This window comes from Streptomyces muensis (assembly GCF_021474425.1).
Taxonomy (GTDB): Bacteria; Actinomycetota; Actinomycetes; order Streptomycetales; family Streptomycetaceae; genus Streptomyces; species Streptomyces muensis.
This window is the reverse complement of sequence record NZ_JAKEIP010000029.1, coordinates 1-57,671: the sequence shown is the minus strand read 5'-3', so window position 1 is coordinate 57,671 and position 57,671 is coordinate 1. Positions and strand designations below refer to the sequence as shown.

General features: G+C 71.0%; 45 protein-coding genes (1 of these 45 running past the window's edge). 20 read left to right on the top strand and 25 right to left on the bottom strand.

Annotation, left to right across the window (positions count from 1 at the left end):
• From L0P92_RS11035 to L0P92_RS11015, 5 genes are all read right to left on the bottom strand, one after another.
• On the bottom strand, nucleotides 1-945 hold part of the coding region annotated (locus tag L0P92_RS11035) for a PASTA domain-containing protein (RefSeq protein WP_234762369.1) (this coding region is incomplete at its 3' end). The annotated region extends 255 nt beyond the left edge of the window; 945 of 1,200 annotated nt are visible.
• A 70-nt stretch (nucleotides 946-1,015) separates the two neighbouring features.
• A complete protein-coding gene (locus L0P92_RS11030) occupies nucleotides 1,016-1,966 on the bottom strand; it encodes a cytochrome c oxidase assembly protein (RefSeq protein WP_234762368.1) in 951 nt (316 codons plus the stop codon).
• 176 nt (nucleotides 1,967-2,142) lie between these two features.
• Nucleotides 2,143-3,168, bottom strand: a complete 1,026-nt coding sequence (locus L0P92_RS11025; RefSeq protein ID WP_234762367.1) for a 6-phosphofructokinase — start codon at nucleotides 3,166-3,168, stop codon at nucleotides 2,143-2,145.
• A gap of 166 nt (nucleotides 3,169-3,334) precedes the next feature.
• Nucleotides 3,335-4,063 (bottom strand): type 1 glutamine amidotransferase, encoded by a 729-nt coding sequence (locus L0P92_RS11020; protein ID WP_234762366.1) that lies wholly within the window; start codon nucleotides 4,061-4,063, stop codon nucleotides 3,335-3,337.
• Nucleotides 4,064-4,087: 24 nt separating this feature from the next.
• Nucleotides 4,088-5,326, bottom strand: coding sequence for a MurT ligase domain-containing protein (locus L0P92_RS11015; RefSeq protein WP_234762365.1), 1,239 nt, complete (start codon nucleotides 5,324-5,326; stop codon nucleotides 4,088-4,090).
• A 112-nt stretch (nucleotides 5,327-5,438) separates the two neighbouring features.
• Here L0P92_RS11015 and def point away from each other — a divergent pair, with 112 nt between their 5' ends.
• Complete coding sequence (def, locus tag L0P92_RS11010; RefSeq protein ID WP_234762364.1) at nucleotides 5,439-5,993, top strand: peptide deformylase; 555 nt, start codon at nucleotides 5,439-5,441, stop codon at nucleotides 5,991-5,993.
• An 80-nt stretch (nucleotides 5,994-6,073) separates the two neighbouring features.
• Here the strand turns inward: def and L0P92_RS11005 are convergent, their stop codons facing one another.
• Complete coding sequence (locus L0P92_RS11005) at nucleotides 6,074-6,718, bottom strand: TetR/AcrR family transcriptional regulator (protein ID WP_234762363.1); 645 nt, start codon at nucleotides 6,716-6,718, stop codon at nucleotides 6,074-6,076.
• Nucleotides 6,719-6,888: 170 nt separating this feature from the next.
• Here L0P92_RS11005 and L0P92_RS11000 point away from each other — a divergent pair, with 170 nt between their 5' ends.
• Nucleotides 6,889-8,121, top strand: a complete 1,233-nt coding sequence (locus L0P92_RS11000; RefSeq protein ID WP_234762362.1) for an acyl-CoA dehydrogenase family protein — start codon at nucleotides 6,889-6,891, stop codon at nucleotides 8,119-8,121.
• 135 nt (nucleotides 8,122-8,256) lie between these two features.
• Nucleotides 8,257-8,883 (top strand): thiaminase II/PqqC family protein, encoded by a 627-nt coding sequence (locus tag L0P92_RS10995; RefSeq protein WP_234762361.1) that lies wholly within the window; start codon nucleotides 8,257-8,259, stop codon nucleotides 8,881-8,883.
• Nucleotides 8,884-8,919: 36 nt separating this feature from the next.
• On the opposite strand, the gene L0P92_RS10990 is transcribed toward L0P92_RS10995, so the two are convergent.
• The 5 genes from L0P92_RS10990 to L0P92_RS10970 form a co-directional block, all read right to left on the bottom strand.
• Nucleotides 8,920-9,156, bottom strand: coding sequence for a DUF6213 family protein (locus tag L0P92_RS10990; RefSeq protein ID WP_234762360.1), 237 nt, complete (start codon nucleotides 9,154-9,156; stop codon nucleotides 8,920-8,922).
• 25 nt (nucleotides 9,157-9,181) lie between these two features.
• Nucleotides 9,182-10,576 carry an NADP-dependent succinic semialdehyde dehydrogenase gene (locus tag L0P92_RS10985; protein ID WP_234762359.1) on the bottom strand — a complete coding sequence of 465 codons (1,395 nt, stop codon included), beginning with the start codon at nucleotides 10,574-10,576 and terminating at the stop codon, nucleotides 9,182-9,184.
• 76 nt (nucleotides 10,577-10,652) lie between these two features.
• A complete protein-coding gene (locus tag L0P92_RS10980) occupies nucleotides 10,653-11,132 on the bottom strand; it encodes an NUDIX hydrolase (RefSeq protein ID WP_234762358.1) in 480 nt (159 codons plus the stop codon).
• A gap of 19 nt (nucleotides 11,133-11,151) precedes the next feature.
• Nucleotides 11,152-12,690, bottom strand: a complete 1,539-nt coding sequence (locus L0P92_RS10975) for an ATP-dependent DNA ligase (protein ID WP_234762357.1) — start codon at nucleotides 12,688-12,690, stop codon at nucleotides 11,152-11,154.
• Nucleotides 12,691-12,783: 93 nt separating this feature from the next.
• Nucleotides 12,784-13,719: an NAD(P)/FAD-dependent oxidoreductase gene (locus tag L0P92_RS10970; protein ID WP_234762356.1), complete on the bottom strand. Its 936-nt coding sequence runs from the start codon at nucleotides 13,717-13,719 to the stop codon at nucleotides 12,784-12,786.
• A gap of 78 nt (nucleotides 13,720-13,797) precedes the next feature.
• Here L0P92_RS10970 and L0P92_RS10965 point away from each other — a divergent pair, with 78 nt between their 5' ends.
• From L0P92_RS10965 to L0P92_RS10940, 6 genes are all read left to right on the top strand, one after another.
• A complete protein-coding gene (locus tag L0P92_RS10965) occupies nucleotides 13,798-14,376 on the top strand; it encodes a helix-turn-helix domain-containing protein (RefSeq protein WP_234762355.1) in 579 nt (192 codons plus the stop codon).
• Nucleotides 14,377-14,462: 86 nt separating this feature from the next.
• The gene (locus L0P92_RS10960; protein ID WP_234762354.1) at nucleotides 14,463-15,440 is read left to right on the top strand and encodes an NADPH:quinone oxidoreductase family protein; all 978 of its coding nucleotides are present in this window, start codon (nucleotides 14,463-14,465) and stop codon (nucleotides 15,438-15,440) included.
• A complete protein-coding gene (locus L0P92_RS10955) occupies nucleotides 15,437-16,618 on the top strand; it encodes an acyl-CoA dehydrogenase family protein (RefSeq protein WP_234762353.1) in 1,182 nt (393 codons plus the stop codon). The genes L0P92_RS10960 and L0P92_RS10955 overlap by 4 nt, the downstream gene beginning before the upstream one ends.
• The gene (locus tag L0P92_RS10950) at nucleotides 16,615-17,694 is read left to right on the top strand and encodes an acyl-CoA dehydrogenase family protein (RefSeq protein ID WP_234762352.1); all 1,080 of its coding nucleotides are present in this window, start codon (nucleotides 16,615-16,617) and stop codon (nucleotides 17,692-17,694) included. Before L0P92_RS10955 ends, L0P92_RS10950 begins: the two co-directional genes overlap by 4 nt.
• A 185-nt stretch (nucleotides 17,695-17,879) precedes the next feature.
• Nucleotides 17,880-18,743 carry a phosphatidylinositol-specific phospholipase C/glycerophosphodiester phosphodiesterase family protein gene (locus tag L0P92_RS10945; RefSeq protein WP_234762351.1) on the top strand — a complete coding sequence of 288 codons (864 nt, stop codon included), beginning with the start codon at nucleotides 17,880-17,882 and terminating at the stop codon, nucleotides 18,741-18,743.
• A gap of 124 nt (nucleotides 18,744-18,867) precedes the next feature.
• On the top strand, nucleotides 18,868-19,062 hold the full coding sequence (locus L0P92_RS10940; RefSeq protein ID WP_107912016.1) for a hypothetical protein: 195 nt from the start codon (nucleotides 18,868-18,870) through the stop codon (nucleotides 19,060-19,062).
• A gap of 3 nt (nucleotides 19,063-19,065) precedes the next feature.
• On the opposite strand, the gene L0P92_RS10935 is transcribed toward L0P92_RS10940, so the two are convergent.
• Together L0P92_RS10935 and L0P92_RS10930 are read right to left on the bottom strand one after the other, a co-directional pair.
• On the bottom strand, nucleotides 19,066-20,301 hold the full coding sequence (locus tag L0P92_RS10935; protein WP_234762350.1) for a phosphodiester glycosidase family protein: 1,236 nt from the start codon (nucleotides 20,299-20,301) through the stop codon (nucleotides 19,066-19,068).
• A gap of 78 nt (nucleotides 20,302-20,379) precedes the next feature.
• Nucleotides 20,380-20,739 (bottom strand): DUF779 domain-containing protein, encoded by a 360-nt coding sequence (locus L0P92_RS10930; protein WP_234762349.1) that lies wholly within the window; start codon nucleotides 20,737-20,739, stop codon nucleotides 20,380-20,382.
• Nucleotides 20,740-20,806: 67 nt separating this feature from the next.
• On the opposite strand from L0P92_RS10930, the gene L0P92_RS10925 reads away from it, so the two are divergent.
• Nucleotides 20,807-23,971, top strand: coding sequence for an ATP-binding protein (locus L0P92_RS10925; protein ID WP_234762348.1), 3,165 nt, complete (start codon nucleotides 20,807-20,809; stop codon nucleotides 23,969-23,971).
• Between the two features lie 9 nt (nucleotides 23,972-23,980).
• On the opposite strand, the gene L0P92_RS10920 is transcribed toward L0P92_RS10925, so the two are convergent.
• From L0P92_RS10920 to L0P92_RS10905, 4 genes are all read right to left on the bottom strand, one after another.
• The gene (locus L0P92_RS10920; RefSeq protein WP_234762347.1) at nucleotides 23,981-25,207 is read right to left on the bottom strand and encodes a cytochrome P450; all 1,227 of its coding nucleotides are present in this window, start codon (nucleotides 25,205-25,207) and stop codon (nucleotides 23,981-23,983) included.
• 110 nt (nucleotides 25,208-25,317) lie between these two features.
• A complete protein-coding gene (locus tag L0P92_RS10915; protein WP_234762346.1) occupies nucleotides 25,318-26,865 on the bottom strand; it encodes an alpha/beta fold hydrolase in 1,548 nt (515 codons plus the stop codon).
• A gap of 153 nt (nucleotides 26,866-27,018) precedes the next feature.
• A complete protein-coding gene (locus L0P92_RS10910; RefSeq protein WP_234762345.1) occupies nucleotides 27,019-32,238 on the bottom strand; it encodes a family 43 glycosylhydrolase in 5,220 nt (1,739 codons plus the stop codon).
• Between the two features lie 181 nt (nucleotides 32,239-32,419).
• Nucleotides 32,420-33,052 (bottom strand): DedA family protein, encoded by a 633-nt coding sequence (locus L0P92_RS10905; protein WP_234762371.1) that lies wholly within the window; start codon nucleotides 33,050-33,052, stop codon nucleotides 32,420-32,422.
• 164 nt (nucleotides 33,053-33,216) lie between these two features.
• Here L0P92_RS10905 and L0P92_RS10900 point away from each other — a divergent pair, with 164 nt between their 5' ends.
• The gene (locus L0P92_RS10900; protein ID WP_234762344.1) at nucleotides 33,217-34,419 is read left to right on the top strand and encodes an NAD(P)/FAD-dependent oxidoreductase; all 1,203 of its coding nucleotides are present in this window, start codon (nucleotides 33,217-33,219) and stop codon (nucleotides 34,417-34,419) included.
• A gap of 15 nt (nucleotides 34,420-34,434) precedes the next feature.
• On the opposite strand, the gene L0P92_RS10895 is transcribed toward L0P92_RS10900, so the two are convergent.
• Genes L0P92_RS10895 through L0P92_RS10885 form a run of 3 tightly spaced genes read right to left on the bottom strand, consistent with a single transcriptional unit; the run spans nucleotide 34,435 to nucleotide 37,648 of the window.
• Nucleotides 34,435-35,739: a sugar ABC transporter permease gene (locus L0P92_RS10895; RefSeq protein ID WP_372497235.1), complete on the bottom strand. Its 1,305-nt coding sequence runs from the start codon at nucleotides 35,737-35,739 to the stop codon at nucleotides 34,435-34,437.
• Nucleotides 35,733-36,503, bottom strand: a complete 771-nt coding sequence (locus L0P92_RS10890) for an ATP-binding cassette domain-containing protein (protein WP_234762343.1) — start codon at nucleotides 36,501-36,503, stop codon at nucleotides 35,733-35,735. The genes L0P92_RS10895 and L0P92_RS10890 overlap by 7 nt, the downstream gene beginning before the upstream one ends.
• Before the next feature lie 56 nt (nucleotides 36,504-36,559).
• A complete protein-coding gene (locus L0P92_RS10885; protein WP_234762342.1) occupies nucleotides 36,560-37,648 on the bottom strand; it encodes a substrate-binding domain-containing protein in 1,089 nt (362 codons plus the stop codon).
• 386 nt (nucleotides 37,649-38,034) lie between these two features.
• Here L0P92_RS10885 and L0P92_RS10880 point away from each other — a divergent pair, with 386 nt between their 5' ends.
• The 4 genes from L0P92_RS10880 (at nucleotide 38,035) to L0P92_RS10865 (ending at nucleotide 42,199) form a co-directional block, all read left to right on the top strand.
• A complete protein-coding gene (locus L0P92_RS10880) occupies nucleotides 38,035-40,545 on the top strand; it encodes a SpoIIE family protein phosphatase (RefSeq protein ID WP_234762341.1) in 2,511 nt (836 codons plus the stop codon).
• Nucleotides 40,546-40,565: 20 nt separating this feature from the next.
• Nucleotides 40,566-41,648 carry a sugar ABC transporter substrate-binding protein gene (locus L0P92_RS10875; protein WP_234762340.1) on the top strand — a complete coding sequence of 361 codons (1,083 nt, stop codon included), beginning with the start codon at nucleotides 40,566-40,568 and terminating at the stop codon, nucleotides 41,646-41,648.
• A gap of 65 nt (nucleotides 41,649-41,713) precedes the next feature.
• The gene (locus L0P92_RS10870) at nucleotides 41,714-41,890 is read left to right on the top strand and encodes a hypothetical protein (protein WP_234762339.1); all 177 of its coding nucleotides are present in this window, start codon (nucleotides 41,714-41,716) and stop codon (nucleotides 41,888-41,890) included.
• Nucleotides 41,891-41,926: 36 nt separating this feature from the next.
• Nucleotides 41,927-42,199, top strand: a complete 273-nt coding sequence (locus L0P92_RS10865) for a hypothetical protein (protein ID WP_234762338.1) — start codon at nucleotides 41,927-41,929, stop codon at nucleotides 42,197-42,199.
• 19 nt (nucleotides 42,200-42,218) lie between these two features.
• Here the strand turns inward: L0P92_RS10865 and L0P92_RS10860 are convergent, their stop codons facing one another.
• The 3 genes from L0P92_RS10860 to L0P92_RS10850 form a co-directional block, all read right to left on the bottom strand.
• Nucleotides 42,219-43,721 (bottom strand): family 43 glycosylhydrolase, encoded by a 1,503-nt coding sequence (locus L0P92_RS10860; RefSeq protein ID WP_234762337.1) that lies wholly within the window; start codon nucleotides 43,719-43,721, stop codon nucleotides 42,219-42,221.
• Nucleotides 43,718-46,984, bottom strand: a complete 3,267-nt coding sequence (locus tag L0P92_RS10855; protein ID WP_234762336.1) for a discoidin domain-containing protein — start codon at nucleotides 46,982-46,984, stop codon at nucleotides 43,718-43,720. Before L0P92_RS10855 ends, L0P92_RS10860 begins: the two co-directional genes overlap by 4 nt.
• Before the next feature lie 106 nt (nucleotides 46,985-47,090).
• Nucleotides 47,091-48,122, bottom strand: coding sequence for a LacI family DNA-binding transcriptional regulator (locus L0P92_RS10850; protein WP_234762335.1), 1,032 nt, complete (start codon nucleotides 48,120-48,122; stop codon nucleotides 47,091-47,093).
• 185 nt (nucleotides 48,123-48,307) lie between these two features.
• Here L0P92_RS10850 and L0P92_RS10845 point away from each other — a divergent pair, with 185 nt between their 5' ends.
• From L0P92_RS10845 to L0P92_RS10825, 5 genes are read left to right on the top strand one after another with little or no spacing between them, the layout of a single operon-like run.
• On the top strand, nucleotides 48,308-49,636 hold the full coding sequence (locus tag L0P92_RS10845) for an ABC transporter substrate-binding protein (RefSeq protein ID WP_234762334.1): 1,329 nt from the start codon (nucleotides 48,308-48,310) through the stop codon (nucleotides 49,634-49,636).
• Between the two features lie 49 nt (nucleotides 49,637-49,685).
• On the top strand, nucleotides 49,686-50,567 hold the full coding sequence (locus tag L0P92_RS10840) for a carbohydrate ABC transporter permease (protein ID WP_234762333.1): 882 nt from the start codon (nucleotides 49,686-49,688) through the stop codon (nucleotides 50,565-50,567).
• A gap of 29 nt (nucleotides 50,568-50,596) precedes the next feature.
• Complete coding sequence (locus L0P92_RS10835; RefSeq protein WP_308289690.1) at nucleotides 50,597-51,418, top strand: carbohydrate ABC transporter permease; 822 nt, start codon at nucleotides 50,597-50,599, stop codon at nucleotides 51,416-51,418.
• A 4-nt stretch (nucleotides 51,419-51,422) separates the two neighbouring features.
• Nucleotides 51,423-53,297: a glycoside hydrolase family 127 protein gene (locus L0P92_RS10830; RefSeq protein WP_234762331.1), complete on the top strand. Its 1,875-nt coding sequence runs from the start codon at nucleotides 51,423-51,425 to the stop codon at nucleotides 53,295-53,297.
• Between the two features lie 41 nt (nucleotides 53,298-53,338).
• Nucleotides 53,339-55,462, top strand: coding sequence for a glycoside hydrolase family 127 protein (locus tag L0P92_RS10825; protein ID WP_234762330.1), 2,124 nt, complete (start codon nucleotides 53,339-53,341; stop codon nucleotides 55,460-55,462).
• Here the strand turns inward: L0P92_RS10825 and L0P92_RS10820 are convergent.
• Together L0P92_RS10820 and L0P92_RS10815 are read right to left on the bottom strand one after the other, a co-directional pair.
• Nucleotides 55,434-56,393: a LysR family transcriptional regulator gene (locus tag L0P92_RS10820; protein WP_234762329.1), complete on the bottom strand. Its 960-nt coding sequence runs from the start codon at nucleotides 56,391-56,393 to the stop codon at nucleotides 55,434-55,436. The two genes, L0P92_RS10825 and L0P92_RS10820, sit on opposite strands and share 29 nt — an antisense overlap.
• A gap of 60 nt (nucleotides 56,394-56,453) precedes the next feature.
• Nucleotides 56,454-57,671: SUKH-4 family immunity protein (locus L0P92_RS10815; protein ID WP_234762328.1), on the bottom strand; the 1,218-nt coding region annotated here is incomplete at its 5' end.

Genomic DNA, 57,671 nt, shown 5'->3' with positions numbered 1-57,671 from the left:
GCTGTCGCCGGACACGCTCAGCGTCACGTACTCCCCGAACCGCAGCTCGGTCCCGGCCGGTGGATTCGAGGCCGTCACCCGGGCGTCGTCCGACGGCAGCCCTCCGCCGTCGAGGGCGACGGCCAGCCCCTGGTCGGCCAGCCGCCGGCTCGCCTGCCCGAACGTCGCCCCGGCGAGGTCGGGCACGGCACGCCGCTCACGGGTGTCGAACGCGGTGTCGTCCTCGCCGGCCGTCCCCACGGGTCGGCCGATGCCCCGGTCCGGTTCATGGACGTCGACGAGGGCGAGCCGTTCCACTTTCCGGGGCGCGGGCCGCACGGCCACCACGGACGACTTCTCGTACCCCTTCCACTCCTCGTTGCGGTCGTCGAACTCGACCTTTATCCGCGTCGTGTCACCTTCGAAAGGACGCAACGGATTTCCGCACGAGCACTTCACGGCGGGAAGCCCCTGATCATCGACGAGAATCGCGATTCCCGACTGAAGCAACGCGTCGAAGGGGACGGCGTTCCCCTTCTTGTAGTCGTGATTCCGCACGAGAGTGTCGTGACGCAGGAGAACAGGTGTGAGGCGTTCCAGATATCCCGGAATCGCGTCAGTGGAAAGGGAGAGCGCGGTTGCCCACGCCCGTGCCTTGCGTTCATTGGCGGGATCGGTGAGGAACCCCTTCAACCGTGCGACATCGCAGATCGCCGGCTGCTCGGACCCCCCGTACAGGCCCGGCGTGTCCCCCTGCTGAAGACCACCGTGCGCGCCCCGCGCCGCGACGACCCGCGCATCGTCACGGCCGAGCCCCTCGTCCTCGTCGAAGAAGGGCGCGAGCGAAGGAACTCCCGCGGCGACCGCCTTCACCACGGACAAAGGCGCGTCCCGGTCGCACCCGCTCAACGCGAGTAAGAAGACCCACAGGACGGCGAACCTGCGTACGAAAACACGAAGCGCCATATACCGCTCCCCCCGGTGCGGTTCCCCCGACGCGCTTCATGCTACTGAAAGGCGAAGCCTCTCGGTTTCCTCAGTTTCCGCGTGCGTTCAATGAGGCCAAATAGGCGTTGTACGCCTCGAGTTCCTTGTCGCCGTCCCGGTCGGCGGCCCGGTCCTTGCGGCGGGCCTGTCGCTGCTCCGAGCGGTACCACTGGAACAGCAGGGCGATCAGCACCAGCACGGACGGGATCTCACTGAACGCCCAGGCGATACCGCCGGCCGCGTTCTGGTCGGAGAGCGCCTCGATGCCGAGCGAGCCGGGCGGGTTCTTGAACGTCTCGACCATCGGCTCCGACGCCATCATCAACGCGATCCCGAAGAACGCGTGGAACGGCATTCCCGCGAACAGCTCCAGCATCCGCATCAGATAGCCCGGCCGGTGCGGCCCCGGGTCCACGCCGATGATCGGCCAGAAGAACACCACACCCACCGCGAGGAAGTGCACCATCATCGCGATGTGCCCCGTCTTGGAGCCCATCAGGAAGTCGAAGAGCGGAGTGAAGTACAGCGCGTAGAGGCTGGCGATGAACAGCGGGATCGTGAACGCCGGATGCGTGATGATCCGCATGTACCGGCTGTGCAGCAGGGCCAGCAGCAGCTCCCGCGGCCCCTTGCGCCCGCGTCCCGCAGGCGGCATGGCCCGCAGCGCCAGCGTGATCGGGGCACCGAGCAGGATCAGGATCGGCGACAGCATGCTGATCACCATGTGCTGCACCATGTGCACGCTGAACATGACCATGCCGTAGTCGTTCAGCCCGGTGCACATGACGAGCATCACGGTCAGCACCCCGACGACATACGAGACCGTACGTCCCACGGGCCAGGCGTCCCCACGCCGCCGCAGCCGCACGACCCCCCAGGCGTACAGCGCGAGCGCCACCAGGCAGGCGACGAGGAAGAACGGGTCGGCCGACCACTGAAGACCCCGCCCCAGCGTGAACGGCGGCAGATCCATGGTCATGCCGTGCCCGCTGTGATCCATCCGCCGGCTCCTGTTTCGTGGGGGTTGTGCAAGTCTGTCCGCCCCAGACTAGAACCACCCCCGGCCACATCTGTGACCGGGGGTGGGACAGCCGACCCAGGGGCGCGGGGAACTGCGCGATCAACCACAGACCACCCGCAGCCGGCAATGAAGGAGAACCTCCTACGGCGAGGCCTCTAAAGCACGCACTCCGCCTCTTCGTACCGGTCCGCCGGGACCGTCTTCAACGTCTCCACGGCCTCCGCGAGCGGCACCATCACGATGTCCGTCCCCCGCAGCGCCGTCATGTGACCGAACTCGCCCCGGTGCACGGCCTCCACCGCATGCCAGCCGAAACGGGTCGCCAGCACCCTGTCGTACGCGGTAGGCGTACCGCCCCGCTGCACATGGCCCAGGATCACCGGCCGCGCCTCCTTGCCGAGCCGCTGCTCCAGCTCGATCGACAGCTGGCGCGCGATCCCGGCGAAGCGCTCGTGCCCGTAGATGTCCTTGCCGCCCTCGTCGAACTCCATGGAGCCGGGCCGCGGCTTGGCGCCCTCGGCCGCCACGACGATCGCGAAGCGCTTGCCCGCGTCGAACCGCTCGCCGACCCGACGAGCCAACTCCTCGATGTCGAAGGGCCGTTCCGGTACGACGATGGCGTGCGCGCCGGCCGCCATGCCGGAGTGCAGCGCGATCCAGCCGGTGTGGCGACCCATGACCTCGACGACCAGGACCCGCTGGTGGGACTCGGCGGTGGTCTTGAGCCGGTCCAGGGCCTCGGTGGCCACACCCACGGCCGTGTCGAAGCCGAAGGTGACGTCCGTGACCGCGATGTCGTTGTCGATGGTCTTCGGCACACCCACGACGGGCAGCCCGCTGTCCGACATCAGCCGGGCCGCCTTGAGCGTGCCCTCGCCGCCGATCGGGATGATCGCGTCGAGACCGAGCTCCGCGACATGGCCCTTGGCCCGCTCGACGCCGTCGCGCAGATGGGAGGGCTGGACCCGGGAGGAACCGAGGATGGTGCCGCCGCGGGCGAGGATGCCGCCCACCGCGTCGAGGTCGAGCTTGAGGTAGTCGCACTCCAGGAGGCCCTTCCAGCCGTCCCGGAAGCCGATGACCTCGTCGCCGTGGTCGACGACGGCGCGGTGCACGACGGACCGGATGACGGCGTTCAGGCCGGGGCAGTCGCCGCCGGACGTGAGGACACCAATGCGCATAGCCCGGAATACCTTCTCAACGTGGGCCGGGACCGGACCACGTTGTCCGGCTCGAATCCCCGCCACCCTAGCGGCATCAGGGGGCGGGGCCGAACCGTGCGTCCGCCTGCTGGACGACCCCGCTCACCTGTGCGGACGGGCCGTCAGACGGGCTGCGCGACAGCGCTCACGCGGGCTGCTGCGCGGCCGCGATCCGCTCGCTGCGCAGTGCCTCGTACCAGCGGTCGTCGGTCGGCGGCAGCGCGTTCACATCGAGCGCCAGCTTCAGCAGCAGATCGGCGATCAGCGGGTTGCGGGCCAGCACCGGACCGTGCATGTACGTACCGAAGACCGTGTCGTTGTACGCCCCCTCGGTGCCGTCACCGGTGCCGTTGCCGTTGCCGAGGCGGACCTGGGCGAAGGGGCGGGCGGTGGGGCCGAGGTGGGTGACGCCCTGGTGGTTCTCGAAGCCGGTCAGCGGGGGCAGGCCGAGCCGCGGGTCGATGTCCCCGAGGACGTCCCCCACACACCGCTCGCCCTCACCCCGTACGGACACCACGTCGATCAGCCCGAGACCGGGCTCACGCTGACCGAGGTCGTTGATGAACTCGTGCCCGAGGATCTGGTAGCCCGCACACACCGAGAACACGATCGCGCCGTTCTCGACGGCCCGGTGCAGACCCCCGTCCCGGCGCAGCCGCTCGGCCGCGAGGCGCTGCGGACGGTCCTCGCCGCCGCCGATGAGATAGATGTCGCCGGACGTCGGGATCGGCTGGTCGCTGCGCACGTCGAGACGGGCCACGTCGAGGCCGCGCTGCCGCGCACGGCGCTCCACGACCAGGACGTTGCCCTGGTCGCCGTAGGTGCTGAGCAGGTCCGGGTAGATCCAGACGACCCGCAGTTGGTTGTCGCTCACTTAAGTCCCCTGAAGTCTCTTGGCTCAGTTGCCGACGCGGCGGCGCAGGTCCTGGAACGCGGTGTAGTTGGCGATGACCTCGATCCGGCCCGGCGGGCACAGCTGCACCGCCTGGTCGAGGTTCTCGCACACCTGGAACTGCTGGTTCGCGACCTCCAGACGCACCGCGAGGTCGAGCTTGCGGTCGCCGATGACACAGATCGGGTGCCCGGTCAGCCGCGTGTAGTCGACGTCCCACAGCCAGGAGGTGTCGGTGCCGTCGGCGCCGCGCGCGTTCACGGAGAGGATCACCGGGGTCGGCGGCGGGTCGATCAGGGAGAACGTCTCCAGCCAGCCGGCCGGGTTCTTGGCGAGCAGCAGCCGCAGGTCCCGCCCCTCGAACTGCACGACGTCATAGCGTCCCGCGACGGCCTGCACCTGGTACATCCGCTCCAGTGCGACCTGCGGTGGCACCCCGAAAACGGCGGCCACGGCGGCCGACGAGGCGGCGTTGGCCTTGTTGGCCCGCCCGGGCAGCTGAAGGTGAATGGGCCAGGCCGACCCGTGCGGGTCGAGGACGTGGTCACCGGACAGCGCCCAGCTCGGCGTGGGCCGCCGGAACCCGCACTCACCGCAGAACCAGTCGTCGCCCGGCCGCTGCATCACACCGCCGCACGACGGGCAGGACCAGGCGTCGTCCTTCCACATCTGCCCGGCGGCGACCCAGATCACGTTGGGCGACGAGGACGCCGCCCACACGACCAGCGGGTCGTCGGCGTTGGCGACGATGACGGCCTTGCTGCCCGCCAGCCCCTCACGCCAGTTCTCGGCGAGCATCCGGGTCTCGGCGGCGCGGTCCAGCTGGTCGCGGGAGAGGTTGAGCAGCGCGATGCACTTGGGGTCGGTGTCCCGCGCGACCCCGGCGAGGTACTTCTCGTCGACCTCGATGACGCCGTAGCGCGCCTCCGAGCTGCCGGCGAGCGCCGAGGTGATACCGGCCGGCATGTTGGCGCCGAGCGCGTTGGACACGACAGGACCGGCGGCCCGCAGCGCCTCCGCGATGAGCCGGGTCGTGGTGGTCTTGCCGTTGGTCGCGGACACGAGGACCACGTCCAGGTTCTGCGCGAGCCTGGCGAGGAGGTCGGGGTCGAGCTTGAGCGCCACCCGGCCGCCGATCACCGAACCGCTGCCGCGCCCCGCGGCGCGAGATGCCGCCGCGACCGCCTTGCCCGCGGTCACGGCGAGCTTGGCCCGCGGCGTCAGCGGGTCCGAGTTGCCTGCCATCAGTTCTCGATCCTCCTTGCGTACGCGCCGCGCCTGAAGCCCTACGGCAACGTGGTGGTGGTCAGCCTATCGAGATCCATTCGCACTCCCGAATCGCCGTACCCTTGCCGCCATGCGGAACGCCTCCATTCCGGGCGCGCACGGGCGCGTCCGTCCCCTCACCCTGCTCGGCGACCCGGTGCTCCACGCACCCTGCGACCAGGTCACCGACTTCGGCCCCGAACTGGCGACCCTGGTGGAGGACTTGTTCGCGACGATGTACGCGGCCCAGGGGGTGGGCCTCGCCGCGAACCAGGTGGGGGAAGCCCTCCGGGTGTTCGTCTACGACTGTCCCGACGACGAGGACGTACGTCATCTCGGGCACGTGGTCAATCCCCGCCTGGTGGAGACGGACGGGGTGGTGATCCGCGGCCCGGAGGGCTGCCTGTCCCTGCCGGGCCTGGAGGCGGGGACGGAGCGGTACGACCACGCGGTGGTGGAGGGTTTCACGATGACGGGGGAGCCGCTGACGATCCACGGCACCGGCTTCTTCGCACGCTGCTTGCAGCACGAGTGCGATCACTTGGAGGGGACGGTCTACGCGGACCGCGTGACGGGTTGGCGCCACAGACGCTTGATGCGCCAAGCGGGCCGAGCCTCCTGGCGCCGGCCGGGGATGCCCACCTAGGGGCGCGGGGCTGTGTCAATTTGCGGCTCCGCCGCGTGGGCGCGACCAGCCCCCACCGGCCGATACATGGCAAACAACCGTCAGAACCCCGGACCCCCCATTTTGTCCCCCGCGGCCGCAAGCCGACCCCACAACAGGTCGGCCAAACTCCGTACCAACTCCGCCCGCGAACAAGGCCGTTCCCCCAGCCACCAGTCACCCGCGGCATGCATCATCCCGACTATCCCGTGCCCCCACACCCGGGCCAGCTGCTGACTCCCCGGCCCGAGATCCAGCCGCTCCTCGATGACGGTCGCCAACTCCTCGCCCATCCTGCGGAGCAACGGCATCGAGTGCTTGCCGACGTCGAACCCCTGATCCGCCGTCTGACCCCCCTCGGTCGGATGCATCAGGAACCGATACACCTGAGGCCGGGCCTCGATCGCCGCGAGGTAGGTGTCCAACGTGGCCTCGACCCGCTCACGCCGGTCCGCGGGAGCGTCCAGCGCGGCCCGCAACGAGTCCAGCAGCGCATCCGTGTGCCGCTTGGCCAACGCCGCGTAAAGTCCGCTCTTGTCGCCGAAGTGCCGGTACAGAATCGGCTTGGTGATGCCCGCCTCCGCGGCGATGGCGTTCATCGAGGCCTGTGGGCCGTCGCGCAGCACCACCCGGTCGGCGGCTTCCAGCAGCTCGCGCCGACGGCGGTCGGCGGACCGCTGCTGCTCGGTCCGCTGCGTGGTGTCCATGAGCTCTCCCCACCCGTGGTGAATCGATGACGCCTGCGCAAACTAACACTCAACATGCTCCATCCATCGAATGGGCTGTCGACGAGTCATCGGCAGTTGACTTTACCTACTAGCCGGTAACAAACTAGGGTTACCGCTAGTAACACGCACGTACCGCCGCTGGAGGGGACATGGCCGAGTTCACCATGGAGCTCAACGACGAACAGAAGGAGGTCCGGGACTGGCTGCACGGCTTCGCGGCCGATGTGATCCGCCCCGCGGCCGCCGAATGGGACGAGCGTGAGGAGACTCCCTGGCCGGTCATCCAGGAGGCCGCGAAGGTCGGCATCTACTCGCTCGACTTCTACGCCCAGCAGTATTTCGACCAGACCGGCCTCGGCATACCGATGGCGATGGAGGAACTGTTCTGGGGCGACGCGGGCATCGCCCTGTCGATCGTCGGCACCGGCCTCGCCGCCGTGGGCGTCCTCGCCAACGGCACCGAGGAGCAGATCGGCACCTGGGTGCCTCAGATGTACGGCGACGCAAACGATGTCAAGCTCGCCGCGTTCTGCTCCTCCGAGCCCGACGCCGGCTCCGACGTGGCCTCCATGCGCACCCGTGCCGTGTACGACGAGGCCAAGGACGAGTGGGTGATCAACGGCACGAAGACCTGGGCGACCAACGGCGGCATCGCCAACGTCCACGTGGTCGTCGCGGTCGTCGACCCCGAGCTCGGCTCCAAGGGGCACGCGTCCTTCATCATCCCGCCGAACACGCCGGGCCTGGCCCAGGGCCAGAAGTTCAAGAAGCACGGCATCCGCGCCTCGCACACCGCCGAGGTCATCCTGGACAACGTGCGCGTGCCCGGCTCCTGCCTGCTGGGCGGCAAGGAGAAGCTGGACGAGCGCCTCGCGCGGGCGCGTGAGCGGGCCAAGGCGGCGGGTGGCGGCGAGCGCGTGAAGAACGCGGCGATGGCCACGTTCGAGGCCTCGCGGCCGGCGGTCGGTGCGATGGCCGTGGGGACGGCCCGTGCCGCGTACGAGGTCGCTCTCGACTACGCGATGACGCGTGAGCAGTTCGGGCGGCCCATCATCGACAACCAGGGCGTGGCCTTCCAGCTGGCCGAGATGCGCACGCAGATCGACGCCGCGCGGCTGCTGGTCTGGCGTGCTTCCTGGATGGCGATCAACGGCAAGCCGTTCACGGCGGCCGAGGGGTCGATGTCGAAGCTGTTCGCGAGCGAGACGGCGAAGAAGGTCACGGCGCAGGCGATACAGATCCTCGGCGGCAACGGGTACACGCGGGAGTACCCGGTGGAGCGGATGCACCGGGACAGCGCGATCTACACGATCTTCGAGGGGACGAGTGAGATTCAGCGGCTGGTGATCGCGCGGACGTTGTCGGGTATGTCGATTCGGTAAGCGCCGTGGGGGCTGCTGCGCGACGCGGGCCGCGGGTGGTTCGTGGCTGGTCGCGCCCACGCGGCGGAGCCGCAAATTGCTGCAGCCCCCGCCCCTGGGGCGTTGGCGGCATCCGAGTCTATGGAGGACACGGCGATGACGGAGAACCCTCTCGTACCGCTGATCGCCAGTGGAGAGGCGGACCGCACCACCACTCTCGCCGCCCTCGCCCTGGAACAGAGCTGGGTCATCCCGGCCGACCGCCGGGCCTTCCTCCATCTCGCCCGACGCGCTACCCCCGACGCCCCGGAATCCGCCGCCTTCTTCACCCTGCTGGCCGAGGGCGAGGTGCTGGCGGGGGAGCGTCTGGGGGCGTTCGCGACGGCGTGCGGGGTGACGGAGGCGCGGGCAGCCGCCTACGAACCCCTCCCGGGCTGCCAGGCCTACCCCGCGTACGTGGCCTGGCTTGCCCTGAACGCATCGCCGCCGGAGGCGGTTCTCGCCCTGACAGTCAACTTCGCCGCCTGGGGCGGCTACTGCGCGACGATCGCCGAGGCGCTGCGCCGCCACTACGGCTTCACCGACGAGGCCTGCGCCTTCTTCGACTTCTTCGCGGAACCGTCCCCCGAATTGGATCGACAGGCGCAGGCGGCCCTGGAGGAGGGGAAACCGGACGAGTCCCGAGGGCACGAGTACGGCCGCTTGCTCCAGTCCTACGAGAACCAGTTCTGGTCAACGCTGAGCGGACGAACCCCCCAGGGGCGCGGGGAACTGCGCGACTAGCCACACACGACCCGCACCCGGCAGCGAACCGAACCCCTACGGCGCACTCCCGCTGCTATGAGCAATGCACGCCACGTCGATCCGATCCGCGAGCTTCGCCAGCTCGATGGTCAGCGCCGCCACCGTGTCCTCGTCGAGCCCGTCCTCCCCGGCCTCGACAAGGTGCAGCCACCGACCACCCACGGTCCGCAGCAGCTTGCTCACATCGGCGGCAGCCACCTGCAGGGTCCCGCGGTCGTCGACGATCAGCGGCAGAGTAACTTCGCGGTTCACACCCGGGATCGTAGTCGCGCAGCGCTCACGCACCCTGCCAAACCGTAGTGATGTTGCAGAACTCGCGGATTCCGTGCCCGGACAGCTCACGCCCGTATCCGGACCGCTTTACTCCGCCAAACGGGAACGCCGGATGGGACGCCGTCATCCCGTTGACGTACACACTTCCGGCTTCCAGGTCCCGTACGAACCGGTCGACCTCCCCCTCGTCCCGCGTCCAGACGTTCGAACTCAGTCCGAACAGCGAGTCGTTCGCGATGAGCACCGCCTCGTCCAGGTCACCCGCCCGGTACAGCGTGGCGACCGGTCCGAAGGCCTCCTCGCGGTGGATGCGCATCTCGCGGGTGATGTCGGCGAGCACGGTGGGCGGGTAGTACCAGCCGGGCAGTTCGGGCCGACGCAGCTCGTGGCCGCCGCACAGGACGGTCGCGCCGGCCCGCTTGGCGTCGTCGACCAGTTCCTCCAGGTCCGTCCGGCCCTGTTCGCTGGAGAGCGGGCCGACGTCCGTGTCGTCCAGCATCGGGTCGCCGACCGTCAGTGCCTTCATGCCCGCGACGAACCGTTCGGCGAAGGCGTCGTAGACCTCCGTGTGCACGATGAACCGCTTGGCGGCGATGCACGACTGCCCGGTGTTCTGCACGCGCGCGGTCACCGCGACCTGCGCGGCCCGGTCGAGGTCGGCCGACGGCATGACGACGTACGGGTCGCTGCCGCCCAGCTCCAGCACCGTCTTCTTGATCATCTCCCCGGCGGTGGAGGCGACCGCACGGCCGGCCGGCTCGCTGCCGGTCAGGGTGGCCGCCTTGACGCGCTCGTCGCGCAGGACCTCGTCGACCTGTCCGGAGCCGATGAGCAGGGTCTGGAAGCAGCCCTCGGTGTAGCCCGCGCGGTGGAACAGGTCCTCCAGGTAGAGCGCGGTCTGAGGGACGTTCGAGGCGTGCTTGAGGAGGCCGACGTTGCCGGCCATCAGCGCCGGGGCGGCGAAGCGGATCACCTGCCAGAGGGGGAAGTTCCACGGCATCACCGCGAGGATCGGCCCGAGCGGGCGATAGCGCACCCGCACCCGCGACGCGCCCGAGTCCTTCACGTCCGCGTCGGGCGGCTCCTCGTCGGCGAGCAGTTCCTCGGCCCGGTCGGCGTACCAGCGCATCGCCTTGGCGCACTTGGCGACCTCGGCACGGGCCTGCTTGATGGGCTTGCCCATCTCGGTCGTCATCATCCGGGCCACGTCCTGCTGGTCCTCTTCCAGGAGAGTCGCCGCCTGGAGCAGCAGACGAGCCCGGTCGACGAACCCGGTCGTCCGGTAGGTGCGGAACGTGGCCTCGGCGAGCTGGAGCCTGCGCTCGATCTCCTCGGCACCCATGGCCTCGTACGTCTTGAGCGTCTCGCCGTTCGCCGGGTTCACCGTCGCGATGGGCATGACCGACCTCCTGGGAGCGGGCTGATGCTTCGACCTTCCCGCGCGGCGGTGGCTACCGCAACGCGTGTACGGCCGCTCAGGCCGAGTGCTCCGCCAGCCGGTCGAGAAACGTGGCCTGGGCCTTGACGATCACCTCGCGCGCCCGCTCGACGCCCAGCCACTCCACCCGGTCCAGCTCGGGGAACTCCTGGGTCCGCCCCGAGCGCGGCGGCCACTCCATGGTGAACGTGCCGGGGACGACCGTCGCCGGGTCGAGGTCGGCCTCGACCGCCCACACTGTGACGGTCTTGCCGCCGGCCTGTCTCACCTCGCCGAGCGGTACGGCCTCCCCGTCGGGCGGCGCCAGCCCCAGCTCCTCCCGGAACTCACGGCGGGCCGCCTCCCAGGCGGGCTCGTCGGGCTCGTACTCGCCCTTGGGGACCGTCCACGCCCCGGCGTCCTTCTTGGCGAAGAACGGGCCGCCCATGTGGCCGAGCAGCACTTCCAGACCGTCTTCGGTGCAGCGGAAGAGGAGCAGACCGGCGCTGTGCTTTCCCTTGGACGTGGACGACGTCACGGCGTCACCTCTGTCGCGGTCATGGCCTCACCTCGGGGTGGGCGGCGAGCAGCGTCTCGACCGTGTCGGCCTCCTCCGGCCGCTTGTCCTCGCGGTAGCGGACGACGCGCGCGAAGCGGAGCGTGACGCCGGCCGGGTAGCGGGTGGAGCGCTGGAGACCGTCGTAGGCGATCTCGACGACGAGTTCGGGGCGTACGGTCACGCCCCAGCCCTTGGTCTCCACGGCCAGCTCCTGGAGCCGCTCGGTCTGCCAGGTCAGCAGCGCGTCGGTCATCCCCTTGAAGGTCTTGCCGAGCATCGCGAAGCCGCCGTCCGCCGTGCGCGCCCCGAGGTGCAGGTTGGAGAGCTTGCCGGTCCTGCGGCCGTGGCCCCATTCGGCGGCCAGCACCACCAGGTCGAGGGTGTGGACGGGTTTGACCTTCAGCCAGGAGGCGCCCCGGCGGCCCGCGCTGTAGGGGGCGTCGAGGGCCTTGACGACCACGCCCTCGTGGCCGCGCTCCAGGGTCTCGGCGAGGAAGTCCTCGGCCGCCGTGAGGTCGTCGGGGCCGGACACCAGCGTGCGGCGCACCCGCATCGGCTCGGGGACCAGCCGGGCCAGCTCCGCGTGCCGTTCGGCGAAGGGCAGGTCGAGCAGGTCGTGGCCGTCGACGGACAGGGCGTCGAAGAAGACGGGGGAGACGGGGACCTCCTTCGCCGCCGTCGCCACGTCCACCCGGGAGCCGACGCGGCCGGCGGTCTCCTGGAAGGAACGGGGGCGGCCCGCGGCGTCGAAGGCGATGACCTCGCCGTCCAGGATGAAGCGCTCGCCCCTCAACTCCATGGCCATGGCGGTGAGTTCGGGGAGGCGGTCGGTGATGTCGTCCAGGGTGCGGGTGTAGATCCGTACGGTGTCGCCGTCGCGGTGCAGCTGGACGCGGATGCCGTCCAGTTTCTCCTCGACCGCGCAGGCGTCGAGCTTCTCGACCGCCTCCGCCACCGACGAGGCGCTGTGCGCCAGCATCGGCAGGACCGGGCGGCCGACGGTGAGCCGGAAGCGGGTGAGGGCGCCTGGACCCTCGGCGAGCAGGGCCTCGGCCACCGTCTGGAGCGACCCGGCGAGCATCACCGCGCGGCGTACGTCCGCGGGCGGCGCCCCGGTCGCCTGGGCCAGGCCCTCCACCGCCACCGCGTCCAGGGCGCCCTGCCGTACCTCGCCGGTGATCAGCCCGAACAGGAAGCGCTGCTCGTCGTCCGTGGCCGCGCCCATCAACTCGGCCACCAGGCGGGCCCGTTCGGCCTGCGAACCCGTGCCGGACACCTTGCCCAGCTCCGTGAGCCGGGCGTCCACCTCGGCCACGGTGAGGGTGGGCTCGGTGGCCGGGGGGACCGGGAGGCTCAGCACCTTCCAGCCGATGCCGAGGCGGCCCTGCGGGAGGCGTCCCGCCAGGTAGGGGATGACGATCGGGACGTCGTCGGGCTCGGCGTCCCGGAAGAGCTCCGCCAGCAGGGCGGTCTTCCGGGAGCGGGCCGAGGTGGCGGCGATCTCCTGGGATACCTGGGCCAGTCGGGTCAGCAGCATCTAGTCATGATGGGTTGTGTTTTGTCTGCTGGCGCGTTGTGGCTGGTCGCGCCCACGCGGCGGAGCCGCATATCGATACAGCCCCGCGCCCCTTCAGGGCGTTGCATCCAGGTCGGCGAGGAGTAGCTCTCCGTTGATGAAGGCTCCGGCCCGGTAGCCGCCCGCTGCCGCGTTGACGACCTGCTCTGAGAAGCCCATCGCATTGCCCACTGCCCAGACGCCCGGCACCGAGGTAAGCCCCGTCGGGTCCACCACCGGGTACGAGCCGAATGGGGTCTCTTGGAAATCGGCTCCGAGCCTCTCCAGCAGGTCGGTCTGCGGGATCGCGCGGGGTGCGACGAACAGGACTTCGCGTGCGTGCGTCGTGCCGTCAGCGAGCCGTACTCCCGTGAGCCGGTCGTCCTCGATCACCGGCCCGGCCACCGCACCCGGCACCACCTTCACGCCCGCCGCCGCGAGCCTGCGCACGTCGTCGTCCGAGAGGTCCGACTCGGCGATCTCGTGCAGGAAGAAGGTCACGTCCTTCGACCACTGCGACACCATCAGCGCCTGGTGCACGCTCAGCACAGTCGTCGCGAGCACGCCGAAGGCCTGGTCGCGGACCTCCCAGCCGTGGCAGTACGGGCAGTGAAGGACGTCCCTGCCGAAGCGCTCGGCGACGCCGGGGACGTCCGGCAGCTCGTCCTTGAGGCCGGTGGCGATGACCAGACGTCGGGCGTGCACGTGCCGGCCGTCGGCCAGGGTGAGCGCGAAGTCGTCCCCGCGCTCGACGTCCACCGCCCGGTCCCGGACCAGGTCGACTCCGTACCGCGCGATCTCCTCGCGTCCGACGGCCAGGAACTCGGCGGGCGGCATGCCGTCCCGGGACAGATAGCCCTGCATGTGGGCGGCGGGCGCGTTGCGTGGTTCGCCCGCGTCGATCACCAGGGTGCGGCGCCGGGCTCGGCCCAGGACCAGGGCGGCGGACAGGCCGGCCGCGCCGCCTCCGACGACTACGACCTCGTACTGCTCGGTGTGCTTCTCGGTCATGGTGACCACCTCCGCATAGACAGTCGCCCGAGCGGTGCGGCATTGACAAACGTGTTTGCCGAAACTGCAATGGCGTACATGAGTGACGACATGGACGACGTTCTGGCGGAGGTCGGCCCCCGACTGCGGCGCATCCGGAAGGAGCGGGGCGCGACGCTGGCCGGGCTCTCCGAGGCGACCGGGATCTCGGTGAGCACGCTCTCCAGGCTGGAGTCGGGACTGCGCAAGCCCAGTCTGGAACTGCTGCTGCCGATCGCGCGAGCGCACGAGGTGGCGCTGGACGAGCTGGTCGCCGCGCCTGCCGTGCGCGATCCCCGGGTGCGGGCCGAGCCGATCAGACGGCACGGGCGGACCTACTACCCGCTGACCAGGCAGCCCGGCGGCCTCCAGGCCTTCAAGGTGCTGGTGCCGCCGGAGCAGGTCGAGCCGGAGCCGCGGACCCATGAGGGGTACGAGTGGCTGTACGTGATGGCGGGGAAGCTGAGGATGGTCCTGGGCGATCACGACATCGTGTTGACCGCGGGGGAGGCCGCCGAGTTCGACACGCGGGTGCCGCACTGGTTCGGGTCGACGGGGGAGGGGCCGGTGGAGTTCCTCAGTCTGTTCGGGCCGCAGGGGGAGCGGATGCATGTGCGGGCGCGGCCCAAGCGGTCGTGAGGCATCCGACTGTTCCCTGATGGCAAGCGACCGCTTAGTATGCGTAGCGACCCCGGTCAGACGAAGCAGTCCCGTGGAGGCACCGCATGCAGGCATGGCAAGTGCACGAGAACGGCGAGCCGAGCGAGGTGATGCGGCTCGACGACGTCCAGACGCCCACGCCCGGTGACGGCCAGGTCTTGCTGAAGGTGCGTGCCGCGAACATCAACTTCCCGGACGCGCTGCTGTGCCGGGGCCAGTACCAGGTCAGGCCGCCGCTGCCGTTCACGCCGGGGGTGGAGATCTGCGGCGAGACCGAGGACGGGCGCCGCGTCCTCGCCAACCCGGCGCTGCCGTACGGCGGCTTCGCCGAGTACGCCGTCGCGGACGCCGCCGCTCTGCTGCCGGCGCCCGACGCGCTGGACGACGCCGAGGCCGCCGCCCTGCACATCGGCTACCAGACCGGCTGGTTCGGCCTGCACCGCCGGGCCGGTCTTCAGGCCGGCGAGACCCTGCTCGTCCACGCTGCCGCCGGAGGGGTCGGCAGCGCGGCCGTGCAGCTCGGGAAGGCCGCCGGCGCCACCGTCATCGGTGTCGTCGGCGGCGCCGAGAAGGCGGCCGTCGCCCGGGAACTGGGCTGTGACGTCGTGATCGACCGGCGTGGCGAGGACGTCATCGCCGCCGTCAAGGAGGTCACCGGCGGCCGGGGCGCCGACGTCGTCTACGACCCCGTCGGCGGCGAGGCCTACGCCCAGTCCGCCAAGGTCGTCGCCTTCGAGGGCCGGATCGTCGTCGTGGGCTTCGCCAGCGGGTCGATCCCCAGCCCCGCGCTCAACCACGCCCTGGTGAAGAACTACTCGATCCTCGGCCTGCACTGGGGCCTGTACAACACCAAGAACCCGAAGCTGATCCAGCACTGCCACGAACAGCTCACCGAGCTGGCCGCCCGGGGCGCGATCAAGCCGCTGGTCAGCGAGCGCGTCCCGCTGGGCGGGGCAGCGGCCGCCGTACAGCGGGTCGCCGACGGCGTCACCACCGGGCGCGTCGCCGTGATCCCGGGACTCACCGAAGGAGGAGCGGCATGACCGACGCCGCCGAACTGCGCCGCCGTACGGCGGAGTTGCTGGCCGCGCATCCGCCGGCCGCCACCGACCGCCTGGACTTCCTGCGCGCCCGCTTCGACGCGGGACTGGCATGGGTGCACTACCCGGAGGGCCTCGGCGGACTCGGTGCGGCCCGCTCCCTGCAGGCCGTCGTGGACGCCGAGCTGGAGGCCGCGGGCGCGCCCGACAACGACCCCCGGCGGATCGGCATCGGCCTGGGCATGGCCGCCCCGACGATCCTCCAGTACGGCACCGAGGAGCAGAAGCGGCGCTATCTGCGGCCGCTGTGGACCGGCGAGGAGGTCTGGTGCCAGCTCTTCAGCGAGCCCGGCGCCGGGTCCGACCTGGCCGCGCTGGGCACCCGTGCCGTACGGGAGGCCGACGACTGGGTCGTCAACGGGCAGAAGGTGTGGACGTCCAGCGCCCACGTCGCCCGCTGGGCCATCCTCATCGCCCGCACCGACCCGGACCTGCCCAAGCACGCGGGCATCACCTACTTCCTCTGCGACATGACCGACCCGGGCGTCGAGGTCCGGCCGCTGCGGCAGATCACCGGTGAGGCCGAGTTCAACGAGGTCTTCCTCACCGACGTCCGCATCCCGGACTCCCGGCGCCTCGGGGAGATCGGCGACGGCTGGCGGGTCGCGCAGACCACGCTGAACAACGAACGCGTCGCGATCGGCGGCATGCGACTGCCCCGCGAGGGCGGCATGATCGGCCCGATCTCCAAGACCTGGCGTGAACGGCCGGAGCTGCGCACCCACGATCTGCACCAGCGGCTGCTGAAGCTGTGGGTCGAGTCCGAGGTCGCCCGGCTCACCGGCGAGCGGCTGCGCCAGCAGCTCGTCGCCGGCCAGCCCGGCCCCGAGGGCGCCGGCATGAAGCTCGCCTTCGCCCGGCTGAACCAGGAGATCAGCGGCCTGGAGGTCGAACTGCGCGGCGAGGAAGGGCTGTTGTACGACGACTGGACCATGCGCCGCCCGGAGCTCGTGGACTTCACCGGCCGCGACGCCGGCTACCGCTATCTGCGCTCCAAGGGCAACAGCATCGAGGGCGGGACCAGCGAGGTCCTGCTGAACATCGTCGCCGAGCGCGTCCTGGGCCTGCCCGCAGAGCCGCGCACCGACAAGGACGTCGCCTGGAAGGACCTGGCCCGATGACCGACCTGCTGTACTCGGAGGAGGAGGAGGAAGCGCTGCGAGCCGCCGTACGCGACCTGCTCACCGACCACTGCGACGCGCCCGGCGTCATCGCCCGCACCGAGTCGGACGCCCCGCACGACCTGGCGGCCTGGAAGGCCCTCGCCGACGGCATGGGCCTGGCCGGGCTCCTGGTCCCGGAGAAGAAGGGCGGCCAGGGCGCCACGCACCGCGAAGTCGCCGTCGTGCTGGAGGAGCTGGGGCGCGCGGTCGCTCCGGTGCCGTATCTGACCAGTGCCGTCGTGGCCACCGAGGCCCTGCTCGCCTGCGCGACCGACGCGGGCCTGCTCGCCGAGCTGGCGACCGGGCGGAAGATCGGTGCCCTCGCCGTCGCCCTGAGCGTCGGTCCCGGCGGCGCCTACAAGGTCGTACGGCACGAAGACGGCCGTCTGCACGGGGAGTTGACCGGTATCGCGGACGCGGCCGCCGCCGATGTACTGCTCGTTCCCGCGGACGACGGCGGGCTGTACGCGGTGGACGCCGACGCGGTGACCGTGACCCCGCAGGCGTCCCTGGACCTGACCCGGCCCGTGGCCACGGTCACCCTGGACGGGGCGCCCGGGCGGCTGCTCGGCGACGCCGAACCCGCCGTGCGACGGGCCCTGCGCGCCGGGGCCGGGCTGCTCGCCTCCGAGCAACTCGGGCTCGCCGACTGGGCGCTGTCGGAGACGGTCCGCTATCTGAAGGACCGCAAGCAGTTCAACCGTCCGGTCGGTGGCTTCCAGGCGCTCAAGCACCGGCTCGCCCAGCTGTGGCTGGAGGTCGTGAACCTGCGCGCGGCCGCGCGTAACGCCGCCGACGCGCTGGCGACCGGCGAGGACGCCGACGTGGCGGTCGCCGTCGCCCAGTCCTACGCGGCGTCCGTCGCGGTGCACGCCGCCGAGGAGGCCGTGCAGCTGCACGGCGGTATCGGGATGACCTGGGAGCACCCCGCCCATCTGTACCTGAAGCGGGCCAAGGCCGACTCCATCGCCTACGGCACGGCGGGCGCCCACCGCGCCGCGCTGGCCGAACTGGTCGACCTCCAGGCTCCCTGACGTACACCTGAGCGAAGCACACGGAAAGCCCGCCCGACCTGGGGCGGGCTTTTCCGTGTGCGCGCCCGGGGCGAAGTGAACGGACGACGGCGGTCCGGCCAACTCACCGCACAGCCCTGCTGCTTGGGCCCTTCGGAATCGCATACTCACAGCGGTCCCATCCGGCCCTACCAGGGAGGCAGAGCATGGCCCTCACCACCCGTCGCAGAGCCCTCAGCACCCTCGGCGCCGCCCTCGCGGGCACGGTCGCCCTGCCCGCCGGCCAGGCGCTCGCGGGCGAACGGGGGCACGGCCCGCGCCCGTTGTGGCGGGCACACGCCCACAACGACTACGAGCATCCGCGTCCCCTCCTCGACGCCCTCGACCACCGCTTCGGCAGCCTCGAAGCCGACATCTACCTCGTCGGCGACCAACTCCTGGTCGCCCACGACCCCGAGGACCTCGACCCCACCCGCACCCTGGAGTCCCTCTACCTCGACCCGCTCGCCGCCCGCGTCAGGGCCAACCACGGGTCCGTGTACCGAGGACACCGCAAGCCGGTCCAGTTGCTCGTCGACATCAAGACCGAGGGCGCATCGACGTACCTGGAACTCGACAGGCATCTGAGGCGCTACAAGCACCTGTTCACGACCTACGCCCACGGCCGGGTGTTCCCGGGCGCCGTCACCGCCGTCATCTCCGGTGACCGCGCCGCCCGTACGCCGATGGAGGCCCAGAGCGTCCGCCGCGCCTTCTACGACGGCCGCCTCGCCGATCTCGGCAGCTCGGCTCCGGCCTCCTTCGTCCCGCTGATCAGCGACAACTGGACGCTCAACTTCACCTGGCTCGGCGTCGGCGCCTTCCCGGACGCCGAGCGGCGCAAGCTGCGCGGCATCGTCCGGGCGGCGCACTCCCGAGGCCAGAAGGTGCGCTTCTGGGCCACCCCGGACGTGGCCGGACCCGCCCGCGACGCACTCTGGGGCGAACTGCTGGACGCCGACGTCGACTTCCTCAACACCGACGACCTCGCCGGTCTGGAGGCCTTCCTCGACGCCCGCCGGACGGCCTAGAGCCAGCCGCGGGACACCACACGTTCGGAGTACGGCTCAGCCGCACGGACGAACCCTCCGCTACGCCACACTTACGGCCGAACGCCGTGAACCGGGCGAGGCGGCGTGGCGGAGGAGGTTGACGATGGCCATTTCCATCTCTGTGGTGCTGCTGCTGTTCATCCTTGCGGTGATCTTCGTACGCAACGGCGGACTGAAGATCACCCATGCGCTGGTGTGTTTGCTGCTCGGCTTCTACCTGGCCAGCACGAGCATGGCGCCCACCATCAACAGCGGTCTGACGGCCACGGCGGACATCGTCAGCAGCCTCAGACCGTGAGACTCAGCCGGTGGAGAAGACGCCGATGCCGTTGGGCACGGGGCGCTCCACGCCGTCGGACGGGTGGTTCCGTACGGAGACGGCCGCCGCTCCCGGCGCCCGTGCGACCAGCGTCGACGAACCCCCGCCGTCCAGACTGAAGGCGTCGGCCGAACCCAACTCCCGCATGACGGACGCCACTTCCGCGATGGTCAGACCCGTGCGGTATTCGGGCCCGCCGTCCAGCGCGAGCAGCAGCAGACGCCGGCCGTGATCCGCGATGCCCACGGCCGTGCGCACCGCCGAGGCCCTGTCGTCGAGGCCGGGCAACGGCTGTCCGTCGTCGAGCACCGGATAGCCGCCCAGGGCGAAGCGGAACGGGACGCGTGACTTCGCCGCCACCAGCCGGTGCCGTACCGCCACCCGCTCGCCCGCGGAGAACTTCCGCAACTGCTGCGCCCCCGCCTCGCGGCCCACCAGGACGGTCGTGCCGGCGGCGATCGGCCCGCTCCCCGGAGTGTCGGCGGCCGACACGACCCGGCCGTGGCGGACCGTCACCTCGTAGGTGTCGGTGCTGCACGGGGCCGCCCGGTCGGTGTCCGTGCCGCAGGTGGCGCGCACCCGGGAGACCTCGCCCCACTCGGCGGTGAACGCCCCGATGGAGCCCACCGGCAGCGCGTACTGGTTGAGTCCGCGCAGTGGCAGCGAGCCCTGCGGGGTGCGGATCGAGCCGGCGAGGCTCAGACCGTCCATCCGGGCCCGCCGGTCGACGCCCACGCCGAACACGTCCTCGGTGCTCGTGCCGGGCGGCAGCGCCGGCCCGAAACGCTGGCCGTTCGGCACCGCCGCCTTCAGTGCCCGGCCTCGCGCGACGGCCGGTCCCACGCTCGCGCCGGTCGCCTGGACGCCCGGGTGCTGGGTCTCGCTGATGTTGAAGAAGTCGCCGTTCACGCCCGCGACCGCGCCCTGCGCGGTGGCCTGCCGCGAGACGGTGGCCCGGGCCGCCACCGCGCCCGGGTGCAGCAGATCGAGGCGTACGCGCGGATCGCGCAGGTCGACGGTGAGGACATGGGCGTGCGTCGTGCCCTTCGCCGCCGGGATGTCGAACTCTTCGTACGTGACACCGGGCGCGATCGGTGTGCCCTGCGCGGCGCCGGCCGGTGCCGCCCCCACCAGGGCCGCACCGGCCAGCGCGCCGAGTGCCGTGAGCAGCGTGAAGGCCGCTCTGGCGGCTCCGAACCGTTTCTGACGACGAGTCACGATTCCTCCCCCTGATGTCCCGTCAAATTTCCCAGCACTCAGGGGAAGTGCACCAGACCGCGACGACCTGCGGGGTTGCTAGGCGCCGACTACGCGAGAACGGGTGAGGAAACGTACCCCCTCGGGTGCCTCCAGCGAGAAGCCGCTGCCCCGGCCCTCGACGACGTCGACGATCAGCCGGGTGTGGCTCCACGCCTCGTACTGACTGCGCGACATCCAGAACGTCACCGGCTCCGCCACCCCCTCGACCTGGAGCTCCGCCAGCAGCACGTCCGAGCCGCCGGTGCGGAACTCGCCCTCCGGGTAGCACATCGGCGCGCTGCCGTCGCAGCAGCCGCCGGACTGGTGGAACATCAGCGGGCCGTGCGTGGCGCGCAGACGGCGCAGCAGGTCGGCGGCCGCGGGGGTGAGTTCGACGCGCGGGGTCTCCTCATACATGGCAGCAAGGGCAGCACGGGCAACGTTGCGAGAGGGTTGCACCCGGTCTTCTGACTACGCTGCACGGGTGACCATCGAGCTGACGCTGTTGACGTCCGTCTCCCACCGGGGCAAGGAGATCACCGCGCCCCGGCTGCGCGGGCTGCTCGCGCTGCTCGCCGGGGAGCCGCGAGCCGGATGCGGCACCGGACGGCTCGTGGAGGGGCTGTGGCCGGACGAGCAGCCCGAGAACCCGACCAAGGCGTTGCAGATCCTGGTGTCGCGGGCCCGCTCCCTGCTGGGCGGCGAGGTCATCGCCAGCACCCCCACCGGCTACCGCATCGCCCTGCGCGAGGACCAGGTCGACGCCTGGGCCGTCCAACTGCACGCCGACGCGAGCGCGGAGAAGGCACGGGCCGGCGACCACCACGGCGCCGTCGCCGAGGCCGAGGCGGGTCTCGCGCTGTGGGACGGCGGCCCCGTGGAGGGCGTCGTCCTCGGCGACCCCCTGGTGGACCTGCGGCTCGAACTGGGCGCCGCACACCTGGCGTTGACGCGGCTGCGCGCACTGTCACTGGCCCGCGCGGGACGCCGCGAGGAGGCGGCCGGGCCACTCGGAGAGCTGCTGGCCACGCATCCGCTCGACGAGGAACTGCTCCTGGAGCTGATGCGCTGCCAGTCCGGTACCGCCGGAGCGGCCGTCGCGCTGGCGACGTACGACACCTACCGGCGCCGGCTGCGCGACGAACTCGGCACCGATCCCGGTCCGGCGCTGCAGGAGCTGCACCAGGAGCTGTTGCGCGGGCAGGCTCCGGTGGTGCGGCGCGGGGTGCCGCACGAACCCAACCCGCTGCTCGGGCGGGAGGCCGACGTCGCCGCCGTCACCCGGCTCATCCACAGCTCCCGGGTCACGTCCGTCGTCGGCCCGGGCGGCCTCGGCAAGACGCGGCTCGCCAGTGCCGTCGCCCGTGAGGCCGAGCACCGGGTCGTACATCTGGTGCCGCTCGCCGGTGTCCGGCAGGACGACGACGTCGTCGGCGAGGTCGCCTCGGCACTCGGCATCGGCGAGAGCCTGCGCGCCACCGCGGCAGGCTTCGGGCCGTCCGCCGACGCGCTCGCCGGCATCGTCGGCGCCCTCGGGCCCGGCCCCGCGCTGCTCGTCCTGGACAACTGCGAGCAGGTCGTCGCCGGCGTCGCCGACCTGGTCCGGGCCCTGGTGTCGATGACCAGGAACATCAGCGTCCTCACCACCAGCCGCGCCCCGCTCGGACTGACCTCCGAGACCGTCCACCCGCTGCCGGAGCTGGACCCGGCCACGACCGTCGAGCTGTTCGAACAGCGCGCCCGCGCCGCCCGCCCCGACGCCGAACTACCCGCCGACGCCGTGGCCGACCTGTGCCGCCGCCTCGACGGACTGCCGCTCGCCACCGAGCTCGCCGCCGCCCGCGTCCGGGTGATGTCGGTCGCCGAGATCGCCCGCCGCCTGGACGACCGGTTCGCCCTGCTGCGTGGCGGGCCCCGGGACGCGCCGCGGCGCCACCGCACCCTGCACGCCGTCGTCGACTGGAGCTGGAACCTGCTGGAACCGGCCGGCCGGACCGCGCTGCGCGCCCTCGCCGTCTTCCCCGGCGGCTTCACCGCCGCCGCGGCCGAGCACGTCCTCACCGACCTCCTCGACGACCACGACACGCTGGACGTGCTGGCGGACCTCGTCGACCAGTCCCTGCTCAAGGTGACCGACACCGCGTACGGCAGCCGCTTCCGCATGCTGGAGACGGTGCGGGAGTTCGCCGCCGCCCATCGCGAGCGGGCGGGTGAGGACGCGGCGGTCGAGGAACGGTTCCTGAGCTGGGCGCGGGACTTCGGCAGCACCTACCACGACGCACCGTTCGGACCCGACCCGCTCGCCTCCTGGCAGCTGATCCGCGCCGAGCAGGACAACCTCGTCCAGGCCGTGCGGATCGCGCTCGCCCGCGCGGACGCCGACACCGTCGCCCCGGTCACCGCCGTACTCGCCGGCCTGTGGACCACCGACGCCAACTACACCCGTCTCATCGCCCTCACCGAGGACACCGCCGACCTCCTCTCCCACTACCGGCCCGGCCCCGACCACGTCGAACCGGCCCGCACCGCCGCCGCGCTGGCCACCGCCAACATCTTCCTCGGCGTCGGCCCCGGCGCCGTCCGCACCCTCGTCACCCTGCGACGGCTGCCGCCCGCCCCACCGGACACGCTGGTCCGCGCCGTCGCGACCGTGCTGTGCGCGCTGCCCGAGGTGCTCGGGGACCTCGACGCCCTTGAGGGCCTGTGCGACAGCGACGCCCCGCTGCTCGCCGGCGTCGCCAACTGCGCGGCCAGCTATGTCTGGCAGAGCGAGCACCAGCCGGAACGGGCCCTCGACGCCGCCCGCCGGATGGTCACCGCACTCGCCGGCCAGGACATCCCCCTGCTCAGGTTCTGGCCCGCCTCCCGCGTCGCCGAGCTGTGCCTGCAGACGGAACGGGGCGCGGAGGCGATCGTCCATGTGCGGTCCGCGCTGGAGGCGCTGGAGGGATACGGCGAGTGGGGCGACCCGATCGGGCTGCGCTGGGGCATGATGCTCGCCAACCTCCAGACCGGGGACCTCGACGCGGCCGAGCACTGGCTCGAAGAGGCCCTGCGGCACCAGCCCGAGGGCACCGGCTCCGACGCCTTCACCCCCGACCTGGGCGCCCGCGCCGAGATCGCCCTCGCCCGCGGTGACGTCGAGACCGGCCTTGGGCTGTGGCGCCGCGCCGTCGACCGGCTGGAGCGCGGCGCGAGCCCCGTCTTCGGCGACGAACTCCCCATGGAACCCTGGGTGCTGGAACTCCAGGCCGTCGCCGTGACCGCCCACGCCCGGCACGGCCGCCTCGACCTCGTCGAGCGCATCGCCACGGCCCTCCCGGACCGGCTGACCGCTCTGCTGACCCGCCCGAAGGCCGCCCCGCACCGGGTGACCGTGGACTTCCCGGTCTGCGGGGCGCTGCTGCTCGCGCTCGGGACGGCCGACCTGGCCTCAGGCGCCACGGAACGGGGCGTACGGCTGCTCGTGCTCGCCGACCGCTACCGCGCCCTGCGCAACTTCCAGCCCACCATGTCCTCGGCCCTCTCCCGCGAGGCCGCCATGAACGCCGACAAGGCGACGTACCAGGACGCGGTGGCCACGTACGCCGCCCTGGACCGGGAGGCGCTGCGCGAGGCCGTGCTCACGCTGCTGGGTCCCGGACGCTGAGGCGGGGCCTCAGAGCCGCACCGGCAACCGCACCAGGTGGAAGCCGTCGCCGGGCCAGTGCCCGAACTCGACGTCGTCACGGTCCACGGCCAGCTCCGGTGCCGACGGCCGCCGCACCAGCAGCTCCTCGAACACGACGGACGTGAGGACCCGGCCCAGCGCCGCGCCGATGCAGTAGTGCGGGCCGTGCCCGAAGGCCAGATGACCGTCGCCGCGCCCGAACTCCCTGGTGATGTCGAGCCGTTCGGGAGCCTCGTACGCGGCGGGGTCGTGGTCGGCGCCGAACAGCCCGACCGTCACCGCCTCGCCCTTCTTCAGCGGCGTGCCGGCGAACTCGAAGTCCTCGGTGGCGTACAGGGTGGCGCCGATCCGCACCAGCGTGACGTACCGCAGGAGCTCGGGCACCGCGCGGGACAGCAGCTCCGGCTCGGCGCGCAGCCGCTCCAGCTGCTCCGGGTGGTCGAACAGGGCCAGGACGCCGTGGGCGAGGAACAGGGCGGGCGGGGTGATGCCGGTGTTGATGAGCAGGAAGAAGGCGGTGACGATCTCGTCGTCGCTCAGCCCGCCGTCCGCCAGCAGCGCCGAGACCAGGTCGTCGGCGGGCTCGGCGCGGCGCCGGGCGACCAGGTCCTTGGTGTACTCCACGATGCCGGCCAGCCCCTCGACGACCCCGCTGCCGTCGCCGTACGCGAAGTCCCGGATCCACCCGCAGACCCGGTCCTGGTCGGCGGCGTCGACCCCGACCAGCTCGCAGATCACGGCCGTGCACAGCGGGTAGGCGAACTCGCCGAGCAGATCGGCCTGTTCGCGCCCGGCGAGCAGCGTGAGAAGGTCGCGGGCGGTCTTCTCCACGAAGGGGCGCAGCGCGGACACCCGGCGGGCGGTGAAGGCGCGGGTGAGCGGGCCGCGTCGCCGGGTGTGCTCGTCGCCGTCGAACAGCGCCAGGTGCCCCGACAGGTACGGGACGTACTCCGCGGGGAGGCCCTCCAAGCCCTGGGCCAGCAACTCGGCCTGCGGGTCCGGCATGTCGGAGCCACCGGGGACGGCGCCGCGGTCCCGGATCAGACGCGGTTCGGTGAGCGCGGCCCGGACGTCCTCGAAGCGGGTCAGCAGCCGCACCGGGGTGTCCAGGCCCGGCAGGACCGCATGGCCGACGTCGGTGCGGGCACGCAGGTCGGCGTAGCCGCGGACGGGGTCCTCGACGAGTTCGGGGGTGAGGTGCAGGGCGTCGGTCATGATGGCGGCCTTTCCGGTGGTGGGAGACGCCTCGAAGCGTGCGGGGAGCCGGCTTCCGCTCGGTTTCACCGCGGTTTCAACACCGCCGACGAGGCGCTCCCACGGGTGGGTCAGGCGCCCGGATCGACCGCCGGGCAGCTGCTGCCGTCCTCGGGAACCTTCAGGCCTATGAGGTAGTCGTCCACCGCTCCTCGGGTGCAGTCACCGCGTCCGTAGACGCTGTGCCCCGCGCCCTCGTACGTCAGCAGCACCGTCGTGTCGCGGGTCTGCCGGTGCACGTTGGTCGCCCACGCGTAGTTGTTCGCCGGGTCGTGGCGGGAGTGCAGCATGAGGATCTCCGGGGCTCCGGTGATGCGCAGACGGTGCTGCGGGTTGTTCACCTCGTCAGGCCAGCCGACACATCCGGCCATCGCGGCGTGGACACGCGGTGAGCCGCGCATGTGCGGCGCCGCCCGCAGCTCGGCCGCCGTCAGCCGGGCGAACTCCTTGTAGTCCTTGGGCCGGATGCGCCAGTCCTGGCAGAACACCGCGGCGAAGGGTTGGGCCGTGGTCCGCTGCTCGCTGTCATCGGCGGCGGGCGCCGCCCCCGATGCTCCCGGCTGTGGTTCGACGCGGGAACTCCGCCCCGTCCGCGCTTCGAGTGCGGCCACATAGTCGGCGAGCTCGTCGTAGTCCGGGCCGTAGAACTTGTACCGGAAGGCGAAGAAGCTGATGTCGTTCCCGGAGAGCGTCCGGCCGGGGTTCTCCGGATCCCGGATCTCGCCCCGGTCGGCCCGGGCGAGCAGACGGTCCCAGACGGCGGTGACGTCCCGGCCGTGCAGTGCGCAGGACGGCGAGCGTTCGCACCACTTGACGAACTGGTGGAAGGAGTCCTCGGCGGCGACCGCGGAGGAGACCATGAAGTCGCGGGTGCCCAGGCTGTGGTCGATGTTCGCGGTCAGGGCCATGGCACGGATCCGGTCGCCGTACAGCTCCGCGTACTGCTCGCCGATCAGCGTGCCGTAGGAGTGGCCGAAGTAGTTGAGCTTCTCCTCGCCCAGTGCCCTGCGCAGGGCCTCCATGTCCCGGACGACGCCCAGTGTGTCGGCGTGGTCGAAGATCGGGCCGCTGTGCCGTCGGCAGTCCTCGCGCAACTCCCGGTTGTAGGCCGCCAGTCGGTCGAACTCCGCCTGGTCGCGGGGGTACGGGGACGGCGCCCGGCCCAGCAGTTCCGTCGAGCACTTCACCGGCTGGCTGAGCCCGACACCGCGAGGGTCGAAGCCGACGATGTCGAACCTGGCCTGGAGTTCCTCGCTGAACTGGCCGGGCGCGCGGGTGAGGGTGAAGTCCACCCCCGGGTCGCCGGGCCCGCCCGGATTGACCAGGAGCGCGCCGACCCGACGGTCCGGGTCGGTCGCCTTGCGCCGCGCCACCGCCATGTCGAACTTCTCGCCCGCCGGGTCGGACCAGTCGACGGGCAGCCTGAGGGTGCCGCACTCGGCCGTGGGATGGTCGGGGCACGGCTTCCAGTCGATCCTGGCGGCGGGCGTCGCCGAGGGGCCGGCGGATAAGCGGTCCGGCGTGCCGGCGTCCGCCACGCCCGGGCCGGCCACCAGTGCGCCGACCGCCAGCACTCCGGCGGTGAGCGCCCCGGTGAGCGCCTTCGTCAACGGTTGCACAGAGTTCCTCCTGGTACTCCTGATACTTCTCGGACCACGGAACACAGGAGTGGCCACTCCTCGACGAGCTTCACAGCGAGCCGAGGGTGGCCACAACCGTTCAGGACCGGAATCAGGGACGCACCAGGGAACGTTCCTGAGCAGGGCTAAGGGTTATCCCTCACGTCCTCCGGGGGTGCCGCCGACCTTGATGACGCCCGTCGTCCGCGCGCCGGTGAGGTTGTCGTAGACGACGTCACCGGTGGACTTCTTCCAGATCTTGATACGGAAGGTGTCCGGGCCGTCGGTCCCCGTGATCCGGAAGCCGTAGCCGCCGCTGCCGTTGACGGTCCCGGAGCCCTGGTAGACCGCCTGGGAGCCGGTGACCACCAGCCAGTCGGAGCCGGTGGAGCGGAACTTCAGCTTGGCCGGCCCGAAGTCGAAGGTGGCCTTGCCCGTGGGGACGGCGGCGCTCCAGCCGTACGCGACGGCGAAGGAGAAGGCCGCCTTGCCGGAGACAGCCGGCCTGGCCGGGTAGGCGCCGGCCGTGGAGGTGATCACACCGGCGCCGAGCGCGGGACCCGCGCCGCGGTCGAAGACGATCAGCTCGGCGAGCGTGGTGCTGTCCGAGGCGCCGTCGTCGTCGGTGACCTCGACCACCGGACGGTGGATGCCGGCCTTGGTGTAGACGTGTTCGGCGCGGCACACGCCGCCCATGATCTTGCCGTTGGCCGGGTCGGTGCCGTCCTTCCAGTCGACCGTGCAGGTGTGGGAGTCCCGGGCGCCCGCGTCGCCGAAGTCTGCGGTGACCGTGGCGCGCTGGCGGACCGGCACGGCGGTCTTCGGGCCGGTGGCCGAGGTGATCGCCGGGGCCGCGTTGGTGACGTCGACGGTGGCCGTGTCGCTGCTGCGACCGCCGGTCAGGGTGACCTCGTAGGTGCCGTCGTCGGCGCAGGTGATCGTGGTCCGGGCGGCCTCGGGGTCGGCGACCGTGCAGGGCGCGCCGGCCTCGACCGTCCACTTCGGGCCGCCCGCACCGGAGACGGTGCCGTTCAGCGGGATGGCGTCGCCTTCCTTCCCGCTGCCGTCCGCACCGGCGTGCACGACGGTCACCGGGTCGATGCCGGTGAGCGTGGGCACGACCTTCTTGATCAGGCCGTCGGCGTCGAACTCCAGCTTGTCGACGGTCGTTTCACGATGGGTGCCGTCGCCGCCGGGGATGGCGAACCGGTGGTAGGCGATGTACCAGTCGTCGGTGTTCGGGACGTGGACGACCGAGTGGTGGCCAGGGCCCTTGATGCCGAGGGAGAGGTCCTTCTCCAGGATCACACCGTGCTTGGTCCACGGGCCGGTGGGGGAGGGGCCGGTCGCGTAGGCGACGCGGTAGTTCTCGTCCCGGGTGTCGTTCTCCGACCACATGAAGTAGTAGGTGCCCTTGCGCTTGACGACGAAGGTGCCCTCGTTGTACCCGCTCGGGGTGATGTCCTTGACCTTCGAGGTGTCGATCGAGGTCATGTCGGCGTTCAGGGGCGCCACGTACGCGTGCCCGTTGCCCCAGTACAGATACGCCTGTCCGTCGTCGTCGGTGAACACCGCCGGGTCGATCATCTGGCCGCTGTACTGGCCCGCCTTGAGCAGCGGCCTGCCCAGCGCGTCCTTGAACGGCCCCGTCGGCGAGTCGGACACCGCGACACCGATGTTGGCGTCGGCGCAGAAGTAGAAGTAGTACTTCCCGTCCTTCTCGGCCATCGCCGGCGCCCACACCCTGCTGTCCGCCCAGGACACGTCAGGACCCAGGTCGAGGATGACGCCGTGGTCCTTCCAGTGGACCAGGTCCGTGGACGAGTACGCCTTGAACTGCGTACCGCTCCAGCCCTCGAAGCCGTCGGTGGTCGGGTACAGGTAGAAGGTGTCGCCGAACCGCACGATGTTCGGGTCGGCGTTGAGCCCCGGCAGCACCGGGCTCCTCATGATCAGCGCCGAGACCGTCCAGCTGCGCTTCTTGCCGTCGGAGCCGGTCACCTCGTACGTCACCGGCTTGCTGAAGTCCTGCACGCTGCCGGAGGCGGGGCTGATCGCGGCGCCGTGGGCGAGGGTGAACTCCGGGGCGAGCGCGGTGAGATCGGTGCCCTCCTTCATCGGCAGCGTGATCGTGCCGCCGGAGTTGTCGATGAGCGCGTCGACCTTCAGCGCCGGGTGCGTGGCCTTCGCGATGCCCGCCGTGTTGCCGCTGAGCTCCATGACCTCGGCGGCCGTCAGGGCCCGGTCGTAGACGCGGAAGTCGTCGACCTCGCCGCCGAAGTACGGGTCGGCCGCGTACAGGGACCGGCCGATGTAGCCGGAGTATTCCTTGTTCGCGTCGTACAGCTCGGACGGCTTGATCGTCGTCGTCGTGCGGGCGGCCTCGATGCCGTCCACGTAGAGGACCATCGTGCCGGTCGTGCCGTCGAGGGTGACGGTGACGTGCCGCCACTCACCGGGCGTGAGCCGTGAGCCGGCCGTCAGCTTGGACTCCGCCGACCAACTCGCCTTGGTGATCGCCGAGTAGAGGCTGGAGCCGCCGTTGGAGGGCGTTGCGAACAGGTATTTGTTGCTGTCGGGGCCGAGGCCGAACAGCCACTGGAAGTTGTCCCCGCCCTTCCACTTGGCGTACGTCGAGACGGTGACGCTGTCGGCGTTCTTCAGCACGCCGTTCGGGATCTTCACATACGGCGAGTCGGAGGCGCCGGACATCCTGAACGAGCCGCCGTCGACTCCGGTGCCGAAGTCGGGCGTACGGACGTAGGTGCCGTGGTAGCCGTGACCGCTGGTGTCGCGGGCGATGTTGCCGCCCGTCTCGTCGAAGTCGTACTGGAGGAGCAGGTCGGCCGGGACGTCCGGGCCCTCCGCCGAGACGGTGACCTCGGCGCGTACGGGCAGCGCGGTGCCGTCGGGCAGGCTGCCGGTCACGGTGAAGGCGCCGGCCTGCGCGTACTTCGACGCGGGGACGTCCTCCCAGGTGACGGAGACGGGACGCTTGACGCCGTCGGCGTACTCGGCGATCACGGTGGCCGGGAGGACCGGGGCCTCACCGATCCGCGTCTTCACCGTCACGTCCTCGACGCCCGTCACCAGCTGGTCCGGCTGGTAGGCGCGCAGCAACCGGTCGTACTCGGCCTGCGTCACCGGCAGCACCGTGCCGTGGCGGGGCTTGGCCGGGAGGTCGTAGCCGGTGGACGGGGTCCAGGTGCCGGAGGCGAGGTCGGTCGTCTCGAAGGGGATGTAGCCGCGGCCGCCGAACTCGTCGAGGAACGCGTACCACTTGTCCTCGGTGTTCGACTTGAACACCAGCGGCCCCTCGGCGGCGTTCATCGCGCCCTTGCCGATGCCCTCGGCGACGGCGTCCCAGGACAGGTCCAGCAGGGAGTCGCTCTTCTCCTCGAAGATGAACTTGCTGTTGGGGGTGGAGGAGGTGTTGTTCCGCTCGTCCTTGGAGAGGCGGAAGTACGTGCCGTCGTGCTGGATCACCGTGGAGTCGATGACCGAGTAGCCCCGGTCGATCCAGACCTTGGGCTCGCTGAAGGTGTAGAAGTCGCGGGTGGTCGCGTACATCATGCGGTTGTACGTGTCGCCGGAGTGCGCCTCGTTGTCGTACAGCTTCGACGCCCAGAACACGACGTACTCACCGCGCTGGGCGTCGTAGAACGCCTCCGGCGCCCAGGTGTTGCCCGCGCTGTCCGGGGAGACCTTGACCAGGCGCTGGTTCGTCCAGTGGACGAGGTCGGTGGACTCCCACACCATGATGGACTTGCTGCCGGTGCGCTGGGAGGCGTCCCAGTCGCCGTTGCCGTAGATCCTCAGGTCCGTGGCGATCTGGTAGAACTTGTCGCCCTCGGGGGAGCGGATGATGAACGGGTCGCGCAGGCCCTTCTCACCGAGCGTGGAGGTCAGGACGGGCTTGCCGTCGTTCAGCTCCCGCCACTTGAGCGGGTCGTTGCCCTTGCTGAGCGCGGCGTAGAGCTGCTCGCCGTCCGCCGTGCCCTCGCCGGTGAAGTAGCTGAACATGTAGCCCTTGAGAGCCTCGTCCTTCGGCAGTTCGGGGACCTTCGCGGTGAAGACTCGGGTCGCCTTCGCCTCTCCCTTGCTGACGGTGGCGGTCAGCTCGACCGTCGTGGCGCCGTCGCCGTGCGCGGGGCGGTGGACGACACCGTCGCCGGAGACGACGTCCGGCTTCGCGGAGGACCAGGTGACCTCGGTGCCGTAGGAGCCGGTGGTCGGGAGGGTCAGGTTGCCGCGTACGTCGTCGAGGTTGTGGACGGTGAGGGCCTGGGCGGCCTGCTCGGTGGCCGTCCCGTCGTCGAAGTCGGGGAGCACCGTGACCTCGAAGGTCCTGGTGTCGGTGACGGTGCCCTTCTTCAGGGTGGCCGTGAGTGTGGCGTGGCCGTCGGGCTGGCCGGCGGCCGGGCGGGTCACCTTGCCGGTGTCCGACACCACGGACGGCGCGTCGCTGGCCCAGCTGATCGAGGAGCCGCCCGCCGTGCCGGTCCTCGGCAGGTCGAGGTCGGCCGTGACGGCGCTGGTGTCACCGAGGCTCAGCGCGGCCTTGTCGTCGGCGACGCCCTGGGTGGCGACGGGCAGGGCGAGCTGCTCGACCTCGGAGCCGGCGAGGGCGCGGTCGTAGACCCGGAAGTCGCGGATGCGGCCCTTGAAGAGCTTGTCGCCCGAGTAGACGGACTTGCCTATGTAGTTGGCGGTGGTGGTGCCGGAGCCGATCGAGCCCGGGGTGATGCTAACGGCCGTGTTGCGGCCGACCTCGACGCCGTCCTCGTACAGCACGCCCGTGGTGCCGGTCTGGGTGTAGGTGAGGTGCTTCCAGACCGCGCGGGTGAGGTTGTGGGAGTCGGCGGGCTTGGTGGTCTGCTCGGTCGACCAGTTGCCGCTGGCGATGGACGTGCGCAGGGAGTTGCCGGTGGTGAAGAGGTAGCCGTTGCCGTTGCCGCCGCTGGAGTTGCCGAAGCCGTAGAGGAAGTACGGCGTGCTCTGCGCGGAGTCGAGCCGCACGTCCAGCGAGACGGTGATCGCGTTCATGCCCTTCATGACGTCGTCCGGCACCTTGACGTAGGTGTCCGAACCGTTGAAGGCGAGCCCCTCGCCGGTGCTCGACCAGTCCGCGGTGCCGTTCACCGTGGCGTCCCGGCCGTGGCCGGAGGCGTCGGTCACCGTGCTGCCGGAGCTGGCGTCGAGCTTGTACCAGAGGGCGAGACCATCGGTGACCTCGGCCGCCTCGACCGGGTCGGCGGCCTGCGCGGGAAGGGCGGGGCCGGCGAGCCCCAGCAGCAACGACGCGGCGGTCAGCCCGGCGAGTCGGCCCGCCCGGCGTCTCACGCGATCACGGGCGCGTGCGATGTACGGCATATGGATTTTCCCTGCTGAGGCATGGCGGGGCCTCGGCCATGGGCACCCTGCCGTTTCGGCTGTGTGACGTCGTGTTGCGAGAGTGTCAATCGGGGTGTGGCACAGCGTCAAGGGTTTTCGAACGATGTCCGATGGGTCGAACGTGGGTGAGGTCGGGCGCGGAGTGGAGAAGTGCGGAGCGTCAGCGCTCGCGCCTGGACCGGCGTGACTCGGTCAGTACGGGAATCAGGGGCAGCAGGGAGATCGCGACGACGACGGCGACCAGCGGCAGCAGGAAGTCGTCGGCGTCGGGGACGGTGGTGCCGAGGGCGTATCCGGCCATGACCAGGCTCGTCGACCAGAGCAGGCCGCCGACGATCTGCCAGAGCGTGAAGGTCCGCGTGGGCACCCCGAGCGCACCGGCCGCCGGGTGCAGGACGGTCCGTACCATCGGGATGAAACGGCCGATCACCAGGGCCTTTCCGTATCCGTAGCGGGCCAGGAGCTTCTCCGCCCGCGCCGCCGCCTCCCGGACCCGGCGTTTCGAGGTGCGGGCCAGCAGGGCGCGCCCGCCGTGCCGGCCGAGCAGGAAGCCGACCTGGGCCCCGACCACGGCGCCGACCGCCGCGCACAGCAGCACCTGCCACAGCATCAGCCGGGGCGCCTGGTCGGCGCTCGCCGCGCACAGCACGCCCGCCGGGAAGAGCAGGGTGTCGCCGGGCAGGAAGAAGCCGACGACGAGCAGGCCCGACTCCGCGAAGATCACCACGAGGACCCCGAGGGCACCGAAGGTCGCCAGTACCGAGTCGCTGTCCATCGGGTTGACGGCGATCACCGCCCTCACCTCCCGACCGTCCTCGTCGGTCGCCCTCCCTTCAAGCATCGCCTGCGCGTGGCCTGGTCGCCCGCCCCAGGGAAATAAATCTTGACATTCAATATCCAGGATATTTACTGTCCAGAATCGCTGTACCCGACTCGTCCTCGAAGAAGGAGAAGTTCATGAAGGATGTCCTGATCATCGGCGGTGGCTTCGCCGGCGTATGGAGCGCGGCCGGAGCCGTCCGCGCCGCTCGGGCGGCGGGCGCCGGTGACGAGGTGCGGGTGACGCTGGTCGACGGCGGCGACGACATGGTCATCCGGCCCCGCCTGTACGAGGACGCCCCCGGCGGCATGCGCGTCGCCCTCGACCGCGTCCTCGGCCCGATCGGCGTGCGCCGCGTCACGGCGACCGTCACGGGGATCGACACCGAGGCGCACTCCGTACATGCCGTCGGACGGGCCGGCGAGGAACTGGACCTGGTCTACGACAAGCTGGTGCTGGCGGCGGGCAGCCGACTCGTACGGCCCGCCTTCCCCGGTGCCCGGGACGTCTTCGACATCGACACCCTCCCCGCGGCGGCCGCCCTGGACCACCACCTCCGGCGGCTGCCCGACCGGGCGCCGGCCCCGGGCCGCTACACCGCGGTCGTGGTCGGCGCCGGCTTCACCGGGGTGGAGCTCGCCACCGCGCTGGGCGAGCGCCTGAGGGGCATCGCCGGCGCACAGGGCGCGGCCGAGGACGTCCGGGTCGTCCTGGTGGACCTCGCCGACGTGGTGGGCCCGGAGCTCGGCCCGGGGCCGCGCCCGGCCATCCTCGACGCGATCGACGAGCTGAAGATCGAACGGCGTCTGGGGCGCACGGTGACGTCGGCGACCCGCGAGGACGTCACCCTCTCGGACGGCGAGGTGATCCCCGCCGCCACCGTCGTATGGACCGCGGGCATGGCGGCCAGCCCCCTCACCGCCCAGATCCCCGGCGAGCGCGACCGGCTGGGACGGCTCAGGGTGGACGAGCATCTGCGGGTGGTCGGCGTACCCGACGTCTACGCGGCCGGTGACACCGCGCTCGCCGCCGCCGAGGACGGCCGTACCACCACGCAGTCCTGCCAGCACGCCCTGCCGATGGGCAAGTTCGCCGGTCACAACGTGGCCGCCGACCTCCTCGGCACCGCCCCGCTGCCGTTCACCCCCGACCCGTACGTCACCTGCCTCGACCTCGGCCCGGCCGGTGCCCTCTTCACGGAGGGCTGGGACCGCAGGATCGCGCTGACCGGCCCGGAGGCCAAGGAGCTGAAGCAGAAGATCAACGAGGTCTGGATCCACCCGCCGGTCGACGACGCGGAGGAGCTCCTGGCCCAGGCGGGCCGTTTCTCCAACGGCTGACGGGCGCGGGGCGCGTCAGGCCCGGCCGTGCGCCTCCTGCGAGCGGCGGGACAGCGCGTCGATGACCACGGCGGCGAAGAGCACCCCGCCCGTGATCATGAACTGGACGGCGGCGGGGGTGTCCGTGATCGCCATGCCGGAGGCGATCGACTGGATGACGAGCATGCCGAGCACCGCCGACCAGGTGGAGCCGCGGCCGCCGAACAGGCTGGTGCCGCCGATGACGGCCGCCGCGATGGCGTTGAGGAGCAGCACGCCCGAGCCCGAGCTCTGGCTCACCGAGGTGATGCGCGAGGCCAGGAACAGCCCGCCGACGGCGGCCATCGTGCCGGACACCGCCAGCACCGCGGTCTGCACCCGCGTCACATGGAGGCTGGCGCGGCGGGCCGCCTCGATCCCGCCGCCGAGGGCGTAGACCTGCCGTCCGTAGTGTGTGCGGCGCAGGATGATGTCGAGTCCGGCGACCACCACCAGGAAGATCAGCAGCGCGAGTGGCAGGCCCTGGAAGCGGTTGAGGAGGTACGCGGTGACGAACGCGATCACCGCGAGCCCTCCGGTGCGCACCACGATGACCTGCAGCGAGCGGTGCGGCATACCGGCGGCCGTCCGGCGCCGCCGGTCCTGGTACGACACCAGGAAGACCAGGCCCACGGAGAGCGCCGCCAGACCGTAGGCGACCGCGTCGTTGGTGAAGTAGTAGCTGGTCAGGTCGGCGACGAGGCCGGTCTCGTCGAGGTTGATCGTGCCGCTGGTGCCCAGGATGTAGAGCATCAGGCCGTTCCAGGTCAGCAGCCCCGCGAGGGTGACCACGAACGCCGGCACCCGGGTTCTGGCGAAGGAATAGCCCTGCACGGTCCCCGCCGCCGTGCCGGCCAGCACCGCGATGATCAGGGCGAGCCATTCGGGCACGCCGTTGTTCACGTTCAGTACCGCGAAGATGGCCGCGGCGAGTCCGCTGATCGAACCGACCGACAGATCGAGCTCGCCGAGCAGCAGCACGAAGACGATGCCGACCGCGATCAGACCGGTGCCCACGATGTCCACGCTGAGGTTGGACAGGTTCCTGGGCGAGAGGAAGTTCTCGTTGAGGGACTGGAAGGTGATCCAGACGACGGCGAGGACGAGGACTACCGGGAGGGAGCCCAGCTCGCCGGCCCGCAGCTTGCGCCGGGAGAAGGCGACCCCGCTCTCCATGGCACGGGCGCAGCTGTCCATGGCACGGGCGACGGCCTGCCCGCGATCCGCCGGTCGGGACTCGGTGGTGGGTGCGGCGGCGTCCGCCCGCGGCTCGTCGGCCCGGTCGCGGGTCCCTTTCACCATCCCGCCTCCTGGTGGGCCGGCCGGCGGGGCGTGTTCTCCGTCGCCCCGGTGATGGAGGAGATGATCTGTTCCTGGGAGGCGGTGTTCACGTCGAAGAAGCCGTTGTTGCGCCCGAGCCGCAGCACGGCGGCCCGGTCCGCGAGCGCTTTGACGTCGCCCATGTTGTGGCTGATGAGCAGCACGCCCAGGCCCCGGTCGCGCAGCTGGTCGACGAGGTCCATCACCTCGGTGGTCTGCTGGAGTCCCAGTGCCGCGGTCGGTTCGTCCAGGAGGAGCAGCCGCGGGTCGCCCAGGAGTGAGCGGGCGATGGCGACCGTCTGCCGCTGACCGCTGGACAGCGACACGACCGGGGCACGCAGCTCCGGAACGCCCCTGGTCAGCTGTTCCAGCAGCTGCAGGGTGCGGCGCTCCATCTCCATCTCGTCGAGGAACCCGTACCTGCGGATCTCCCGCCCGAGGAACAGGTTGCCGACGACGTCGAGGTTCCCGCACAGCGCCAGGTCCTGGAAGACGGTGGCGATGCCGAGGTCCCGGGCGTCGTTGGGGCGTCTGATGTGGACCGTACGGCCCTCCCACTCGATGACGCCCTTGTCCGCGGGGGTGACCCCGGAGATCACCTTGATCAGTGTGGACTTGCCGGCCCCGTTGTCGCCGAGCAGGGCGACGACCTGGCCGGCGTGGATCTCCAGCTCGATGTCCACGAGGACCTCGACGGCGCCGTACCGCTTGCACACGCCGTGCAGGGCCAGCAGTGGAGCAGACACGGGGACGGTCTCCTTCCCGTGGATCCGGACGCGGTCGCACCGGGGGGCGGGTCAGGTCAGGTCAGCCCGGCCGAGGCGCACGCGGCTCCGAGTTGGGGGGTGCAGATCTGCCGGATCGTGTACACCCCGTCCTTGACCAGGGTGTCCTTGATGTTGTCGACGGTCACGGACACCGGGGTGAGCATCACGGCCGGAACCCGCCCCCCGCCGCGGGTCGTCACCTGGTCGCGGCCGACCTGGTCGAGGTTCTCCCCGCGGGCCGCGGCCACGGCCATGGCGGCGCCGGCCGCGGCCTCGGGTTCGAACGGCTTGTAGACGGTCATGTACTGGTCGCCGCCGACGATGCGCCGCACTGCCGCGAGCTCGGCGTCCTGCCCCGTGACCGGGGGCACCGGGTCCACCTTGTTCGCCTTGAGCGCGGCGATGCTGCCGGCGGCGAGGCCGTCGTTGGCGGCGTAGACCCCCTGGATGTTGTCGACACCGAGGGCGGAGATGGCGCCCGACATGTTCAGGTTGGCGGCCTCGGTCCGCCACTGGAGCGTGTCGTAGGACTTGCCGATCCGCACCTTGCCCGTCAGCACGTCCAGTGCGCCCTTGCGGAACAGCAGCGCGTTGGGGTCGCTGGGATCGCCGTTCATCATGACGATCTGGGCGCCCGGCACCTCGTCGCCCATGGCCGTCAGCAGCGCCGTGCCCTGGAGCCGGCCGACCTCCTCGCCGTCGAAGGAGACGTAACCCGCGATCGGGCCCTCGGCGAGCCGGTCGTAGGCGACGACCGGGACGTCGGCCTCCACCGCCTTGCGGACCGAGGCGGCGAGCGAGGTGCCGTCCACCGCCACCAGCAGGATCGCGTCGACGCCCTTGGTGATCATCGAGTTCATCTGCGCCTGCTGCATGGCCACGTCACCCTTGGCGTTGGCCTGCTCGATCGTGCAGTCACGGCACCGTTCCTTGATCTCCTTGTCGATCAGGGGTCTGTCCCGGGTCTCCCAGCGTGCCGTGGTGACGTCCGGCAGCAGCACCCCGATCACCGGCGCGTTCCCCTCGGCGGATTCGCTCCCCCCGCCCGTCCCGCAGGCCCCGAGGGCCACGGCCGTGGAAACCGCGGTCAGGGCGAGAACCGCGCTCCGGATGCGGGCCTTCATATGAGAGACCTCCCTTGTCCTTCGCCCGGCGTGGCGAGGAGGCGCTCATGGTGTCGGGGACGCGTGTGCGGATACGGGGCCACCCGGGCGCAGGGCCGGGTTCTGGGACGTGGCAGGACGACCACGTGGTCAGTCTGACACCGGCCGCGGTGATCTGCGAACGCAGCGAAGGCGCCCCGGGGAGCGGGGGAACCGGCGGCGAACCGGCAGGGAAGCATCAAGGAAGCGGCAAGGACGCACCAAGGGAAGCAGCAAGGAAGCACCAACCTGATATGTCCGGCTCATCCATATATGCGATTCTGGTGTGTGGAAGCGACCGGGGCGGCGGGAGGTGGTGCCCCGATCCCCTACGGCACCTCCGGCACGGACGGGAGGTAGGCGCGGACATGCCTCATGACGGCCGTGCCCGGACCGGAGTTTCGGCGCCGGGGGCATGGGAGGTCGGCACCGCGGGCACCGGTTCACCGCCTACGGAGCCGGAGCCTGTCACGAGTGACCGCGCCCTGACCTTCGCCGGAGCCACGCTGGCCGCCGTCTACGCGCCCACCGCCGGGGACGAGGAGCTCCAGCTGATCGAGACGGTCGGCGCCAGCCCCGAGTACCGGCTGCCGGACCGGCTGTCGGTGTCGGGCGGCTCCGCCGCGACCCACGCCTTCCGCACCGACCGCCCGCTGTGGCTGAACGCCGCAGCCCTCGCCTCCTACCCCGTGGGCGCCCCCACGCCCCCGCGCGCCAGGTCGGCCTCGCTCGGCGCGCTGCCCCTGGAGCGGGAGGGCAACCGGCTGGGCTGCCTCGTCGTCGTGGGCGCCTCCGCCGACGGCTTCGACGCCGGGCAGCAGCGCTTCCTGGAGCGGTACGCCGACGCGGTCGCCGGCCTGCTGCTGGCCGAGTCCGGCCGGCCCGCGCAGCCGTCCCTGCTGAGCCGCGCCCTGCGCGGTCTGCGCGTCGGCACCTTCGTCCTGGTGCCGGACACCGGCCTGATCGAGGCGGACGGCACCCTGCTCGAACTGGTCGGCACCACATCCGACGACTTCGACGGCAAGGCCGACACCCTGCTGGCGCACGCCCTCCCCGAGGACATGCCCGCGCTGATGTCGGTCCTGGAACCCTCCGCCCAGGCACCCGGCCGACGGGAGCTGGAGTTCCGGGTCCGCTGCCCCACCGGCGAGATGCGCTGGCTCAGTCTGATCTGCCGGGTCCTGGCGCACACCGACGAGCAGGCCGAGCAGGTGCTGGGCGTGGTGACGGCCACCTCGGTCAAGAGCCGCAGCGCCGACGACGTCTCCCGGATCCAGTGGCTGACCGCCGTACTCGACGACGCCGCGACGGTCCGGGACGTCGGCCGGGTGGCGGTCGCCGCGCTGCGCGAGCCGCTGGGCGCCGACCGGGTGGCCCTCGCCGACGTCCGCGACGACCGGCTCGTCGTCACCCTGCTCGACCCGCCCGAGCCCGACGCCTGGCCGCAGCTGTGGCGCGCCCAGTGGCGTTCCGAGTGGCCCGACGCACCGGTCAGCGCCCTGCCCACCCTCCAACTGGCCCTGCGAGACGGCCGGATGGACCTCTGGCCGGCCGGCACGGCCCTCGAACCGGGGCTCGCCGGCATCGGCCCCGGAGGCCTGGCCGTCCTGCCGCTCCCCGCCAAGGGCCGGGTCGCCGGAGTGTGCCTGGTCGGCTGGGACCAGCCGCACGAGTTCATCCCCGAGGAACGGTCCCTGCTCACCGCCACCGCCGCCCTGGTCGGCCAGGCCCTCAAACGGGCGCACGCCTACGACGCCGAGCAGGAACTCGCCACGATGCTCCAGCGCAGCCTGCTGCCCCGGCGCCTGCCCGAACTCCCCGGCGGCACCGCCGTGGCCCGCTACCTGCCCGCCCGACGCGGCCTTCAGGTGGGCGGCGACTGGTACGACGTCATCGCCCTGTCCGAGGACCGGGTCGCGCTGGTCATCGGCGATGTGCAGGGACACAGCGCCGGAGCCGCGACGATCATGGGGCAGATGCGTACGGCGGTCCGGGCGTACGCGGTCGAGGGCCACCCGCCCGACGTGGTCGTCTCGCACGCCAACCGCCTCCTCGTCGGCATGGAGACCGACCTGTTCGCCACCTGCTGCTATGTCGAACTCGACATGGAGGAGGGCAACACCCTGGTCGTCCGCGCCGGACACCTCTCCCCGCTGCTGCGCCACCCGGACGGCCGTACCGAGGAGGTGGAGGTCGAGGGCGGACCGCCGCTCGGGGTGCTCGCCGAGGCCGAGTTCCCCATGACGGCGGTCGCCCTGACCCCCGGCACCGTGCTCGCCCTGGTCACCGACGGTCTGGTCGAGGCCGCCGACCTGCCCCTGGACGTCGGCATGGAACGCACCCGCACCGCGCTCGCCGACGCCGACCCCGCCGATCCGGCGCGGATGGCCGACGCCCTGCTCGGCGACATCGGCCGGCGCGAGGACGACGTCGCGCTGCTCCTGCTGCGCTACGACGGCATGACGACCCGGCCGATCCGGGCCGGCTGGGTGGTGTGGCGACTGCCCGACGCCGTCATGCACGCCCGGCGCTTCACCGCGCGCACCCTGCGCCGGTGGAAGGTCGAGGACACGGCCGACGCCGTGCTGCTCGTCGTGTCCGAACTGGTCACCAACGCCCTGGTGCACACCCAGGGGTCCGTCCGCCTGGACCTGATGCTCCGCGGCGACCGGGTCCGGGTCTGCGTGAGCGACTCCTCGCCGCGCGCCCCCGCAAAGCCCGTGATCGTGGACTGGGAGTCGACCGGCGGCCGAGGTCTGCTGCTGGTCGAGGCGGTGTCGGACTCCTTCGGCTCGGTGCCGGTGGCGGGCGGAAAGCAGGTGTGGAGCGAGGTCACCGTGCCGCGGGACGAGCCCGCCCCCGCCGACTCCAGGCGCTGAACGGAACGAGGCGAACTGCGATGAGGACCCGTACGCTGCACGTGATCGCGGCGCTCGTCGTGGGACTCATGGCGGCGCCCCTGACCGCCTGCGGCGAGGACGACGGAGCGGGCACCGAGAGCTTCACGGTCGGCCTGCTCCTCCCGAACCGGGTCACTCCGCGCTGGGAGCACTCCGACAAACCCCTCATCGAGCAACGGCTCAAGGAGCTGTGCCCCGACTGCACGATGGTGTACGCCAACGCCGAGAACGACGCGGCACGGCAGCGGCAGCAGATGGTCTCGATGATCACCAACGGTGCGAAGGTCCTCATCCTCGACCCCGCCGACAGCAGGGCCGTGCGCTCCTCGATCCAGGAGGCGCGGCAGTCGGGCGTCCCCGTCATCGCCTACGACCGCCTCGCCCAAGGCCCGATCTCGGGCTTCGTCAGCTTCGACGGCGACCGGGTCGGCAGGCTTCAGGGCGAGGCGCTGCTGAAGGCCATGGCGGAGCGGGGGAGGGGCCGGACCGTCGTGATGATGAACGGCGATCAGAGCAGCGCCAACGCCGCGTGGTTCCGCAGGGGCGCGATGTCCGTCATCTCGGGCAAGGCGAAGATCGCCCGGTCGTACGAGACGGCCGGCTGGAGTCCGGAGAACGCCCACGCCAACATGACCGCCGCGATCTCCGCCCTCGGCGCGGACCGCATCGACGGCGTCGTGGCGGCCAACGACGCCATCGCCGCCGGTGTCATCTCCGCGTTCAAGAAGGCCGGCGTCAAGGACCTCCCGCCCATCACCGGCCAGGACGCCGACCTGGAGGCCGTGCGGCGCATCGTCAAGGGCGAGCAGTACATGACGGTCTACAAACCGTTCGAGAAGGAGGCCGCTGCGGCCGCCGCCATGGCCGTCGCCGTGGGGCGCGGCGAGGGAGCCGGTGATGTCGCCACGACGACGACCGACAGCCCGACCACCGAGGACATCCCGTCCATCCTGCTCACCCCGAACCTGGTGACGGCCGACAACCTGAGGCAGACCCTCGTCAACGCCGGCGTGTACACCATCGCCGAGATCTGCACCCCGCAGCTCCGCTCGGCCTGCGACGACGTCGGCCTCACCGGATGAGGACGACTGGTCGGCGGGGCGGCCCGGGAGCAGCATGGAAGTGGAGCGACCCAGGGAGGTCAGCCATGAAGACCGGAGCCTCGGACTACGACCGCTGGCTGTACTCGCACACCCCCTCCCAGGCCGAGGGCGAACGCGACGAACCCGGGGAGCGCTCGGCCGTGGAGCAGCACCCGGACGTCCCCAGGACGGAGCCCTCCCAGGCCGAGGGAGAACGGGGGGACGATCTCGGTACCCCGTGATACTTTGAACGTGTTCAGAAACAGGGGGTACTGGTAATGCGTGATCCGATCGTCGTGGCCCGGCAGGACTCACCCGCCGTCGCCTTGGGCCCCACCGCGCTCGTCCTCGGCGTCATCGCCGCTCTGACGTCGTTCGTCTTCGCCCCGTTCGCGCTGATCGCCGGCGGCCTGGCCGTCACCCTCGGCGCGGCGGGCATGCACCACGCCCGCCAGGGCGTCGGCCGGATGTGGACCGCCACGCTCGGCACCTTGCTTGGAACCGTCGGAGTGCTCGGCATCGCCGCCCTCCTCGGGGCCTGGTCCGCCTAGCCGGTCATCCGCCTGGCCGTCAGCCGGTCCGTTCGCCGGACGGCGCGGCCAGCGGGACGCCCAGGGCCACCGGGGTGCCGAAGTTCGGAGTGCCGTCGGCGTTCCAGGTGAACTTCTGCGCCCTGGTGCTCCGGTTCATGTCGCAGCCACCGCTCGCCGAGCTGTTGGCGTGGTAGACGATCCAGTCCTCCGTCCCGTCCGGCGACTTGAAGAAGCCGTTGTGGCCGGGGCCGTACACCCCGTTGGCGTTGGACCGCTGGAACACCGGGCTCGGCGACTTGACCCAGGACGCGGAGTCCAGCGGGTCACCGCCGTTGTAGGTGAGCATCCCCAGCTTGTAGTCGGGCGTGGAGCAGTGGCTCGCGGAGTACACGATGAACGTCTTGCCACCCCGCTGGAGCACCTCGGCGCCCTCGTTGACCGCGCCGCCCACCGTCTCCCAGCTGTACGTCGGCGTGGACAGCACGCGCCGGGTGCCGCTCGCCGTCCAGGGGTTCGACAGCGGCCGTATGAACATCGGCTGCGAGCCGTTGTAGAAGGTCCCCAGCAGATAGAGTCGCCCGTTGAGTTGCAGGATGCCCGGGTCCAGCTCCCAGGTGTTGTCCTGGGTCGGGTCGAGCAGGTCGGCCTTGAAGGTGTAGGGACCCATCGGATCCAGGCCGGCGCTCTCCAGCACATGGATCCGCTGCGTGCCCAGATCGAACGGCTCGCGTCCGGCCGTGTAGTAGAAGTACCAGCGCCTGCCGTTCGGCCCGTCCAGCAGATGGAACTCCGGCGCCCACATCGTCCCCGCCCCGTTGGGCCGGGTCAGATTGAAGATCACCTGGTCGGGAGCGGTCGCGAGACCCGCGAGCGTGGCGGACTTGCGCATGGTGACCGTCGAGTTCCAGGTCGTGGTGGCGAGGTAGTAGTACCCGTCGTGGTACGTCAGCCAGGGGTCGGGGCCGTGCTGGGAGAGCGGGTTGGTGAAGGTGCCCGCACTCGTGCCGCCCCCGGTGAAGGCGGGCAGCCGCCACACCCTGCCGTTCGCGGTGGAGCACGGCAGTTGGACCAAGGGGGTGTTCGAGGCCGACGAACCCCCGCTCGGGGCCACGCACTTGCCGGAGCCGACCGACACCAGGTTGACGGTCCTGTCGGTGCCGGAGACCGTCACGGGCATGAGTCGCCACTGCTGGTTCGTCCCGCCGTGGCAGGGCCACTGGATGATCGCCGCGTTGTCCGCCGTGGAGGCGCCGTGGACGTCAACGCACTGACCGGACTGGGTGGTGATCGTGTACGTGTCGCTCGTACCGGAGACCGGCGTGTACGAGAAGTTCTGGTTCGCGCCGGAGGAGCAGGCGAAGGCGCGGAGCTGCGCGCCGTTGGTCGTCGAACTGCCGGGCAGGTCGAGGCAGTTGCCGCCGTTCGTGTTCACGCCCGTCGAGGTGAAGGCGACGGCGGCGGAGGCGGGCGGCGCCACCAGGAAGGCGGCCGCCACCGTCAGCGCGGCGAGCAGTGCGGCGAGGTATCTGGATCGGGTCACGGGCCGTACACCTTTGCTTCGAGGAGGCCGACGGAGTTGCTGCCGTTGCCGGTGAGCAGCACGCGCAGCCGTGTGGTGTCGGTGGCGGTGAAGGTGACGCTGTTGTACTGGTTCCTGGCCAGGGGATAGCCGCTCGCGCCCTGTACATCGACGTAGGCACTGCCGTTCCAGTACTGGAGCTTCCAGGAGGCCGGCATGTCGATGCCCTGGTCGTCGTCGAAGAAGTACACATCGGCCTTGTTCAGGGTCTTCACCGACGGCCACGTCAGCTCGGCCCACTGCTGGCCTGTCTGAGGCCAGGTCCCCCAGCGCGGGTTGACGGTGTCGTTGGACGAGGGCGGGTCGATGCCGTCGTTGACCGCGGTGACGCTCTCCCAGGGGGAGGTGTACGAGGCGGTCGCGGCGGCCGCCTGGTTGGCCGGGGGCTGGACGCCGCCCCGGTTGTACACCTTGACCTCGGTCAGGCCGGTCCTCGCGCCGGAGGCGTTGGTGGCCAGGATCCGGACGCGCTGGGCGCTGATCGCCGGGAACCGCACCAGGTTGTAGTTGGCGCGCGGCGCGGCCGGGCTCTTCGTCTGGCTCGGGGCGTCCACCCATGAACTGCCGTTGTGGTATTGGACGGTGTAGGCCGACGGCGCGCGGTAGGTCGTACTCGCCGGGCGGCTGTCCTTGAAGTACACGCGCACCTCGTCGATCGTGCGCGTGGTCCCGAGGTTCAGCTCGTACCAGTCCTGGGCGGCCGATCCGCCGGCGCCCCAGAACGGCTCGTTGGTGGGGTAGCCGTCGACCGCTCCGGCGGCGGTGCTGCCGGAACCGGTGGAGGAGGCGGACACGGTTGCCCCGGCGGCCAGGTTGGTCAGGTTGGCGGTGAGGTCGACGCCGGCCTTGGCGAGCATGTCGACCATCCGCGGGCTGTCCTGCACGACCTGGTTCGGCGCCTTGAGGCCGGGCACGGCGGTGTGGTGGGTGACTGTGCCGCTCGTGGTCACGTCACCGGTGGCCGGATCCCAGGTGAGCGGCACCAGGGAGCCGACCGTGGCCACCCGGTCGCCGTTGACGTAGATCGAGTAGCCCTCCGGGATACCGGGGTAGCGCACCACGCCGTCGGACGGGTCGTCCCAGACGATCGACAGGTCGGCGCCTCGGTAGCGGAGGTTGTTGACGGTGAAGTGGGACCAGCCGATGTTGATCGGGGAGAGCTCGACCTTGGCGTCACTGCGCGGCCGGAGCCCCGCGACGTCCTCGATCACCGTCCAGTTGCTGCTGCCCAGGATGTTGTGGTGGATCCAGGAGCGGTAGTCGATCGAGCTGCCGTTCCAGTCGGCCCAGAACTCGTTGGCGTCCGGCCACTGCGTGTTGCCGCCGACGTACTGCGCCCAGGTGTTCCAGTAGAGGAGCTTCTTGTAGTCGGTCGCGCTCATCCAGGAGTTGGGGTAGTCGCGCAGCACCGAGGAGTAGAGCCGGAACTGGACGGTCGAGTTGATGGTGGAGAAGTTGTTGGAGCCGGGCTCCCCGGCCTCGGCCGCCGCCTTCTTGTCGACCTGGTTGGCCGTGTAGAACGGGAAGACGGGGTACTGGGCGGGGTCGTCGTACAGGCGCAGGGCCTGCCGGTAGGCCGCCGTGTTGGGGACGGCTCCGACCGAGAACGGGTAGTAGTTGTTGATCTCCTTCCAGGGAACCCACTCGTTCGTCGACTTCAGCCGGTGCTCGAACAACTGGCGGTTCGGGTTCCAGAGCACGTTCACGATCGCGTCCTTGATCTGGTTCGCGAGCGTGCGCATCTCGGTCGCCTTGGCCGTGTTGCCGATCGCCTCGTAGGCCTGCGCGGCCGCGAGCGCGCCGCTGTACTGGTAGGCCGACTCGGCGCGGTCCATGTTGCCCGGCTTCCAGTGGAAGGAGACCGCGTCGGCGTCGTTGCCGGTCAGCGCGCCCCAGTCGTACTCGATCAGCTTGTTGCCGTCGTGGTCGTAGTGGGCGAGCTGGCCCTTGACGTCGCCCTCCGCGTAGCGGGCGAGGCTCGCGGCGATGCCTGGCTGGCCGCCGTGGATCTGGTAGCTCTTCCAGGCGGCCTCGGCGATGTACTGCGTGTAGCTGTTGGACCAGTTCTCCGGGTCGCCCGGGTTGTCGAGGAAGCGGCCGCCCTTGGAGGTCTGGCCGACGCTCAGCCAGTCGCCGTACGCGTAGGCGGGGTCGCGCAGGTACTTGAGGTCGTCGATGTGCATCGGCTGGGTGAGCGCGATGGCGTTGTTGTAGCCGAGGACGCCTTCGGTGGAGGTGGGGAACTGGAAGGTCTGCCCGGGGATGTCGGCGTCGAGGTGGTTGAAGCGCATCAGCCACCAGCGGTAGTAGATGTTCTTCTTGATCGCGGGCTCGGGCACGTCGATGTAGGGCACGTTGCGCGCCCACCACTGGTTGTAGGCCCTCACGTGGGTGGCGAAGGCGGTCGTGGGGGAGTAGCCGGCGTAGGCGTCGTACTCCGTGCGGGACCCGGGGATCTCGTCGGTGACGAAGCCCATCACGATTTTGGTGGTGACGGTGGCGCCGGCCGCGATCGTCACCGAGCGGTTGAGACCGCCGCCGGAGGCGGTGAATCCGTCGCCGGTGAGTCTGGGGCGGAGGGTGGTGAGGTTGTTGTAGGCGTTCACCTGGCCGGTCAGCTCACTGCCGGTGCCCGTGGTGGCGTACGGCGAGGTCGCCCGTAGCTGCAGGGTGGTCGGGCCGCTGCCGTTGTTCCTGATCGAAAGGTTGGTCACCGCGACGTTGTTGTCGGTGATGAACTTGGTCTGGTCGACCGTGACCGAGCCTGCCGTGTGCACGCTCTTCCAGTGGCTCGGCGTCTGGCGCCGCTGGGAGACCTGCTCGGTGAAGGTGCCCGGGGTGATCGCGACGGTGTAGGCGTGGTTGCCGGTGATGCTCTCCCAGTAGGCGACCTTGCCGCCGAACCCGAGCCGGGCGGGGTCGTGTTCCTTCATGAAGAGCGCGCGGCCCCGGCTCATCAGCCAGGGCCCGGCCGGGTCGTCGCCGGAGCGGGCCAGCAGACGGTCCATCCAGAAGTCGGTGCCCGAACTCTCCGCGTCGTAGATGGCCTTCATCATGTCGCCGGAGGTGTGGGCGACGGGTGGCGCCGGGATCGCGGGGCCGCTGAAGGCGGGGAACCCGATGGTCTGCGCGGCGTGGGCGGGGGCCGCGGTGAGGACGGAACAGACCAGGAGGGCCATCGCGAGAAGGAGGCGCTTTATGCCGGGCTCTGTTCGTCTTCGCATCGGGCTCCCCTTTGCTGAAACGACCTAAAAGGTTTTCGCAACGTAGGAGCGGGCTGATGGTGTGTCAAGAGGGGTGTGTGAGGCCCTAGTTCGGCGACCACACGGTTCAGGACAGGGGGGCCGTGGAGCCCCTGATCACCACACGGCAGGGCAGCGTCTCGACCCCCGAGCGCGGTGCGCCGCCGGCTATCGCGCCGAACAGCGCCTGGGCGGCGGCGCGGCCGACCTGCTCCAGGTTCATGTCGACGCTGGTCAGCAGCGGACGCGAACCGGACGTCAGCACCTGCCAGTTGTCGAAGCCCATGACCGCCACGTCCTCCGGCACCCGCTGGCCCCGCTCGCGCAGGACGTCCATGACACCCCGGGCGATCTGGTCGCTGCCGCACAGCACGGCGTCCACATCCGGATGCCGGTCCAGCAGCAGCGCGGTGGCCGCCCGCCCCCAGCCCTCCGACCACGCCCCGAACCGAGGCTCGTCCACCAGGGCGAGCCCGGCGTCGGCGAGCGCGGCCCGCGCCCCGTCCGCCCGGTCCCGCGCCGCGAGATAGCCGGGGTCGCCGGTGATGTGCGCGATCCGGGTACGACCGCAGGTCAGCAGGTGCTGCACCGCGATCCGGCCGGCGTCCACGTTGTCGGGGACGATGGACAGATCCGCCGGATCATCGGACGGGGCGTAGGCGTAGACGACGGGGACGGGCAGCTCACGGCCCAGCGACGGACGGGGATCGGTGCGGCTGCCGACCACTATCAGGCCGTCGACCCGGCGCCCCAACAAGGCGCGCACATGGTGCTGTTCGCGGATCGAGTCGCCCCGGGCGTCGCACAGGAACACCGCGACCTCGCCCGCGCCGAAGGCGTCCTCGGCGCCCATCAGGATCGGGATGCCGAACCGGCCCTCCAGGTCGCTGGTCAGCAGACCGACGGTGCCCGTTCGCCCGGCGAGCAGCCCGCGGGCCAGCTGGTTGGGCCTGAACGACAGCCGCTCGGCCGCCTCGACGACCCGCTGCCGGGTCTCGGCGCGCACCTGGCTGCGGCCGTTCAGCGCCTTGGACGCGGTCGCGACGGACACGCCCGCCAGCCGGGCGACGTCGGTGAGGGTGGCGGTGTGCGAACGGGAGGGGCCGGCGGCGGGTGTCATGCGTGTCTCCTGTCTCGCGTCGCACCGTGCGGGCGCGTGCGTAAACCGTACGCGAGAATTTTCGGTCGCCCACCTGAAGTCGTTCTGGTGCACGGGGGATTGACGGGCTTTCAGCTCGGTTCTAGCTTGCTGAAAGCCTTTTCGGCATGTTTCTTCCGGGGTGTTCGCTACGGAGGGGGATCGTCATGGGGAGCCCGGCCGGATCACAGGGACCCGTCCGCCGCCTGGTCACCGCGGCGGTCGCCCTGATCGCCGCCATGGGACTGGCCACGGCCTGCGGGTCGGGTGACGGTGGTTCGGGTGACGGCGGTTCGGGCGGCGGTGGGGGCAGGGCCGCGGACGCGAAGGGCGTCGACGACGGCACCACGCTGACGATGTGGACGCGGGCCGCGACCCGGCCCCAGAGCGAGGCTCTCGTCAAGGCGTACAACGCGAGCCACGAGAACAAGGTCGAACTCACCGTCATCCCGACCGACGACTACCAGGCCAAGGTCGGTGCCGCCGCCGGCTCCCGCGACCTGCCCGACCTGTTCGCCTCGGACGTCGTCTTCGTGCCGAACTACACCTCCAGCAGCCTCTTCGCCGACCTCACGGACCGCATCGACGCCCTGCCCTTCGCCGACGACCTGGCCCAGTCGCACATCAAGGCCGGAACGTACGAGGACAAGAAGTACGTCGTCCCGCACACCCTCGATCTGTCGGTGCTCTTCTACAACAAGGACCTCTACCGGCGGGCCAAGCTCGACCCCGAGAAGCCGCCCGCCACCCTCGCGGAGTGGGACGAGCAGGCGCGTGCCGTGGACGCGCTGGGCGGGGGCGTCAACGGCACCTTCTTCGGCGGGAACTGCGGCGGCTGCGGCGTCTTCACCTGGTGGCCGTCGATCTGGGCCGCAGGGGAGGACGTGCTGAACGAGGACGGCACCGAGGCGACGCTCGACTCCGCGACCGCCAAGAAGGTCTACGACACCTACCGCGGCTGGGTCGACGACGACATCGTCGCCCCCGGCGCCCGCGACGAGACCGGCGCGACCTGGACCGGCGTCTTCCCCAAGGGCAAGGTCGGCGTGATGCCCATGCCGTCCACCACCCTGGGCCTGATGCCCAAGGACCTCGACCTCGGCGTCGCGCCCATCCCCGGACCCGACGGCGGCAAGTCCACCTTCGTCGGCGGTGACGCCATCGGCATCTCCGCCACCAGCGAGTCGGCCGACCAGGCCTGGAACTTCCTCGCCTGGTCCCTGGGCGACGAGGCACAGGTCGACGTGGTCGCCGCGCACAAGGACGTGGTGGCGCGCACCGACCTCGCGTCCAACAAGCACTCCGCCGCCGACCCGCGGCTGGTCACCATCAACAAGCTGGTGGCCGACGGCCACACCCCGTACGCCCTGAAGTTCGGCCAGACCTTCAACGACCCCAACGGGCCCTGGCTGACCCTGATGCGCGACGCCGTGTTCGGGGACGGGGCGTCCGTCGACAAGGACAACGACGCGGTCAGCGCCTCGCTCGCCGACTGAGTCAGCCGATCGAACTCGCCGGTTCAGTTCGTCGACCGACAGGAGTGCCATGCAGGTGCGGGCGTCCCGCAAGGTCCAAGGGCTCGGCTACGCCGCCCCCACCGCCGTGTTCGTCGCCGTCTTCTTCCTGCTGCCGCTGCTGCTCGTCGGGCAGATGTCCCTGAACGACTGGCCGCTGCTCGCCGGGGACCAGGGCGGCAACGCCCCCGAGAACTACACCGACGTCACCGACGGCCCCCTGTTCTGGCCCGCCGTGCGCTTCACTCTCCTCTACACCGGGATCGTCACGGTCGTACTCCTCGGACTGGCTCTCCTCCTCGCCCTCCTCGTGCAGGAGTCCCGCCCCGGTGCCGGGTTCTTCCGCACGGTCTACTTCCTGCCGGGCGCCCTCGGCCTGGCCTCCGCCTCGCTGCTGTTCTGGGGCCTGTACAGCCCCACCACCGGACCGCTCAGCCGCGCCCTGGAGAGACTCGGACTGGTCGACGACCCGGTGTCTTTCCTCGGCTCACCGACCTCCGCGCTGTTGTCCACGGTGTTCCTCGTCGTGTGGAAGTTCGCCGGCTTCTACATGCTGATCCTGCTCGTGGGCCTCCAGCGCATCCCCCACGAGGTGTACGAGGCGGCCCGCATCGACGGCGCGAGCCGCGCCCAGATCTTCCGCGGCATCACCCTGCCCCTGCTCAAGCCGTCCCTCGCCCTGTCCCTACTGCTCTGCGTGACCGGGTCGCTGCTCGCGTTCGACCAGTTCTTCGTCCTCACCAAGGGCGGCCCGGACAACAGCACCGTCACCGTCGTACAGCTGGTCTACCGCGAGGCGTTCCAGCGCCTGGACCTCGGGACCGCCGCCGCCCTGTCGATCATCGTGCTGGCCGCGCTGCTCCTGCTCAACGCCCTGCAGTTCCGCGGACTGCGCCGCGCCGACGAGTCATGACCCACCCCGTCTGGAGAAGGGACACCGACGTGCTCACCCGAGCCCTCGGCCGCACGCCGTACTACGTCGTCGCCGGAGGCCTGGCCGTCATCTTCCTCTTCCCGCTGCTGTGGAACGCCTGGGCCTCGGTCAGCGCCCAGCCCGGCACCGCACAGCAGTCCGGCTACGGCTTCGGCAACTACCGCACGCTGCTCGACTACGACGCGGGCCTCGGGCAGTACCTCCTCAACAGCACCGTGGTCTCCGCGCTCACCGTCGCCCTGACCCTCGGTGTCTCCCTGCTGGGCGGCTACGCCTTCGCCCGCTTCGACTTCCCCGGCAAGAACCTGCTGTTCCTGCTGACGCTGGCCATCCTGATGGTCCCGTACGCCACCCTCCTCATCCCGCTCTATGTCCTGCTCGGCCGTCTCCACCTGCAGAACTCGCTGATCGGTCTGAGTCTCGTGCTGGCCGTGTTCCAACTGCCGTTCGCCACCTTCATGATGCGGATCTCCTTCGAGGCGGTGCCGCGCGAACTGGAGGAGTCGGCGCTCGTGGACGGCTGCGGCACGGCGGGCGCGCTGCGCCGGGTGCTGCTGCCAGCGGTGAAACCGGGGCTGATCACCGTGGGGCTGTTCGCGTTCCTCGCCGCGTGGAACGACTTCATCGCGCCCCTGATCCTCATCTCCGCCAGTGAGAAGGCGCCCCTGCCGCTGGCCGTCGCCAATCTGCGCCAGCAGAGCATGGGCGCCGTCGACTACGGCGCCACCGAGGCGGGCGTGGTGGTCCTCGCCGTGCCCTGTCTGCTCGTCTTCCTGCTGCTGCAACGGCACTACGTGCGTGGCTTCATGTCGGGTGCCCTGAAGGGATGATGCGTTGAAGGAGAACACAGACCTGGTCGCACCGGTGGCGCCGAGCCGGGGTCGGCTACGGCCTCTCGGCCTCGACGAGGTCCGGATCACCGGAGGCTTCTGGGCCCGGCGCCGGGAGGCCAACGTCACCGCCACCCTCGGTCACTGCCGCCACTGGATGGAGCGCGTCGGCTGGATCGGCAACTTCTCCGCGCCCGTGGCGGACCGGCGGGGACGGGAGTTCGCCGACTCCGACGTCTACAAGCTGCTCGAAGCCATGGCCTGGACAGGTAGCGAGTCCGACGCGCTCACCGAGACGATCGCCTCCGCCCAGGAACCCGACGGCTATCTCAACACCGCGTTCGGCCGCCCGGGTCAGCAGCCCCGCTACAGCGACCTCGAATGGGGCCACGAGCTGTACTGCTACGGCCACCTGATCCAGGCGGGCGTGGCCCAGATCCGCACGCGCGGCGACGGCCCGCTGGCGAAGACCGCCCGACGGGCCGCCGACCACGTGTGCGCCACCTTCGGCCCCGGCGGCATCGAAGGCGTCTGCGGCCACCCCGAGATCGAGACCGCCCTCGTCGAACTGGCCCGGGCCACGGGCGAACAGCGCTACCTCGACCAGGCCGCCCTCTTCGTCGACCGCCGCGGCCACGGCACGCTCGCCGACATCGAGTTCGGCCGCGCCTACTACCAGGACGACATCCCCGTACGGGACGCCACCGTCCTGCGCGGCCACGCCGTCCGCGCCCTCTACCTGGCGGCCGGAGCCGTCGACGTCGCCGTGGAGACCGGCGACGAGGAACTGCTCGCCGCGGTCGTACGGCAGTGGGAGGCGACGGTCGCGAGGCGGACGTATCTCACCGGAGGCATGGGCTCCCACCACCGCGACGAGGCCTTCGGCGACGACTTCGTACTGCCCCCGGACCGCGCCTACTCGGAGACCTGCGCCGGTGTCGCCTCCGTGATGCTCGGCTGGCGTCTGCTGCTGGCCACGGGCGAGCCCCGCTTCGCCGACCTCGTCGAACGCACCCTGTTCAACGTCGTCGCGGCCTCCCCCTCCGAGGACGGCAGGGCCTTCTTCTACGCCAACACCCTGCACCGGCGGCGCCGCGGCACCGTCCCGCCGACCGACACCGACAGTCCGCGCGCCGAGTCGAGCCTGCGCGCACCCTGGTTCGCGGTGTCCTGCTGCCCGACGAACGTGGCCCGGACCCTGGCGGTGCTGCCGGCGTACCTCGCGACGGCGTCCGACGACGGCATCCAGCTGCACCAGTACGCCGACGCGGAGATCACCACCGGCGGCATCGCCCTGCGCGTCCGCACCGACTACCCCTCCGCCGGGACCGTGTCCGTGCGCGTCACCCGGTCCCCGGACCGGCCGTGGACCCTGTCGCTGCGCGTCCCGGGCTGGGCCGAGGGGGCCACGGCCCGGCTGGTCGACGCGGACGGGACCCGCCGTACCGTCGCCCCGGGCACGGCCACCGTCACCCGCGCCTTCCGGCCCGGCGACGAGATCCGGCTCGAACTGCCCGTCGCACCGCGCTGGATCGCACCGGACCCCCGTATCGACGCGGTACGCGGCACGGTCGCCGTCCAGCGCGGCCCGCTGGTGTACTGCGCCGAGTCCGTGGACCTTCCGGCCGGACGGGAGGTCGACGCCGTACGGGTGGATCCGAACGCCGAGCCCGCGGACGGGCCGGGCGGCACGGTGGTGGCGCCGGGTGAACTGGCCGGACCGGAGGAACAGCGTGACCACGGCTGGCCGTACCGATCGCCGGGACAGGCCGGGCCGTCCGCCGCCGAGCCGCACGCGGTCGTGCTGGTGCCGTACCACTCCTGGGCGAACCGAGGCCCTTCGACGATGCGTGTGTGGCTGCCGACGACAGAGCACTGACCGGACGACGAGCCGACGAGACCGAGAACAGGAGACCGAGCATGTCCCAACCCCCCACCCGCAGACGCGTGTTGGGCATCGCCGCCGCCACGGCGGCCGGCGTCCCCCTCGCACAGATGGCCACACCGTCGTACGCCGCCGCCCCCGCACCGCCGCCGACTTGGGCCGTGCACTCCTTCCCGCTCGATCAGGTCACCCTCGGCGACGGCGTCTTCCGCCGCAAGCGCGACCTGATGCTCGACTACGCCCGGTCCTACCCGGCCGACCGCATCCTGGCCGTCTTCCGCGCCAACGCCGGGCTCGACACCCGTGGCGCCCGGCCGCCCGGCGGCTGGGAGACCTCCGACGGCAATCTGCGAGGCCACTATGGCGGCCACTTCCTCACCCTGCTCGCCCAGGCGTACGCCGACACCCGCGAGGCCGCCCTCAAGGCCAAGCTCGACTACCTGGTCGCCGCGCTCGGCGAGTGCCGGCAGGCCCTGGCCGAGCACGGCGAGCCCAGGCCCAGCCACCCGGGCTATCTCGCGGCGTACCCGGAGACGCAGTTCATCCTGCTGGAGAGCTACACGACCTACCCGACGATCTGGGCGCCGTACTACACCTGCCACAAGATCATGCGGGGTCTGCTCGACGCCCACACCCTGGCGGGGAACGCCGAGGCGCTGCGGATCGTCTCCGGGATGGGCGACTGGGTGCACAGCCGTCTCGGCAGGCTGCCCAAGGCCCAGCTGGAGCGGATGTGGTCGATCTACATCGCCGGTGAGTACGGCGGGATGAACGAGGTGATGGCGGACCTGTACGCACTCACCGGACGACAGGAGCACCTCGCCGCCGCCCGCTGCTTCGACAACACGGCCTTGCTGGAGGCCTGCGCCGACGACCGGGACATCCTGGAGGGCCGGCACGCCAACCAGCACATCCCCCAGTTCACCGGCTACGTCAGACTGTTCGACCACACCGGGGAGGACACGTACTCCGCCGCGGCCCGCAACTTCTGGGGCATGGTCACCGGCACCCGGATGTACAGCCTGGGCGGCACCGGGCAGGGCGAGATGTTCCGCGCCCGGGGCGCCGTCGCGGCCACCCTGGACGCCAACAACGCCGAGACCTGCGCGACGTACAACATGCTCAAGTTGAGCCGCCAGCTCTTCTTCCGCGCACCCGACCCGGGCTACATGGACTACTACGAGCGGGGCCTGACCAACCACATCCTCGCCTCCCGCCGGGACGCCCCCAGCACGAGCAGTCCCGAGGTGACCTACTTCGTCGGCATGGGCCCCGGTGTCGTGCGCGAGTACGGCAACACCGGCACCTGCTGCGGCGGCACCGGCATGGAGAACCACACCAAGTACCAGGACTCGGTCTACTTCCGCTCCGCCGCCGGCGACGCGCTGTACGTCAATCTCTACCTGGCCTCGACGCTGCGCTGGCCGGAGCGCGGTCTCGTCATCGAGCAGACCAGCGACTTCCCGGCCGAGGGGGTCCGCACCCTGACGTTCCGGGAGGGCGGCGGCAGGCTCGACCTGAAACTGCGGGTGCCCTCCTGGGCGACGGGCGGCTTCACAGTCGCCGTCAACGGGGTACGGCAACGGGTCACGGCCACGCCCGGCACGTACCTCACCCTGAGCAGGAACTGGGCGCGCGGCGACCGGGTCAGCGTCACCGCCCCGTACCGTCTGCGCATCGAGCGAGCCCTGGACGATCCCGGTGTCCAGTCGCTGTTCCACGGACCGGTGCTGCTGGTCGCGCGGAGCGACGCGGCGCAGTTCCGCGCGTTCTCCTTCTACAAGGACTTCACGCTGCGGGGCGATCTCGCCGACGCGATCCGCCCCGAGGGCCGCCCGCTGCACTTCACGACCCACGGCCTCACCCTCGCCCCCTTCCACATCGCCGACGGCGCCCGCTACCACGCCTACTTCAGACGAGCCGAACCCGTCGTCGTGTTCGGCACGAGCGACTCCGGCGTCCCCAACCGTGCGCGCGGTGACGGCCTGACTTTCCTCGACGTCCTCTGGGCGCAGGCACCCTTCGTGTCGTCGGGCACCTTCGTGGCGGCGGTGCGCGCACTCGCCGGAACCTGGCTGGCCGAGGGCCGGTTCACCTCCGCCGAACGGGACCGGGTGGTCGCGGCGGCGGTCAGCGCCGACCTGAGGAGCCGTTCGTAGAGCGGTGCGCCCACTGCGGTGTCCAGACCTCGCCGTCCGGCGGGTCGTGGTGGACGGCGGCCAGGTACTCGCGGACCGCGGTCAGCGCCGGGTGCGGGTTGTCGGCGCGCCAGAGGATCGAGTGCGGGTAGACCGGCGTCGGGTCGCGCAGCGGGATCAGCCGCATGTCGTGGCCGGCGGGCCACACGAGGGGCGTCTGGGTGCCGAGGAAGGTCGCCAGGGTCGAGGAGGCGGCGATCGTGTCGATGAGGGCCTCGACTCCGAAGTTGGGGCCGGTCGCCTCGATGGTCAGCCCGAAGTCGGCGGCGAGCGCGTCGTAGTACGCGGTCCACTCCACGCCGGGGACGTTGCCCGGCATCCAGATCCGGTGGCCGGCCAGCTGCGCGGGGGAGATCGCGGCGGCACGGGCGAACGGGTGCGCGGGGCCGGTGAACAGGAGGATCGGCTCGTCGTGGACCGGCGTGAACTCGATGCCGTCCGGGATCCGCTGCCCCGGCATGGCGACCGCCCGGAACGTGGCGTCGATGACCCCGTCCCGGACGGCCGCCACGGCCTCCTCCGCGCTCGGCAGCGTCACGATGTCGAGCGCGATCTCGGGGTGGGCCCGGTGGAAGTCGCGCAGCAGCCCGGCCAGCGCGACCCGCCGGCCGACCACGTCGACACGCAGGGCGCGGCTCCCGGGACGTACCGAGTCCCGCGCCCGCTCCTCGGCCTGGAGCAGGGACCGCGCATGGGACAGGAACGCCTGCCCGTCGATGGTGAGCTCGGCCCCGCGCGGCGTGCGGGTCAGCAGCCGCACACCGAGGTCCCGCTCCAACGTGGCGACCCGCTTGGACACGGCCTGCTGAGTGAGAGCCAGGTCGACGGCGGCCTTCTGGAACTGCCCGGCGTCGGCGACGGCGACGAAGGTGCGCACGGCGTTGAGGTCCACGCCCGCCACCCTAGCCATACGACCAGGCGTTGTTCATCGCGTCCGGAGGTGCCTGGAAGCTCAGAAGCCGTCCACCCCCAGCTCGGTGATCCCTGCGTAGAGCCAGCTCCACACCTCGCCGCAGGGTGTGTCCCGGTCGAACAGTCCGGGGGACAGCTTGTCGATCTCCTCCTTGAACACCTCGGCCACCGCATCCTGGCCTCCCTCCACCGGATAGGAGTGCCAGCAGGCGTTGCTGTAGCGGTAGACGGCCTCCAGGACGCGGGTGAAGACGTCGAGGTCCGGGGCGATCCGCACCAGGGTCTTGTCGGTCGGGCCGCCCAGGCGGCTCCAGATGTGCACGGACCCGTCGTGGCGGTGCAGATACAGGTCGCCGTAGTCGACCGTGCCGAAGGTGATCAGGTCCGAGGCGGTCACCCCCTCGGGCAGGCCGTCTCCCGGCAGCTCCTCGTCGGCCGGCGGCCGCATGGCCTCGGGGTGACGGGCCTCGTACTCGGCGCCGTGGCACAACCACATCGTGGGCAGGCCGATGTCCCTCAAGAAGCGCCTGCTGCCCGGGTGTTCGAGGCCCTCGGGCAGGTCGCTCTCGGGTATGCGCAGCACATACTGTTCACCGAAGGCGTCGTCGACCCGGTCCGCGGTGAGCGGGCCCTGCGGCCGCCGTACCTCCGGCTCGGTCTCGGGCAGCGCCTCCTCGGCCGAGAAGAAGTCGATGCCCTCGCCGCGCGGCCAGTCCCGCAGCACCTCCGCGTCCGTCTCGATCACCGCCAGGCCCGAGGCGTCCTGGACGAGATAGCGGGTCCTGCCGCCCTCGGCGGCGAGCGCGGCCGCGCCCTCCCAGCTCACCGGCGCGGTGAGGTTCCATTCGTACAGGCTGGGTGCGTCCAGTGCCTCCTGTGACCAGGGGGCCTTCGGCAGCGTGTCCTCGACCTGGAGCCTCACCCTCGCGCCCGTCTCCGCGTCGAGCCAGACACAGCCGCGCCAGTCCGTCGCCACCTCGATGAGCAGCCGATCCTCATGCAGACGACGGTGGACCTGGTAGTAGTCGCCGTTCAGACTCGGGTGGGCCACGAACCAGTTGGCGGGCCGCCACCACGCCCACACCGTCCGCCACGGCATGCCCGGCTCGGCCTTCGCGATCTGCTCGGCGTACTCCTCGTGACCGGTCGCCTTGGCCGCGAAGTGCAGCCAGGAGGCGAACTCGGCCAGCGTCACGTCGTCGCTGCCGAAGATCGCCTCGGCCTGGAGGAAGACCTCCCGCCCCACCCGGCCCCCGTC

Coding starts and splice junctions, on each gene's coding strand:
- L0P92_RS11030 (WP_234762368.1), bottom strand. CDS start 1,966: ATGGATCACAGCGGGCACGGCATGACCATGGATCTGCCGCCGTTCACG.
- L0P92_RS11025 (WP_234762367.1), bottom strand. CDS start 3,168: ATGCGCATTGGTGTCCTCACGTCCGGCGGCGACTGCCCCGGCCTGAAC.
- L0P92_RS11015 (WP_234762365.1), bottom strand. CDS start 5,326: ATGGCAGGCAACTCGGACCCGCTGACGCCGCGGGCCAAGCTCGCCGTG.
- def (WP_234762364.1), top strand. CDS start 5,439: ATGCGGAACGCCTCCATTCCGGGCGCGCACGGGCGCGTCCGTCCCCTC.
- L0P92_RS11005 (WP_234762363.1), bottom strand. CDS start 6,718: ATGGACACCACGCAGCGGACCGAGCAGCAGCGGTCCGCCGACCGCCGT.
- L0P92_RS11000 (WP_234762362.1), top strand. CDS start 6,889: ATGGCCGAGTTCACCATGGAGCTCAACGACGAACAGAAGGAGGTCCGG.
- L0P92_RS10995 (WP_234762361.1), top strand. CDS start 8,257: ATGACGGAGAACCCTCTCGTACCGCTGATCGCCAGTGGAGAGGCGGAC.
- L0P92_RS10985 (WP_234762359.1), bottom strand. CDS start 10,576: ATGCCCATCGCGACGGTGAACCCGGCGAACGGCGAGACGCTCAAGACG.
- L0P92_RS10975 (WP_234762357.1), bottom strand. CDS start 12,690: ATGCTGCTGACCCGACTGGCCCAGGTATCCCAGGAGATCGCCGCCACC.
- L0P92_RS10970 (WP_234762356.1), bottom strand. CDS start 13,719: ATGACCGAGAAGCACACCGAGCAGTACGAGGTCGTAGTCGTCGGAGGC.
- L0P92_RS10965 (WP_234762355.1), top strand. CDS start 13,798: ATGAGTGACGACATGGACGACGTTCTGGCGGAGGTCGGCCCCCGACTG.
- L0P92_RS10960 (WP_234762354.1), top strand. CDS start 14,463: ATGCAGGCATGGCAAGTGCACGAGAACGGCGAGCCGAGCGAGGTGATG.
- L0P92_RS10955 (WP_234762353.1), top strand. CDS start 15,437: ATGACCGACGCCGCCGAACTGCGCCGCCGTACGGCGGAGTTGCTGGCC.
- L0P92_RS10950 (WP_234762352.1), top strand. CDS start 16,615: ATGACCGACCTGCTGTACTCGGAGGAGGAGGAGGAAGCGCTGCGAGCC.
- L0P92_RS10945 (WP_234762351.1), top strand. CDS start 17,880: ATGGCCCTCACCACCCGTCGCAGAGCCCTCAGCACCCTCGGCGCCGCC.
- L0P92_RS10940 (WP_107912016.1), top strand. CDS start 18,868: ATGGCCATTTCCATCTCTGTGGTGCTGCTGCTGTTCATCCTTGCGGTG.
- L0P92_RS10930 (WP_234762349.1), bottom strand. CDS start 20,739: ATGTATGAGGAGACCCCGCGCGTCGAACTCACCCCCGCGGCCGCCGAC.
- L0P92_RS10920 (WP_234762347.1), bottom strand. CDS start 25,207: ATGACCGACGCCCTGCACCTCACCCCCGAACTCGTCGAGGACCCCGTC.
- L0P92_RS10910 (WP_234762345.1), bottom strand. CDS start 32,238: ATGCCGTACATCGCACGCGCCCGTGATCGCGTGAGACGCCGGGCGGGC.
- L0P92_RS10900 (WP_234762344.1), top strand. CDS start 33,217: ATGAAGGATGTCCTGATCATCGGCGGTGGCTTCGCCGGCGTATGGAGC.
- L0P92_RS10895 (WP_372497235.1), bottom strand. CDS start 35,739: ATGGTGAAAGGGACCCGCGACCGGGCCGACGAGCCGCGGGCGGACGCC.
- L0P92_RS10885 (WP_234762342.1), bottom strand. CDS start 37,648: ATGAAGGCCCGCATCCGGAGCGCGGTTCTCGCCCTGACCGCGGTTTCC.
- L0P92_RS10880 (WP_234762341.1), top strand. CDS start 38,035: ATGCCTCATGACGGCCGTGCCCGGACCGGAGTTTCGGCGCCGGGGGCA.
- L0P92_RS10875 (WP_234762340.1), top strand. CDS start 40,566: ATGAGGACCCGTACGCTGCACGTGATCGCGGCGCTCGTCGTGGGACTC.
- L0P92_RS10870 (WP_234762339.1), top strand. CDS start 41,714: ATGAAGACCGGAGCCTCGGACTACGACCGCTGGCTGTACTCGCACACC.
- L0P92_RS10865 (WP_234762338.1), top strand. CDS start 41,927: ATGCGTGATCCGATCGTCGTGGCCCGGCAGGACTCACCCGCCGTCGCC.
- L0P92_RS10855 (WP_234762336.1), bottom strand. CDS start 46,984: ATGCGAAGACGAACAGAGCCCGGCATAAAGCGCCTCCTTCTCGCGATG.
- L0P92_RS10850 (WP_234762335.1), bottom strand. CDS start 48,122: ATGACACCCGCCGCCGGCCCCTCCCGTTCGCACACCGCCACCCTCACC.
- L0P92_RS10845 (WP_234762334.1), top strand. CDS start 48,308: ATGGGGAGCCCGGCCGGATCACAGGGACCCGTCCGCCGCCTGGTCACC.
- L0P92_RS10840 (WP_234762333.1), top strand. CDS start 49,686: ATGCAGGTGCGGGCGTCCCGCAAGGTCCAAGGGCTCGGCTACGCCGCC.
- L0P92_RS10825 (WP_234762330.1), top strand. CDS start 53,339: ATGTCCCAACCCCCCACCCGCAGACGCGTGTTGGGCATCGCCGCCGCC.